53 protein-coding genes (2 of these 53 running past the window's edge) are annotated in these 56091 nt (G+C 70.8%); 31 read left to right on the top strand and 22 right to left on the bottom strand.

The features are described 5' to 3' along the window. Positions 1-485 carry the beginning of a lipid-transfer protein gene (locus tag F7R91_RS12855; protein ID WP_150947758.1) on the bottom strand. Its footprint begins 664 nt before the window's first position, so the window shows 485 of its 1149 coding nt (coding positions 1-485); its start codon is at positions 483-485; the stop codon falls past the left edge of the window. A 155-nt stretch (positions 486-640) separates the two neighbouring features. Here F7R91_RS12855 and F7R91_RS12850 point away from each other — a divergent pair, with 155 nt between their 5' ends. After that, the gene (locus tag F7R91_RS12850; RefSeq protein ID WP_150948060.1) at positions 641-2236 is read left to right on the top strand and encodes a FadD3 family acyl-CoA ligase; all 1596 of its coding nucleotides are present in this window, start codon (positions 641-643) and stop codon (positions 2234-2236) included. 161 nt (positions 2237-2397) lie between these two features. On the opposite strand, the gene F7R91_RS12845 is transcribed toward F7R91_RS12850, so the two are convergent. Next, positions 2398-2586, bottom strand: coding sequence for a hypothetical protein (locus F7R91_RS12845; protein ID WP_150947756.1), 189 nt, complete (start codon positions 2584-2586; stop codon positions 2398-2400). Between the two features lie 225 nt (positions 2587-2811). After that, positions 2812-5784 (bottom strand): AfsR/SARP family transcriptional regulator, encoded by a 2973-nt coding sequence (locus tag F7R91_RS12840; RefSeq protein WP_150947754.1) that lies wholly within the window; start codon positions 5782-5784, stop codon positions 2812-2814. 217 nt (positions 5785-6001) lie between these two features. On the opposite strand from F7R91_RS12840, the gene F7R91_RS12835 reads away from it, so the two are divergent. From F7R91_RS12835 to F7R91_RS12810, 6 genes are all read left to right on the top strand, one after another. Beyond that, positions 6002-7252: an amidohydrolase family protein gene (locus F7R91_RS12835; protein ID WP_150947752.1), complete on the top strand. Its 1251-nt coding sequence runs from the start codon at positions 6002-6004 to the stop codon at positions 7250-7252. 8 nt (positions 7253-7260) lie between these two features. After that, positions 7261-8175 (top strand): LLM class F420-dependent oxidoreductase, encoded by a 915-nt coding sequence (locus F7R91_RS12830; RefSeq protein ID WP_150948058.1) that lies wholly within the window; start codon positions 7261-7263, stop codon positions 8173-8175. Positions 8176-8185: 10 nt separating this feature from the next. Continuing rightward, on the top strand, positions 8186-8956 hold the full coding sequence (locus F7R91_RS12825) for an SDR family NAD(P)-dependent oxidoreductase (protein WP_150947750.1): 771 nt from the start codon (positions 8186-8188) through the stop codon (positions 8954-8956). A gap of 108 nt (positions 8957-9064) precedes the next feature. Continuing rightward, on the top strand, positions 9065-10183 hold the full coding sequence (locus F7R91_RS12820; RefSeq protein ID WP_150947748.1) for an LLM class flavin-dependent oxidoreductase: 1119 nt from the start codon (positions 9065-9067) through the stop codon (positions 10181-10183). 123 nt (positions 10184-10306) lie between these two features. Further along, complete coding sequence (locus F7R91_RS12815) at positions 10307-12037, top strand: N-acyl-D-amino-acid deacylase family protein (RefSeq protein WP_150947746.1); 1731 nt, start codon at positions 10307-10309, stop codon at positions 12035-12037. Next, positions 12034-13494 (top strand): aldehyde dehydrogenase family protein, encoded by a 1461-nt coding sequence (locus tag F7R91_RS12810; RefSeq protein ID WP_225320624.1) that lies wholly within the window; start codon positions 12034-12036, stop codon positions 13492-13494. The genes F7R91_RS12815 and F7R91_RS12810 overlap by 4 nt, the downstream gene beginning before the upstream one ends. Positions 13495-13505: 11 nt before the next feature. Here the strand turns inward: F7R91_RS12810 and F7R91_RS12805 are convergent, their stop codons facing one another. Continuing rightward, positions 13506-13904: a nitroreductase/quinone reductase family protein gene (locus F7R91_RS12805; RefSeq protein WP_150947744.1), complete on the bottom strand. Its 399-nt coding sequence runs from the start codon at positions 13902-13904 to the stop codon at positions 13506-13508. Positions 13905-14003: 99 nt separating this feature from the next. Here F7R91_RS12805 and F7R91_RS12800 point away from each other — a divergent pair, with 99 nt between their 5' ends. After that, positions 14004-14825: an endonuclease/exonuclease/phosphatase family protein gene (locus tag F7R91_RS12800; protein WP_150948054.1), complete on the top strand. Its 822-nt coding sequence runs from the start codon at positions 14004-14006 to the stop codon at positions 14823-14825. A gap of 9 nt (positions 14826-14834) precedes the next feature. On the opposite strand, the gene F7R91_RS12795 is transcribed toward F7R91_RS12800, so the two are convergent. Then, positions 14835-16346 carry a CehA/McbA family metallohydrolase gene (locus tag F7R91_RS12795; RefSeq protein ID WP_150947742.1) on the bottom strand — a complete coding sequence of 504 codons (1512 nt, stop codon included), beginning with the start codon at positions 16344-16346 and terminating at the stop codon, positions 14835-14837. Positions 16347-16551: 205 nt separating this feature from the next. On the opposite strand from F7R91_RS12795, the gene F7R91_RS12790 reads away from it, so the two are divergent. The 3 genes from F7R91_RS12790 (at position 16552) to F7R91_RS12780 (ending at position 20741) form a co-directional block, all read left to right on the top strand. Next, on the top strand, positions 16552-17427 hold the full coding sequence (locus F7R91_RS12790) for an LLM class F420-dependent oxidoreductase (protein WP_150947740.1): 876 nt from the start codon (positions 16552-16554) through the stop codon (positions 17425-17427). A gap of 69 nt (positions 17428-17496) precedes the next feature. Continuing rightward, on the top strand, positions 17497-20082 hold the full coding sequence (locus tag F7R91_RS12785) for a bifunctional FO biosynthesis protein CofGH (protein ID WP_150947739.1): 2586 nt from the start codon (positions 17497-17499) through the stop codon (positions 20080-20082). 83 nt (positions 20083-20165) lie between these two features. After that, positions 20166-20741 (top strand): hypothetical protein, encoded by a 576-nt coding sequence (locus tag F7R91_RS12780; RefSeq protein ID WP_408056027.1) that lies wholly within the window; start codon positions 20166-20168, stop codon positions 20739-20741. Here F7R91_RS12780 and F7R91_RS12775 read toward each other — a convergent pair. Then, on the bottom strand, positions 20725-21273 hold the full coding sequence (locus F7R91_RS12775) for a DUF2165 domain-containing protein (RefSeq protein ID WP_150947735.1): 549 nt from the start codon (positions 21271-21273) through the stop codon (positions 20725-20727). The two genes, F7R91_RS12780 and F7R91_RS12775, sit on opposite strands and share 17 nt — an antisense overlap. 196 nt (positions 21274-21469) lie before the next feature. Here F7R91_RS12775 and F7R91_RS12770 point away from each other — a divergent pair, with 196 nt between their 5' ends. Continuing rightward, positions 21470-22585 (top strand): ADP-ribosylglycohydrolase family protein, encoded by a 1116-nt coding sequence (locus F7R91_RS12770; RefSeq protein ID WP_150947733.1) that lies wholly within the window; start codon positions 21470-21472, stop codon positions 22583-22585. Positions 22586-22616: 31 nt separating this feature from the next. Here the strand turns inward: F7R91_RS12770 and F7R91_RS12765 are convergent, their stop codons facing one another. Then, positions 22617-23402, bottom strand: a complete 786-nt coding sequence (locus F7R91_RS12765) for an SDR family oxidoreductase (protein ID WP_150947731.1) — start codon at positions 23400-23402, stop codon at positions 22617-22619. 80 nt (positions 23403-23482) lie between these two features. On the opposite strand from F7R91_RS12765, the gene F7R91_RS12760 reads away from it, so the two are divergent. Then, a complete protein-coding gene (locus F7R91_RS12760) occupies positions 23483-24322 on the top strand; it encodes a hypothetical protein (protein WP_150947729.1) in 840 nt (279 codons plus the stop codon). An 11-nt stretch (positions 24323-24333) separates the two neighbouring features. Here the strand turns inward: F7R91_RS12760 and F7R91_RS12755 are convergent, their stop codons facing one another. Both F7R91_RS12755 and F7R91_RS12750 read right to left on the bottom strand, forming a co-directional pair. Further along, positions 24334-26157, bottom strand: a complete 1824-nt coding sequence (locus F7R91_RS12755) for an MFS transporter (RefSeq protein ID WP_150947727.1) — start codon at positions 26155-26157, stop codon at positions 24334-24336. Positions 26158-26342: 185 nt separating this feature from the next. Beyond that, on the bottom strand, positions 26343-28838 hold the full coding sequence (locus F7R91_RS12750; protein WP_225320623.1) for a D-alanyl-D-alanine carboxypeptidase family protein: 2496 nt from the start codon (positions 28836-28838) through the stop codon (positions 26343-26345). Positions 28839-29060: 222 nt separating this feature from the next. Between F7R91_RS12750 and F7R91_RS12745 the strand changes: the two genes are divergently transcribed. The 3 genes from F7R91_RS12745 to F7R91_RS12735 all read left to right on the top strand — a co-directional run bounded on the left by F7R91_RS12745 (position 29061) and on the right by F7R91_RS12735 (position 31404). After that, positions 29061-29816 (top strand): GOLPH3/VPS74 family protein, encoded by a 756-nt coding sequence (locus F7R91_RS12745; RefSeq protein ID WP_150947725.1) that lies wholly within the window; start codon positions 29061-29063, stop codon positions 29814-29816. A 360-nt stretch (positions 29817-30176) separates the two neighbouring features. Continuing rightward, entirely contained in the window at positions 30177-31034 is an 858-nt protein-coding gene (locus tag F7R91_RS12740; protein ID WP_150947724.1) for a helix-turn-helix domain-containing protein, read from the top strand. A 181-nt stretch (positions 31035-31215) separates the two neighbouring features. Further along, positions 31216-31404, top strand: a complete 189-nt coding sequence (locus F7R91_RS12735) for a DUF397 domain-containing protein (RefSeq protein WP_150947722.1) — start codon at positions 31216-31218, stop codon at positions 31402-31404. A gap of 219 nt (positions 31405-31623) precedes the next feature. Here the strand turns inward: F7R91_RS12735 and F7R91_RS12730 are convergent, their stop codons facing one another. Further along, positions 31624-32121 carry a glutathione peroxidase gene (locus F7R91_RS12730; protein ID WP_150947720.1) on the bottom strand — a complete coding sequence of 166 codons (498 nt, stop codon included), beginning with the start codon at positions 32119-32121 and terminating at the stop codon, positions 31624-31626. A gap of 452 nt (positions 32122-32573) precedes the next feature. On the opposite strand from F7R91_RS12730, the gene F7R91_RS12720 reads away from it, so the two are divergent. Then, on the top strand, positions 32574-33869 hold the full coding sequence (locus F7R91_RS12720; protein WP_225320622.1) for a hypothetical protein: 1296 nt from the start codon (positions 32574-32576) through the stop codon (positions 33867-33869). Between the two features lie 210 nt (positions 33870-34079). Here F7R91_RS12720 and F7R91_RS12715 read toward each other — a convergent pair whose 3' ends face one another. From F7R91_RS12715 to F7R91_RS12690, 6 genes are all read right to left on the bottom strand, one after another. Then, a complete protein-coding gene (locus F7R91_RS12715; RefSeq protein WP_150947718.1) occupies positions 34080-34829 on the bottom strand; it encodes a PP2C family protein-serine/threonine phosphatase in 750 nt (249 codons plus the stop codon). A 43-nt stretch (positions 34830-34872) separates the two neighbouring features. Beyond that, complete coding sequence (locus tag F7R91_RS12710) at positions 34873-35325, bottom strand: SRPBCC family protein (protein ID WP_150947716.1); 453 nt, start codon at positions 35323-35325, stop codon at positions 34873-34875. A gap of 196 nt (positions 35326-35521) precedes the next feature. Continuing rightward, complete coding sequence (gene tgmB / locus F7R91_RS12705; RefSeq protein WP_150947714.1) at positions 35522-36478, bottom strand: ATP-grasp ribosomal peptide maturase; 957 nt, start codon at positions 36476-36478, stop codon at positions 35522-35524. A gap of 14 nt (positions 36479-36492) precedes the next feature. Then, positions 36493-36684 carry a putative ATP-grasp-modified RiPP gene (tgmA, locus tag F7R91_RS12700; RefSeq protein WP_150947712.1) on the bottom strand — a complete coding sequence of 64 codons (192 nt, stop codon included), beginning with the start codon at positions 36682-36684 and terminating at the stop codon, positions 36493-36495. A 508-nt stretch (positions 36685-37192) separates the two neighbouring features. Continuing rightward, on the bottom strand, positions 37193-37546 hold the full coding sequence (locus F7R91_RS12695) for a carboxymuconolactone decarboxylase family protein (RefSeq protein WP_150947711.1): 354 nt from the start codon (positions 37544-37546) through the stop codon (positions 37193-37195). 298 nt (positions 37547-37844) lie between these two features. After that, positions 37845-38402, bottom strand: a complete 558-nt coding sequence (locus F7R91_RS12690) for a CGNR zinc finger domain-containing protein (protein ID WP_150947709.1) — start codon at positions 38400-38402, stop codon at positions 37845-37847. Between the two features lie 97 nt (positions 38403-38499). Here F7R91_RS12690 and F7R91_RS12685 point away from each other — a divergent pair, with 97 nt between their 5' ends. The 5 genes from F7R91_RS12685 to F7R91_RS12665 all read left to right on the top strand — a co-directional run bounded on the left by F7R91_RS12685 (position 38500) and on the right by F7R91_RS12665 (position 42307). Further along, a complete protein-coding gene (locus F7R91_RS12685; protein WP_150947707.1) occupies positions 38500-39372 on the top strand; it encodes an alpha/beta fold hydrolase in 873 nt (290 codons plus the stop codon). 4 nt (positions 39373-39376) lie between these two features. Then, positions 39377-40288, top strand: a complete 912-nt coding sequence (locus F7R91_RS12680) for a pyridoxamine 5'-phosphate oxidase family protein (RefSeq protein WP_150947705.1) — start codon at positions 39377-39379, stop codon at positions 40286-40288. 51 nt (positions 40289-40339) lie between these two features. Next, complete coding sequence (locus tag F7R91_RS12675) at positions 40340-41200, top strand: hypothetical protein (RefSeq protein ID WP_225320621.1); 861 nt, start codon at positions 40340-40342, stop codon at positions 41198-41200. Between the two features lie 100 nt (positions 41201-41300). Continuing rightward, positions 41301-41738 carry a hypothetical protein gene (locus tag F7R91_RS12670; protein WP_150947703.1) on the top strand — a complete coding sequence of 146 codons (438 nt, stop codon included), beginning with the start codon at positions 41301-41303 and terminating at the stop codon, positions 41736-41738. A gap of 74 nt (positions 41739-41812) precedes the next feature. After that, complete coding sequence (locus F7R91_RS12665; protein WP_150947701.1) at positions 41813-42307, top strand: hypothetical protein; 495 nt, start codon at positions 41813-41815, stop codon at positions 42305-42307. A gap of 70 nt (positions 42308-42377) precedes the next feature. Here F7R91_RS12665 and F7R91_RS12660 read toward each other — a convergent pair whose 3' ends face one another. From F7R91_RS12660 to dhaM, 3 genes are all read right to left on the bottom strand, one after another. Continuing rightward, positions 42378-42833, bottom strand: a complete 456-nt coding sequence (locus F7R91_RS12660) for an ATP-binding protein (protein ID WP_225320620.1) — start codon at positions 42831-42833, stop codon at positions 42378-42380. Between the two features lie 75 nt (positions 42834-42908). Further along, entirely contained in the window at positions 42909-43208 is a 300-nt protein-coding gene (locus F7R91_RS12655; protein ID WP_150947699.1) for an HPr family phosphocarrier protein, read from the bottom strand. Further along, complete coding sequence (gene dhaM / locus F7R91_RS12650) at positions 43192-43584, bottom strand: dihydroxyacetone kinase phosphoryl donor subunit DhaM (protein ID WP_150947697.1); 393 nt, start codon at positions 43582-43584, stop codon at positions 43192-43194. The genes F7R91_RS12655 and dhaM overlap by 17 nt, the downstream gene beginning before the upstream one ends. A gap of 61 nt (positions 43585-43645) precedes the next feature. Here dhaM and F7R91_RS12645 point away from each other — a divergent pair, with 61 nt between their 5' ends. From F7R91_RS12645 to F7R91_RS12610, 8 genes are all read left to right on the top strand, one after another. Continuing rightward, entirely contained in the window at positions 43646-44422 is a 777-nt protein-coding gene (locus F7R91_RS12645; RefSeq protein WP_150947695.1) for an IclR family transcriptional regulator, read from the top strand. Positions 44423-44757: 335 nt separating this feature from the next. Next, positions 44758-45534: an MIP/aquaporin family protein gene (locus F7R91_RS12640; RefSeq protein ID WP_150947692.1), complete on the top strand. Its 777-nt coding sequence runs from the start codon at positions 44758-44760 to the stop codon at positions 45532-45534. Continuing rightward, entirely contained in the window at positions 45531-46529 is a 999-nt protein-coding gene (dhaK, locus tag F7R91_RS12635; protein WP_150947690.1) for a dihydroxyacetone kinase subunit DhaK, read from the top strand. Before F7R91_RS12640 ends, dhaK (F7R91_RS12635) begins: the two co-directional genes overlap by 4 nt. 136 nt (positions 46530-46665) lie before the next feature. Then, on the top strand, positions 46666-47331 hold the full coding sequence (gene dhaL / locus F7R91_RS12630) for a dihydroxyacetone kinase subunit DhaL (protein WP_225320619.1): 666 nt from the start codon (positions 46666-46668) through the stop codon (positions 47329-47331). Continuing rightward, complete coding sequence (locus F7R91_RS12625; protein WP_150947689.1) at positions 47328-49013, top strand: phosphoenolpyruvate--protein phosphotransferase; 1686 nt, start codon at positions 47328-47330, stop codon at positions 49011-49013. The genes dhaL (F7R91_RS12630) and F7R91_RS12625 overlap by 4 nt, the downstream gene beginning before the upstream one ends. Positions 49014-49076: 63 nt before the next feature. Next, entirely contained in the window at positions 49077-50069 is a 993-nt protein-coding gene (gene dhaK, locus F7R91_RS12620) for a dihydroxyacetone kinase subunit DhaK (RefSeq protein WP_150947687.1), read from the top strand. Positions 50070-50114: 45 nt separating this feature from the next. Then, positions 50115-50768, top strand: coding sequence for a dihydroxyacetone kinase subunit DhaL (gene dhaL / locus F7R91_RS12615; protein ID WP_150947685.1), 654 nt, complete (start codon positions 50115-50117; stop codon positions 50766-50768). Between the two features lie 251 nt (positions 50769-51019). Next, positions 51020-53110 (top strand): sensor histidine kinase, encoded by a 2091-nt coding sequence (locus F7R91_RS12610; protein ID WP_150947684.1) that lies wholly within the window; start codon positions 51020-51022, stop codon positions 53108-53110. Between the two features lie 409 nt (positions 53111-53519). Here F7R91_RS12610 and F7R91_RS12600 read toward each other — a convergent pair whose 3' ends face one another. Genes F7R91_RS12600 through F7R91_RS12590 form a run of 3 tightly spaced genes read right to left on the bottom strand, consistent with a single transcriptional unit; the run spans position 53520 to position 55134 of the window. Further along, on the bottom strand, positions 53520-54320 hold the full coding sequence (locus tag F7R91_RS12600; RefSeq protein WP_150947682.1) for a methyltransferase domain-containing protein: 801 nt from the start codon (positions 54318-54320) through the stop codon (positions 53520-53522). Beyond that, positions 54317-54547: a zf-HC2 domain-containing protein gene (locus tag F7R91_RS12595; protein ID WP_150947680.1), complete on the bottom strand. Its 231-nt coding sequence runs from the start codon at positions 54545-54547 to the stop codon at positions 54317-54319. The genes F7R91_RS12600 and F7R91_RS12595 overlap by 4 nt, the downstream gene beginning before the upstream one ends. After that, the gene (locus F7R91_RS12590) at positions 54544-55134 is read right to left on the bottom strand and encodes an RNA polymerase sigma factor (RefSeq protein WP_150947678.1); all 591 of its coding nucleotides are present in this window, start codon (positions 55132-55134) and stop codon (positions 54544-54546) included. Before F7R91_RS12590 ends, F7R91_RS12595 begins: the two co-directional genes overlap by 4 nt. A 139-nt stretch (positions 55135-55273) precedes the next feature. Between F7R91_RS12590 and F7R91_RS12585 the strand changes: the two genes are divergently transcribed. After that, positions 55274-56091 carry the 5' portion of a methyltransferase domain-containing protein gene (locus F7R91_RS12585; RefSeq protein WP_150947676.1) on the top strand. The gene runs 7 nt beyond the window's last position, so 818 of the gene's 825 nt are visible here — the first part of the coding sequence; it begins with the start codon at positions 55274-55276; its stop codon lies off the right edge, out of view.

The following is a 56091-nucleotide window of genomic DNA, read 5'->3' as shown; positions in this document are numbered from 1 at the left end:
TCGCGGGTGGCGCCGTACTCGTGCATGTAGCGGCGCGCGAGCATGGCGATCTCGTCCGCCGGCCGCAGCAGCCCGAAGGGGCGGGTCCACTGGGCCGGAGTGGGCAGCTGGACGGCGGTGCTGGTCCACGGCCGGGGCCCGCTGCCCCGCTTGCGCGACCTCCAGGCGACCCCCACCGTCGCCTGCCCGGCGGCGATCGCGGCGGCGAGATGGGCGACCGTGGCGCAGGAGCCGCCCCCGCCGTACCCGACCTTGCTGAAGAAGGTGAGGTCGCCGAAGCCGACGGCCTTGGCGAGCTCGACCTCGTCGGTCTCCTCCATGGTGTAGGAGGCGAGGGCGTCGACCTCGCCCGGCGCGATCCCGGCGTCGTCGAGCGCGGCGAGCACGGCCCGGCAGGCGAGCGTCCTCTCGTCCTCGGGGAGTTGCCGGGCGAAGGGGGTCTGGCCGATGCCGACGATGGCGGTGGCGTCCTTGAGTCCGGCCATGCTGGGTATACCTCCGCGGGTTCCGCAGGGTGGCGCGCGTGATGCCGTAGTGCGCCGGGCTCTGCCTCGGCGCGCAGCTGACAGGTCGTCAGGCTACAGCTAATCTGACGGGTAGTCAGCTACTGCATGGGGAGGGGCTGGTCGTGCGCGGAGACATGGAGTGGGGCACCCTTGCGGGCCTGGTCCGGTCGGCGGCCCGACAGCACGCGGACGTGGAGGCGGTCGTCGAGGGCCGTACCCGGATCTCGTACGCCGAACTGGGAGCGCGGGTGGAACGCGCGGCGGGCGCCTGCATCGCCCGCGGGGTGCGGCCCGGCGACCGGGTGGGCATCTGGGCGCCCAACTCGCTGGACTGGATCGTCGCGGCGCTCGGTGCGGTGTCGGCCGGGGCGGTGCTCGTTCCGCTGAACACACGGTTCAAGGGCGGTGAAGCGGCGTACGTCCTGCGGCGCAGCGGGGCGCGGTTGCTGTTCGTCACGGGCACGTTCCTCGGGACCTCGTACGTGGCGTCGCTGCGGCGGGCGGCGGGAGAGGGGACCGGCGACGGGCCCCTGCCCGGGCTGCCGGCGCTGCGGGACGTGGTCGTCCTGTCGGACGACGCACCCGCCGACTTCCTGGCCTGGAAGGACTTCCTGGCCGGGGGAGAGGGCGTCGGTGACGCGGAGGTACGGGCGCGGGTGTCGCTGCTCGACGGGGGCATGCCCTCGGACATCATCTTCACCTCCGGCACGACGGGCCGCCCCAAGGGTGCGGTGATCACCCATGCGCAGACACTGCGGGCGTACGAGGTGTGGAGCGACCTCGCGGGCCTGGCCCCCGGCGACCGCTATCTGATCGTGAACCCCTTCTTCCACACCTTCGGCTACAAGGCCGGCGTGGTCGCCTGTCTGATGAGGGGCGCGACGATGATCCCTCAGCCGGTGTTCGACGTCGACACGGTCCTGGCGAACATCGCCGCGGAACGGGTTTCCGTGCTGCCGGGTCCGCCGACCCTGCACCAGTCGCTGCTGGACCACCCGGCCCGCGACGCCCACGACCTGTCGGCGCTGCGCCTGGTGGTGACCGGCGCGGCGGTGGTTCCGCTGCGCCTCGTGGAACGCCTGCGCGGTGAACTGGGCGTGGAGACGGTGCTGACGGCGTACGGCCTCTCGGAGGCGAGCGGCATCGTCACGATGTGCCGCCGCGGCGACGAACCGTCCGTGATCGCGTCGACGTCCGGCCGGGCGATCCCCGGGACGGAGGTGAGGGTCGTGGACGCGCAGGGCGCGCCGCTGGGCCCGGGCGCACCCGGCGAGATCCTGGTCCGCGGCTTCAACGTCATGCGCGGCTACTACGAGGACGAGGCGGCCACGGCGGAGGTGCTCGGGGACGACGGCTGGCTGAGGACGGGCGATGTCGGTGTGCTGGACGGCGAGGGCAATCTGCGCATCACCGACCGCATCAAGGACATGTTCATCGTCGGCGGCTTCAACGCGTACCCGGCGGAGATAGAGCAACTCCTCGGCCTGCACCCGGATGTGGCGGACGTCGCGGTGATCGGCATCCCGGACGCGCGGCTCGGCGAGGTGGGCAGGGCATACGTGGTACGGCGCGCGGGCGCCGTCCTGACGGCGGACGACCTCATGGCCTGGGCGCGCAGGGAGATGGCCAACTACAAGGTGCCGCGCGCGGTGGAGTTCGTGGAGGAACTGCCCCGGAACGCGAGCGGCAAGGTGGTGAAGGGCGAGCTGAGGGGGCGGGCGGCCCGCTGAGCGCTCCGCTGGAAGTGCCGCGATGTGTCGTCGGCCGTCTGCGGTGCCATCGTGGCTGGTCGCGCAGTTCCCCGCGCCCCTTCAGGGCGCTGCGTGGCGGACGCCTCGGCCGCGGCGGCTCCCCTCCGCGCCGCCGCGGCCGAATCCCCTTGTGAGGAGCCCTACTTCTTCGGCCTGAAGGGCTCCGACGTGGCGTGCATGTCCTTCGTCGTGATGGGCTCGTCGGTGGCGTGCATGTCCTGGGTGGTCGCTTCGCCGTCCGTGGACCGGGTGTCGGCGGCCGCGGCCTTGGTGTCCGTCGCCCCCGTCGCGTGCATGTCCTGCGGCTTTATGACCGGCTCGTCGCTCATGTCCTGGCTCCACTTGATGTGTTCGTCAGTAGGTCGGCAAGGCCCGCCCAGCCACTCCCCCGAGTGCGTCCGGACGGGCCTTCCTGGGCCGCTCACCCTAGTTCGTCAGTGCGAGGCCCTCTGTGGCGACCCGTCTGCCCCCCGACGCGACGGATCGACTGAATGAAGAATGGCGTGCGCCGATAAACGAATGATGAACGCTGCGGCCCGGCCTCAGAGCCTGTGTCAGACCGTCTGCACGGGGGACAGCAGCGCGCGCACGTCCGACGCTTCGGGCGAGCCCATGTCCTCGTAGATACGCAGGGCCTCCCGCCAGCAGACCTGGGCCCGGTCCAGTTGCGCGATGCCCGTGAGGGCATGGCCGAGCACGGTGAGGACGTTGCCGCGCCGCCACTCGCCCCCGATGCCGCGCAGCACGGTGAGCGCCATCTCGGCGTTGGCGGCGGCCTGCGCGAAGCGCCGTGCGGCGATGTCCACTTCCGCCAGCCGGAACAGGGCCATGCCTTCCCACAGCCGCTGGCGGCTCTCGCGGAAGACCTCCAGCGCCTCGACGAGCCTGTCGGTCGCGGAGGCGAGCTGCCCGCTCTGGGTCAGGGCCATCCCCAGGGCGTAGCGGCCGTTGGCGCCCCGCATGGAGTTGCCCATCGCGTCGTAGATCTCCATCCCCTGCTGGGCCAGCGCCACCGCGCTCCGGGTCCGCCCGGTCGCCAGATGGATGCGGGAGAGGTTGCACAGTGCGCTGGCCTCGCCCGGGCGGTCCCCGAGGGTCCGGAAGTGCTCGATGGCCCGGGAGAGGTGCTCCTCACCGTCCGCGTTGCGGCTCTGGTAGAGCGCGATGATGCCCCGGGCGTTGCGGGCCCAGCCGGCCGGCAGGAGGTCGTCGGCCTCACGGGCGAGACGTATCACCTGCTCGGCTTCCTGGTCCGCCTTGTCGAACCGGCCGCCGTCGACGTGCGCGTGCGCCAGGGTCATCAGGGCGCGCGCTTCGACCTGCGGTGCGTCGATGCGCCGAGCCGACTGGAGCAGCGCCTCGGCCGTGGCCTCGTACTCCCTGGGGTTGGCCCCCGACTCCGACAGGTCCAGTGCCGCCCACAGCAGGTCGATGGCCCGCCGCAGCGTCCCGGCCCCGGCGGCGGACTGCCGCGCGCACGCCAGCAGGCAGTTCGCCTCGGTGTACAGCCAGTCCCGGGCCGCGTGGCGCTCCGCGAACGTCAGCCCGGGGTACTCGGACGCCGCGAGGTGATCCACCAGCCGGTCTCCCGGCCGCTCGATCGCGTACACCCCCGCCGCGGTGGCCAGGTAGAAGTCCAGGAGCCGGGACAGCGCCGCCTCGCGCTCGCCCGGCAGCCACTCGTCCCGTTCCGCGCAGGCACGCGCGTAGAGGCGCACCAGGTCGTGGAAGCGGTAGCGGCCGGGGGCCGCGGATTCCAGCAGCGACGTGTCGACCAGGCACTCCAGCAGGTCCTCGGTGTCGTCCGGGGGCAGGTTCAGTACGGCCGCTGCCGCCGCCAGGGAGATGTCGGGGCCGTCGGCGAGGCCCAGCAGGCGGAACGCCCGTGCCTGGGAGGGCTCCAGCTGGCCGTACCCCAGCTCGAAGGTCGCCTTGACGGCCAGGTCGCCCGCCTGGAGTTCGTCCAGACGGCGTCGTTCGTCCGCCAGCTTGGCGGCCAGCACCGACACCGTCCAGGTGCGGCGGGCCGCGAGACGGGAGGCCGCGATACGGATCGCCAGGGGGAGGAAGCCGCACGCCGCCACCACGTCCAGCGCCGCCTCCCGCTCCGAGGCGACCCGTTCCTCGCCCACGATCTTCGTGAACAGGGACAGTGCCTCGTCGGGCGACATGACGTCCAGGTCGACGAGGTGCGCCCCGGCCAGGTCCACCATCCGCACCCGGGAGGTCACCAGCGTCGCGCAGCCCTCGGTGCCCGGCAGCAGGGGGCGTACCTGGGCCGCGTCGCGTGCGTTGTCCAGCAGGACCAGGACGCGGCGGCCGTCCAGGACCGAGCGGTACAGGGCGGCCCGTTCCTCCAGCGAGTCGGGGATCGCCGAGTCCGGTGTGCCGAGGGCGCGCAGGAAGGAGCCCAGGACCGTCTCCGGTTCGGCCGCCCGGGCGCCCTCGCCCTGGAGGTTCGCGTACAACTGGCCGTCCGGGAAGCCTCCCCGGGCCCGGTGGGCCACATGGACCGCGAGGGTCGTCTTGCCGACGCCGCCGATTCCGGCCAGCGCCGACACCGCCATCACCCGGCCCTCGGCCGAGGCCAGGACCTCGCCGAGCTCGGCCACGAAGGACGCGCGTCCGGTGAAGTCCGGGACCGTCGCCGGGAGTTGGGCGGGGCGGACCGGTGCCGTGACGGGTTCGGCATGCGGGGCGGACGGCTCGGCGAGGCCCGGGTCCGCCTGGAGGATGCGCTGCTGGAGTTCGCTCAGGCCCGGGCGCGGGTCGACGCCCAGTTCGTCGGCCAGGAGCCGGCGGGTGTCGGCGTACACCGCCAGTGCCTCCGCCTGCCGGCCGCTGCGGTAGAGCGCCAGCATCAGCAGTTCACGCAGGCGCTCCCGCAGGGGGTGCGCGGCGGTGAGGGCGGTGAGTTCCGAGACCGCCTCGGCGTGACAGCCCTGTTCCAGGTCCATGTCCAGGCGGGATTCCAGGAGTTGCAGCCGCCACTCCTCCAGGCGGACGCGCTGCGCCTCCGCGTACGGGCCCGGCACGCCGGCCAGGGCCTCGCCGTCCCACAGGGCCAGTGCCCGGCCCAGGATCTCCCGGGCGTGGCACAGGTTCCCGGCGTTCTTCGCCTTCTCCGCCCCGGCCGCCAGTTCCTGAGCCACCGCCAGGTCCAGCGCACCCTCGCCGAGAGCTCGGATCGCGTAGCCGCCCGACTCGCTCACGAGGACCCCGGGGTCCAGCACCTTCCGCAGCCGTGAGGCGTATGTCCGCAGCGCGGCCAGTGCCTGGGACGGGGGCTCATCGGCCCACAGGGCGTCGATCAGTTCGCCCGCGGTCGCCGTGCGGCCCTCACGCAGCAGAAGCGCGGCGAGCAGGGCCCGTTGCTGGGGAGATCCGGTGGCCAGCGGCTCCTCGCCGCGCCAGGCCCGCACCGGTCCGAGCACGCTGAAGCGCAGAGCCGCCGACCCCGCGAAGGAGTCCGGACGCCTCTGCTCCGGTACGCGCGGCACCTCGGGCACCTGCGGTACACCGTCCATCGCCGTCCCCCTCGAAACAGTGAGCAACCCCGCCAGTCTGCCTTGTTCGCGGCAGACGCGTCAGCTGTGGAGGGCGTGATCACAAGCAGGCGCGCGGGATTCACAGGATCTTCATTCGCCCTTACCACACGTACGAGCCGGGGCCCGCGCCGCCGGCCCGGTGCTCGTCCCGTTCGCGTAGCTGACGACCCGTCAGATCGGCGCTACCGTGAGCGCCATGAACACCGACGCCAGCACCGCCAGCAGCTTTCCCCTGATTATCTCAGTCGACGACCACACGGTGGAGCCGGGCAACGTCTGGCAGGACCGTCTCCCGAAGAAGTACCTGGACACCGGCCCCCGTATCGTCCGTGCCCCGCTGAAGGAAATGTCCTTCCTCGGCGGCCGGTTCAAGCCCGTCATGGGCAAGGAGGGCGACGACGGGCCCCTCGGCGACTGGTGGGTCTACGAGGACCTCCACCGCCCCCTCACCCGCCTCGACACCGCCGTCGGCTACAGCAGGGACGAGATCAAGCTCGAAGTCATCACCTACCAGCAGATGCGGCCGGGCTCCCACGACGTCCCGCAGCGCCTCGCCGACATGGACGTCAACCATGTCCAGTCGGCCCTGTGCTTCCCGACCTTCCCCCGCTTCTGCGGCCAGACCTTCACCGAGGCGAAGGACCACGACCTCGGTCTGCTGTGCGTCCAGGCCTACAACGACTGGATGGTGGAGGAGTGGTGCGGGCCCGACGCCGGGGGCCGGCTCATCCCTCTCACCCTCATCCCGCTGTGGGACGCCGAGCTGGCGGCCCGGGAGGTACGCCGCAACGCGGCCCGCGGCGTGCGCGCCGTCGCCTTCTCCGAGATACCCCCGCACCTGGGACTCCCCTCCGTCCACACCGACGACTGGGACCCCTTCCTCGCCGCCTGCGACGAGACGGGCACGGTCGTCGCCATGCACATCGGGTCGTCGAGCCGTATGCCCTCCACCTCCGCCGACGCCCCACCCGCCGTCGGCTCCACCATCACCTTCGCCAACTGCTGCTTCTCGATGGTGGACTGGCTGATGAGCGGCAAGTTCGAGCGTTTCCCGAACCTCAAGGTCATGTATGCGGAGGGGCAGATCGGCTGGATCCCCTACATCCTCGAACGCGCCGACGTGGTCTGGGAGGAGAACCGCGGCTGGGGCGGCGTCGCCGACAAGGTCCACCGGCCGCCGTCCGAACTGTTCGCCGAGCATGTCCACGGCTGTTTCTTCGACGACGCCTTCGGGCTGCGCAATCTCGACGCCATCGGCGTCGGCAACGTCCTCTACGAGACCGACTATCCCCACTCCGACTCCACCTGGCCGAAGTCGCGCGAGGTCGGGGAGGCACAGATGGGGCATCTGGACGCGGACGTCGTGGAGCGGATCGTACGCGGCAACGCCATCGACCTGCTGGGGCTGACGGCGGACGGGCTGTGGCCCGGCGGCGGTGCGCAGTGAGCACGGGGATCGAGTACGGCATCCAGCTGCCCGTCCAGTCCCAGTCCACGATCTACGCCGAACCCTGGGAGGCCGGCGCCGGCCCCGCCGACCTCGTCGAGATCGCCCGCACCGCCGACCGCGCGGGCTTCGCCTACGTCGCGTGCTGCGACCACGTCGGCGTCCCGCGCCGGCTCGCCCCCGCGATGAGCACCGTCTGGTACGACCCGGTCGCCACCCTCGCCCACCTCGCGGCCGTCACCGAACGCGTCCGGCTGCTCAGCCATGTCGCCGTCGTCGGCCTGCGCCACCCCCTGCTCACGGCCAAGCAGTACGCGACCGTCGACCATCTGAGCGGGGGCCGCCTGATCCTCGGCGTGGGTGCCGGGCACGTACCCGAGGAGTTCGCGGCGCTCGGCGTCGACTTCCGGCACCGAGGGGCCGTGCTCGACGAGTGCCTCGACGCACTGCGTGCCGCCCTCGGCCCCGAGGAGTTCCCCGAACACCACGGCAAGTTCTACGACTTCGAGGGCCTGGGCCAGCGGCCCCGCCCCGCCCAGGAGCGCATCCCCCTCTGGGTGGGCGGCTCCTCGCCCGCCGCCGTACGCCGGGCCGCCCTCAAGGGCGACGGCTGGCTGCCGCAGGGCGACCCGCGCGACCTGCTGCCCGCACAGATCGAGCACATCAGGCGACTGCGGGCCGAGGCCGGTGTCGAGGGCCCGCTGACCATCGGCGCCATCACCGAGCCGCTGTACATCGGCACCCCGCGGTGGCCCGTCGGGCGGCGGACGATCACCGGCCCGCCCGACGCCCTCGCCGAGTCGCTGCGGGCGTACCGCGCGATGGGCGTGGACCAGATCCAGGTGCGGTTCCGCAGCCGGAGCCGTGCGGAACTCACCGACCAGATGGCCGCGTTCGGCGCCGACGTGGCCACCGACCTCTGAGGAGAACGGCATGGGCAAGCTGGACGGACGCGTCGTCGTGGTCACCGGGGCGGCGCGCGGGCAGGGGGAGCAGGAGGCCCGTCTGTTCCGGGCGGAGGGTGCCGAGGTGGTGGTCGCCGATGTTCTCGACGAGCAGGGCGCGGCCCTCGCGAAGGAGCTGGGCGCGCGGTACGTCCACCTGGACGTCGGCGAGGAGGATCAGTGGCGGTCCGCCGTGAGCACCGTCAAGGACGCGTTCGGCCGGATCGACGGCCTGGTCAACAACGCGGGCATCCTGCGCTTCAACTCCCTGGTCGACACGCCCCTCGACGAGTTCATGCAGGTCGTACGCGTCAATCAGGTCGGCTGCTTCCTCGGCATCAAGACCGTCGCCCCGGTGCTGGAGGACGGCGGCACGATCGTCAACACCGCCTCCTACACGGCGGTGACCGGCATGGCGGCCGTCGGCACGTACGCCGCCACCAAACACGCCATCCTCGGCCTCACCCGGGTCGCCGCGCTGGAGCTCGCGCACCGGGGCATCCGCGTCAACGCCATGTGCCCGGGCGCCGTCGACACCGCGATGTCCAACCCGGCTCAGCTGGACCCGACGGCGGACGTGGAGGAGACGAGCAGGGCACTGGACGAGCTGTATCGGAAGCTCGTGCCGCTCGGGCGGATCGGCAAGCCGGAGGAGGTGGCCCGGCTCGCGCTGTTCCTGACGTCCGACGACTCCTCCTACATCACCGGGCAGCCGTTCGTGATCGACGGGGGATGGCTGGCGGGGGTGTCGGTCATCTGAATCGCCATCTGACTGGCCGTCAGCTATTGACGGTGGATGCGGGCAGTGCGACAGTCTGGCGGCAGACGATCTGACGATGCGTCAGGAAAGCAGGGAGGGTGACCCGCCTTGGAATTCGGACTCTTTGTACAGGGATACGTCGGCAAGCGCGCCGAGACCGACCCGCTGGCCGAGCACAAGGCGCTGATGGAGGAGACCGAGTACGTCATCCAGGCGGACCGGTCCGGCTTCAAGTACGCCTGGGCGTCCGAGCACCACTTCCTGGAGGAGTACTCGCACCTCTCCGCCAACGACGTCTTCCTCGGCTATCTGGCGCACGCGACCGAGCGGATCCATCTCGGCTCCGGGATCTTCAACCCGCTCGCCCAGGTCAACCACCCGGTGAAGGTCGCCGAGAAGGTCGCCATGCTCGACCATCTCACCGGCAACCGCTTCGAGTTCGGCAGCGGGCGCGGGGCCGGCTCGCACGAGATCCTCGGCTTCCTCCCCGGGATCACCGACATGAACCACACCAAGGAGATCTGGGAAGAGACCATCGCCGAGTTCCCCAAGATGTGGCTCCAGGACGAGTACGCCGGCTTCCAGGGCAAGCACTGGCAGCTGCCGCCGCGGAAGGTCCTGCCGAAGCCGTACGGGAGGTCGCACCCCGCGATGTGGTACGCGGCGGGGTCGCCGCCCTCGTACGCGATGGCCGCGAAGAAGGGCCTCGGAGTGCTGGGGTTCAGCGTCCAGAAGGTCTCCGACATGGAGTGGGTGCTGGAGCAGTACAAGAACGCGGTCGTGGACGCCGAGCCGGTGGGGGACTTCGTCAACGACAACGTGATGGTGACGACGACGGCGATCTGTGCGCCCACGCACGCCGAGGCGATCGAGATCGCGGTGAACGGCGGGCTGCACTATCTGCCCTCGCTGGTGTTCCGGTACCACGACACGTTTCCTCGTCCCGAGGGGTTCCCGGTGTGGCCGGAGACATTGCCCGAGTACACGCCGGAGTTCGTGGAGCTGTTGATCGAGGAGGAACTGCTCATCTGCGGGGATCCGGAGGAAGTGCTCACGCAGTGCAAGCGGTGGGAGCAGGCCGGTGCGGATCAGTTGAGCTTCGGGCTGCCGGTGGGGGTGCCGAAGGAGGAGACGCTGCGGACGATTCGGCTGATCGGGGAGCACGTGATTCCGAAGATCGATACGGATCCTGTGCATCGGACTACGCGGTTCCGGCGGAGCGCGTGATCGCCGTTGGCGGGTGCGGGTCGAGTGTGGCTGGTCGCGCCCACGCGGCGGAGCCGCACATCGATACAGCCCCGCGCCCCTGAAGGGGCGCTCACCGCACCGTAGTTCAAGGAGGCAAGCTCCATGCTCGATCACGTCATCAAAGGCGCGACCCTCGTCGATGGGACGGGCGCGCCGGCCCGCACCGCCGACGTGGGGATACGGGATGGACGGATAGCCGCGATCGGCACGGTCACCGAAGAGTCCCGAACCGTCGAAGACGCCGCCGGGCTCGTCCTCGCCCCCGGATTCGTCGACCCTCACACGCACTACGACGCCCAGCTGTTCTGGGACCCGTACGCCACGCCCTCCCTGAACCACGGGGTGACCACGGTCGCGGCCGGGAACTGCGGGTTCACGCTCGCGCCGCTGAACCCGGACCGGCCCGAGGATGCCGACTACACCCGGCGCATGATGTCCAAGGTCGAAGGCATGTCGCTGGTTGCCCTGGAGGAGGGGGCTCCCTGGAACTGGAACGCGTTCGGGGAGTATCTGGACGCTCTCCAAGGGCGGATCGCCGTCAACGCCGGTTTCATGGTGGGGCATTGCGCGTTGCGGCGGTATGTGATGGGGCCGGACGCGGTGGGCGGGCAGCCGACCGAGGAGCAGCTTGCCGCCATGCTGCGGCTCTTCGATGAGGCCATGGACGCCGGTGCCTGGGGTTTCTCCACCACCCAGTCGTCCACCCACTCCGACGGCGACGGGCAGCCGGTCGCCTCCCGGCATGCCCGGCCCGCGGAGCTGCTCGCCCTCGCCAAGGCCGTGGGCGAGCACGAGGGCACACAGATCGAGGCGATCGTCGCGGGCTGCCTCGATCAGTTCAGCGACGCCGAGATCGATCTGTTCGTGGAGATGAGCGCGGCGGCGGGGCGGCCCCTGAACTGGAACGTCCTGACCGTCGACGCGGCCGTGCCCGAGCGGGTGCCCCGGCAGCTGGAGGCCAGTGAGCGCGCGCGGAAGGCCGGCGGCCGGGTGGTGGCGCTGACCATGCCGATCCTCACGCCGATGAACATGTCCCTGGGCACCTTCTGCGCGCTGAACCTGATCCCCGGGTGGGGGCCCATCCTGGGCCTTCCGGTGCCGGAGCGGATCGCGCGGCTGCGGGACCCCGGCGTGCGGGCGGAGATGCTGCGGCGCGCCGACTCCAAGGAGGCGGGCGTCTTCCGGCGGCTGGCGCACTTCGGGCGGTACGTCATCGGCGACACCTACAGCGAGGCGAACCGGGGCCTGAGCGGACGGGTGGTCAACGACATCGCGGCCGAGCGGGGCACGGACCCCTTCACCTGCCTGGTGGAGATCTGCGCGGCGGACGAGCTGCGTACGGTGCTGTGGCCGATGCCGACCGACAACGACCCCGCGTCCTGGGCGCTGCGGGCCGAGACCTGGCAGCACGAGGACGTGCTGCTCGGCGGCTCCGACGCGGGCGCGCATCTGGACCGCATGTGCGGGGCGCCGTACACCACCCGCTTCCTCGGCGACTGTCTGCGCGGCCGGAAGCTGGCCGGCCTCGAGCAGGCCGTGAAGATGCTCACGGACGACCCGGCGCGGCTGTTCGGTCTGCGCGAGCGGGGGCGGGTGCGGGAGGGGTTCCATGCGGACCTGGTCCTCTTCGACCCGGAACGGATCGACGCGGGCACGGCCACCCTGGTGCACGACCTGCCGGGTGACAGTCCGCGGCTGGACTCCAGGGCGATCGGCGTGCGGGCCGTGTGGGTCAACGGGGTCGAGACGATCCGGGACGACGTGGTGACCGGGCGGGTGCCGGGGCGGGTGCTGCGCTCCGGGCGGGACACCCGGACGGTGAGCACCCGGTGACCGGGCAGTACCCGGTGGCCAGGTTGTTCGTCGATGGCGCGTGGGTGGAGCCGGACGGCGGTCACTACGAGGTCGTCGACCCGGCGACCGAGGAGACCGTCGGGTGGGCGCCGGAGGCCTCGCGGGATCAGGTGCACGCGGCCTGTGCCGCGGCCCGTGAGGCCTTCGGGCCGTGGTCGCGCAGGCCCGCCGAGGAGCGGGCGGCGGTTCTGGCCAGGGCGGCGGGGATCATCCGCGAGCGCACGGTGCCGTACGCGGAGCTGGCGCAGGCGGAGACCGGCGCGACGACCGGGACGGCACGCGGGATGCAGGTGGGGGTGGCCGCGGCCCGTTTCCGGCGGTACGCGCGCGTGGAGCCCGCGGAGTGGGCGATCCCTCCGCAGATCAACGAGGCGGGACCCATGGGGCGGGCGGGTGTGATGGGCGCGCTGGCCGTGCGGCAGCCCGTCGGGGTCGTCACCTGCATCACCTCGTACAACAACCCCTGGGCGAACCCGGCCGGAAAGATCGCGCCGGCGCTCGCGATGGGCAACACCGTGGTCGTGAAGCCGGCCCCGCAGGACCCGCTGTCCGTCTACCGGATGGCCGAGGCGCTGGAGGAGGCCGGGGCGCCCGCCGGGGTCGTGAACGTGGTCTCCGGCCGGTCGGTCGAGGTCGGTGAGGCGGCCGTGGACTCGCCCGACGTCGACATGGTCAGTTTCACCGGCTCAACGGCGGTCGGGCAGCGCATCGCCGAGGTGTGCGGGCGGGCGATGAAGCGGCAGTTGATGGAGCTGGGCGGCAAGGGCGCGGCCGTCGTCTTCGACGACGCGGACCTCGGGTCGGCCGTGGCGGGGATCGGCACCACCTTCTCCTTCTACAGCGGGCAGATCTGCACGGCGCCGACCCGGGTGCTGGCACAGCGCGGGGTGTACGACCGACTGGTGGACCAACTCGCCGCGTATGCGGGCCGGTTGAAGGTGGGCGATCCACGGGAGCCGGACACCGCGGTCGGGCCGGTCATCTCGGCCGCGCACCGGGACCGGGTGGAGTCGTACGTCGAACTCGGCCGCAAGGAGGGGGCGACGGTGGCGGCCGGCGGTGAACGGCCGCCGTACGACCGGGGTTTTTACGTCGGCCCGACCCTCCTCGCGGACTGCACCAACGACATGCGCGTCGCCCGGGAGGAGATCTTCGGTCCGGTCGTGGTCGTCGTCCCCTTCGACGACGAGGACGAGGGGATCGCCGTCGCCAACGACAGCGACTACGGCCTGATCGACTACGTCTGGTCGGGCGACGTGGCCCGCGCCTTCCGCGTGGCACGGCGGCTGCGGGCCGGCGGGGTCGGGATCAACACCGTCGGCCGCAACATGGAGGCGCCGTTCGGGGGGTTCAAGCAGAGCGGGGTCGGCCGGGACGTCGGCTCGTACGCGCTGCACGCCTACAGCGAGGTGCAGGCGATCGTGTGGCCCGGGTGACGGTCAGAGCCTCAGACATCGAGATCCACGCGCACGGTCAGCAGCCCGGACCCTATCGCCCGTACCGCGGCACTGTTGAGCAGCGGCAGGCTCCGCAGACGGGCGACGGCGTCGTCCTCCGGCAGGAGATGAGCGGTCCCGGTGTGCCAGCGGCCCCCGATGCGTACGCGGACCCTCGGGTCGGCCTTGATGTTGCGCACGTACTGCGACCGCTCCCCAAACTCGGACACCAGCCAGAAGGCCCCGCCGATCCGCCGGCCGCCCACCGGGGTCCGCCGGGGCAGGCCCGAGGAGCGGCCGGTGGTCTCCAGGACGGTCTGGAAGGGGAGTCTGCGCAGCACCGGGTTGAGGCGGCGCTGGACGGCCGTGACGGCCCGGTACTTGGACTCGGAGTGGCGCGGCGCGGTCACTGAGACTCCCGTCTCTTGTCTCCCGTCTCCGGCCCCGCGCCGGTGACGGTGGTCTTCAATGGTCCCAACCTTGGCGGCGAGTCACTGGGCGGGGCTGCGATGCGCGTCGTGAGCTGGAATCTGTGGTGGCGGTTCGGCCCCTGGGCCGAACGGCAGAAGGCCGTGCTGGCCGTCCTGCGGGAGCTGGAGCCGGATGTCGTCGGCCTCCAGGAGGTGTGGTCGGCCGACGGCGAGAACCTCGCCGAGTGGCTGGCGGGCGAACTCGGCCTGCACTGGGCGTGGGCCCCCTCCCCGGCGTCCGAGCGCTGGCAGCGCCGGATCGGGGACCCGTCCGTCGAGGCCGGCAACGCGGTGCTGAGCCGGTGGCCGGTGGTGGACCGGGCCGTACTGCGCTTACCTGCCCCCGAGGAACTGGACGACGGACGCCTGGCCCTGTACACCCGGCTGGCCGCCCCCGCCCACGAGGTCCCCTTCTTCACCACGCATCTCACCTCGGCCACCGACGCCTCGGCCGTACGCTGCCAACAGGTCACCGCCCTCGCGGAGTTCGTCGCCGCACACCGGGGCGGCACCGGCTTCCCCCCGGTCGTCACGGGCGACTTCAACGCCTGGCCGGACTCCGACGAGATCCGCCTCTTCGGCGGCTACAAGACCGCACCGGCCGTGCCCGGCCAGGTCTTCTTCGACGCCTGGGAGTACGCCGACCGGGCGGCACCGTCCGCGACCTGGGACCCGGCGAACCCGTATGTCGGGGCCGGCTTCAGCCCGGCCGTACGCGTCGACTACATCCACGTCGGCCCACCCGGCCCGCGCGGCCTCGGCCACGTCCGCACGGTCCGCCGCGCGGGCGACGGCCCCGTGGACGGGGTGTGGCCGTCGGACCACATGGCGGTGGTGGCGGACCTGGCGGCAGCCGGGTGAAGGCCGTGCTCAACGCCCCAGGAAGATCGGATTCGTGAACGCCGCCAACGCCCCCGGCAGCGGCCCCGCCGCCGTCTCGTGCCGTAGCTCCGCCCGTACGTAGGCCGCGTACGCGGGAGTCGTGTGCCATTCGGCGGCGCCCTCGCCCGAGACCGGCAGCGGGGCACTGGTGAACAGCACGCCCTGGTCCGTGACGAAGCGGATCGTGCAGCGTGGGGCGCCCGTCACCTCCAGGCGGACGGTCACCGGGGTGTCCCGATCGGTCTTCAGACGTTCTCCGATGCCCGCGTGTTCGCCCCGGCCGCCGCTCGCCCTGAACGACAGGGAGACCCTGCTCGACTCGGCCACGTACGACCGTCCCGCCCGGATCCCGTCCTGGATGGCCTCCCGGGTCAGGTCGTCGGCCAGGACCACCGTCTGGGGCAGGCCGACCACGTCGGGGTCCCGGTGCGCGTCGCTGTTGCCCATGGCCGGGATCCAGTCCCCTCCGCCCTCCCGCACGGACGCCACCAGCATCCCGTCCCAGTCCAGCAGCGCCACCTCGTCGTCCGGGGTGTAGGGGCCGTTCCACACCTCGACCGCGTCCGCCTCGCCGAAGCCGAACTTCCAGTTGCAGCCGATGCAGGTGGCGTGCGGGTGGGCGGGCACGACCAGGCCGCCGGCCCGGCGGATCCGGCGGGCGAAGCGGCCGAAGCGGTTGTCGCGGGCCCGGTAGCGCCAGTCGACGAACGTGCCGGGCTCGGTGCCCAGCGCCAGCACATGGCCGTTGCGGGTCGTGACCTCCTCGCCCAGCATCACCAGCAGGTCGTCCCCGGCCACGTCCGCCCAGTGCGCGTGCGCGGCGTGCGTGTTGTGCTCCGAGGTGTTGATGAAGTCCAGGCCCGCCGCCCGGGCGAGGGCCCCGATCTGGGCGGGGGTGCGGCGGCCGTCCGAGTACCAGGAGTGCAGATGGCAGTCGCCCCGGTACCAGGCCCGGCCCCGCCCCTTGGCACGGGCGGGCGGGTACTCCGGCTCGACCGCGTCGCCCTGCTCGCCGTAGGCCAGCGTGATGGTGATCTCGTACGACAGGCCCTGCGGAGCGACCGTGTACGGGCCGAGCGCGATGTGCCAGGTGCCTTCCCGGACCGGCCCGGGGAGGTATCCCGGTGTCGCGTCGTCCGCGCGCAGGAAGAACTCCGTGCGGGCCCCGCCCGACCAGCCCCGGAAGCCCTGGCCGCCCAGCTCGGTGCCGCGCTCGTCGAAGATGCCGATGTCGAGGGCGTTGCCCGCCGTGCCGGCCGGCACGGGCGGCCTGTCGTAGGTGTACGCGACCTTGATCTCGTGTACGCCGGAGGGGACTTCGACGGGGACGTAGACGAAGTCGGGGGAGCCGGTGGGCAGCGTGCCCCGTACCGTCCTCGTCTCCCGGCCCTCGCTGCGGCCGGCCGCTGACGCGAAGCTCACGCTTCCCAACGTAAGCGCCGCGGCGGCTCCCGTCACGAACACGGCGCGTCGTCCGATCCCGGAATGCTCCTCGCACATGCTGCTGCTCCCAAGGTGTCGTGAGTGACATGACATGGGTGGTGCAGGGGTGGTGCGCGCAACGTTCGTATTCAGGCGTGAACTGCCTTGCAAGGGAAGGGAATCGACAGCTTTCGACTGAGCAGCGGTCGTCTCCGGAATGAGTGCTGACCAGTCGGTAACAGTCGGTATCGACATCCGGGGTCCCGCCCGGTACAGATGGGACATGCGCATCTCCGTGACGATCTTCCTCACCGACGAGACGATCACCCCCGTCCGGCTCGCCCGTGAGCTGGAACAGCGTGGCTTCGCCGGGCTCTATCTGCCCGAGCACACCCACATCCCGGTCGAGCGCACCACCCCGTACCCGGCCGGTGGCGAGCTGCCCCCCGAGTACGGCCGCACCCTCGATCCCTTCGTGGCGCTCGCCCAGGCCGCCGCCGTCACCGAGCGCCTCGGCCTCGGCACCGGCGTCACGCTCGTCACCGAGCACGATCCGATCGGCCTCGCCAAGCAGATCGCGACCCTGGACCACCTCTCCGGCGGACGTTTCACCCTCGGCGTCGGCTTCGGCTGGAACGTGGAGGAAGCCGCCGACCACGGCGTCGAGTGGCCTGCGCGGCGCGAGCTGGTCCGGGACCGGATGGGGCTGATGCGCGCCCTGTGGGCGGAGGAACCCGCCGCGTACGAGGGGGAGTTCGCGAGCGTGCGCGCCAGCTTCGCCCACCCCAAGCCGACGCAGAAGCCGCGCGGTCCGGTCGTCGGTCCGCGCACGCTCGTCGGCGGGGCGGCCGGGCCGAAGCTGTTTGCGCACATCTGCGAGTACGCCGACGGATGGCTGCCGATCGGCGGGCGCGGTCTGTCGGAGTCGCTGCCCCTGCTGCGCGCCGCCTGGGCCGACGCGGGCCGCGACCCGGGCGCCCTCCAGGTCGTCCCGTACGCCGTCCACCCGAGCCCTGGCAAGCTCGCCCACTACGCCGGCCTCGGCATCGAGGAGACCGTCGTCCAGCTGCCCCCGGCCGGGGAGACGGAGGTGCTGCGGCTCCTGGACGCGTACGCGACGTACGTGACCGGAACCGCCGACTCCAGTGACACCGTGTAACGACCGCCGCCCGGGGGCGAATCGGGCAGCGCCTGTCTTCCCTGATCACCCCGCTCGTATGCTCGAACAATGACGACTTCCGCGACCTCCGGAACCGGCCCGACCGAGAACTCCATGCGTCGCGCCCTCAAACGCGCCCGGGACGGCGTCGCCCTCGACGTCGCCGAGGCGGCGGTGCTCCTTCAGGCACGCGGCGAGGCACTTCAGGACCTCGCCGCGTCCGCCGCCCGGGTGCGGGACGCGGGCCTCGAAGCGGCCGGCCGCCCCGGGGTCATCACGTACTCGAAGAGCGTCTTCATCCCCCTCACCCGGCTGTGCCGGGACAAGTGCCACTACTGCACCTTCGTCACCGTCCCCGGCAAGCTGCGCCGGGCCGGGCACGGGATGTTCATGTCGCCCGACGAGGTGCTCGACGTGGCCCGCCGCGGCGCCGCCCTCGGCTGCAAGGAAGCCCTCATCACCCTCGGCGACAAGCCGGAGGACCGCTGGCCCGAGGCGCGCGAATGGCTCGACGCGCACGGCTACGACGACACCATCGCCTACGTCCGGGCGATCTCGATCCGCATCCTGGAGGAGACGGGGCTGCTGCCCCACCTCAACCCCGGGGTCATGACCTGGACGGACTTCCAGCGTCTGAAGCCCGTCGCCCCGTCCATGGGCATGATGCTGGAGACCACCGCGACCCGTCTGTGGTCCGAGCCCGGCGGCCCGCACCACGGCTCCCCGGACAAGGAGCCCGCCCTGCGGCTGCGCGTCCTCGAGGACGCCGGCCGCTCCTCCGTGCCCTTCACCTCCGGCATCCTGATCGGGATCGGCGAGACGTACGAGGAGCGCGCCGAGTCGCTGTTCGCGCTGCGCCGCGTCTCCCGGTCGTACCACGGCATCCAGGAACTGATCATCCAGAACTTCCGCGCCAAGCCGGACACGGCCATGCGCGGCATGCCGGACGCGGAACTCGACGAACTGGTCGCGACGGTGGCGGTGGCCCGGCACATCATGGGGCCCGCCGCCTGTCTCCAGGCGCCGCCGAACCTCGTCGACAGCGAGTACGTGCGGCTGATCGGCGCCGGGATCGACGACTGGGGCGGGGTCTCGCCGCTGACCATCGACCATGTGAACCCGGAGCGCCCCTGGCCGCAGATCGACCTGCTCGCCTCCGAGTCCGCCGCGGCCGGGTTCGCACTGCGCGAACGGCTGTGCGTGTACCCGGAGTTCGTCCAGCGCGGCGAGCCCTGGCTGGACCCGCGGCTGCGTCCGCACGTCCGGGCGCTCGCGGACCCGGAGACGGGACTGGCGCGTGCCGAGGTCCTTCCGGCCGGGCTGCCGTGGCAGGAGCCGGAGGAGGCGTTCACGGCGTCCGGCCGTACCGATCTGCATGTGACGGTCGACACCGAGGGCCGTACGTCCGACCGCCGCGACGACTTCGACGAGGTGTACGGCGACTGGGGTGCCCTGCGTGAGGCGGCCGCGCCCGGCATGGTGCCGGAGCGTATCGACACCGATGTGCGCGAGGCGCTGCGCACCGCGGCCGACGACCCGACGAAGCTGACCGACGCCGAGGCGCTGGCGCTGCTGCACGCGGACGGCGCCGCGCTGGACGCGCTGTGCGCGGTGGCGGACGACGTGCGCCGGTCGGCGGTCGGCGAGGACGTCACGTACATCGTCACGCGCAACATCAACTTCACCAACGTCTGCTACACGGGCTGCCGCTTCTGCGCCTTCGCGCAGCGCCGCACGGACGCCGACGCGTACACCCTGTCGCTGGAGCAGGTCGCGGACCGGGCGCAGCAGGCCTGGGACGTGGGCGCGGTGGAGGTCTGCATGCAGGGCGGCATCCACCCGGACCTGCCGGGCACGGCGTACTTCGACCTTGCGAAGGCGGTGAAGTCCCGTGTCCCCGGGATGCATGTGCACGCCTTCTCCCCGATGGAGGTCGTCAACGGCGCGACGAGGACCGGACTTTCGATCCGCGAGTGGCTGACCGCCGCGAAGGAGGCCGGGCTGGACTCCATCCCCGGCACGGCGGCGGAGATCCTCGACGACGAGGTCCGCTGGGTGCTGACCAAGGGCAAGCTGCCGACGGCGACCTGGATCGAGGTCGTCACGACGGCACACGAACTGGGCATCCGGTCGAGCTCGACGATGATGTACGGCCATGTGGACCAGCCCCGCCACTGGCTCGGCCATCTGCGGACCCTGGCCACGATCCAGCAACGGACGGGCGGCTTCACGGAGTTCGTGACGTTGCCCTTCATCCACACCAACGCGCCCGTGTACCTGGCGGGGATCGCGCGCCCGGGCCCGACGACCCGCGACAACCGGGCGGTGACGGCGATGGCGAGGCTGCTGCTGCACCCGTGGATCCCGAACATCCAGACCAGCTGGGTGAAGCTGGGCACGGAGGGCGCGGCGGAGATGCTGCGCTCGGGCGCCAACGACCTGGGCGGCACGCTGATGGAGGAGACGATCTCCCGCATGGCGGGCTCCTCCTACGGCTCGTACAAGTCCGTCAAGGAGCTGATCGCGGTGGCGGAGGCGGCGGGTCGCCCGGCGCGTCCGCGTACGACGCTGTACGGGGAGGTGCCGGAGGAACGGCAGCGGGCGGCGGCGGTGTCCGACGGGCATCTTCCGGAGCTGCTGCCGGTGCTGGACTGACAGACCACTGACAGACAGGGAGCTCGCAGTACGATGATCGGACCCCTGTCTGGAGGGGACCGTAGCTGAGGAGATGCGTGCCCGTGCCTGCCCGACTTCCCTCGTGGGCCTGGGTGTCCGGCCTGACGGCGGGGGCGATCGTGGCCGTCGCCGTCCTGGCCGTGCAGGCGGACCGGGGATCGCACCCCACCGCCACGGCCTCGGCCACCCGCCCCAGCGCCTCGGCGTCGAAGGGTGCGCATCCGGGGCCCGGGAAGCCCGCGCCGACGGCCGCTCCGGCGGCCGTTCCCGCGGACTCCGGGACCGGGCGGCGCATCGTCTATTCCCTCGGCCAGAAGCGGGTGTGGCTGGTCGACGCGAGCGACGCGTCCCGCAGCACCTTCGCGGTGTGGCCGGGCACGGTCAGCCCCGACCCCGGCACCTACACGGTCTCCCTCCGCCGCGACGCCACGACCGGCTCCGACGGCGTGAAGATCGAACACATCGTGTACTTCGGCGCCAAGGCGGGCGTCAACTTCGCCTTCTCCAACGCCCTCGACGGCTCCTCACCGCCCCCTGCGTCGGAGACCCGGACGGGCGGAATCCGTATGCGGGTGGCCGACGGGTCGGCGCTGTGGACGTTCGGGTCGACGGGAACGAAGGTCAGGGTCGTGGACTAGCCGGCGCGTCCGGGTGCGTCGGGTCCGGGTGCGTCGGGTCCGGCTGTGTCAGAGGGGCGTTGACGACCAGGAGCACCACTCCGCTGAGCAGAAACACCCGCATCGCCGCGTCCAGCCCGTTCCAGTCCTCCGACTGCCACATCGCGAACCACTCCCCGCCGATCGCGATGAACCCGGCGCCGAACAGCAGCATGAGCATCAGCAGACCGTACGTGGACATGCGGCGGGCTCGTAGACGGTCGCGGCGGATCCAGAGCCAGGTCCCGTAGAGGAGGACGAGGGCCGCAAGGGTCTCCCAGACGATGATGGCGACATAGGCAGCGTCCTGAACTCCCTTGTCGGTTATCGCCCGCCACATCAGATCGTCGTCCTTGAACGTCGTGTCCATGGCCAGAACATGCCGCACGAACTGCTGATTGGTCCCGAAGTCCGTGATGTTCCCGAAGGCGACGAGGACGGTGTAGAGGGCGACGGTGGCGGTGAGGAGGGCGGCGGTGAGAGGGAAGGCGGTGCGTGGGGTAGGGGTGGTCATGACAAGATCCCTTCCCCCGCGCGGCCCACCGCAGCCCGCTCACATTCGGCCAGCGTGTGGAGCGTGAGGTCCGGACTGTTCGCACATGACCGTTTAGTGGCCTTCTGCTTATCTTTGTGTGCCCTGGCGCGCCATTCCCGGTCGATTACAGTGCTGGACTGGACTGGTACCGCGCGGTAGGCGGAAGGAGGGCGAGATGAACGGGACGGGCAATGCCGTCTGGGGGCGCACCGAGCAGCAGGACTTCCGCAGCCGGGTGCGGGGGACGTTGCTCGGTGTGGCCGTCGGCGATGCGCTGGGCGCCCCCCTCGCCGGGCTCTCCCTGGACGAGATCCGGGAAGGGTACGGCGCCGAAGGTCTCGTCGATCTCGCCCCCGCCTACGGCCGGCGCGGCGCCGTCACGCATCTCACCCAGCTCACCCTCTTCACCGTGGACGGGCTGATACGCGCCCAGGTGCGCCGCGACACCGGCGCCTGGCATCCGCCGACCGATCTGCACCGGGCGTATCTGCGCTGGGCCGCCACCCAGCGCGACTGGGGGCCCGACGAGCGCCGCAAGGAGGACGGCTGGCTCGCCCGGGAGGAGTGGCTGTACGCGCGGCGCGATCCCGCGCGCGCCCTGCTGCTCGGGCTCGGCGACGAGACGATGGGGACCCTGGAGGCGCCGAAGAACCCCGGTGAGCCGGGGCCCGAGGCCGCCGCCCGTTCCGCACCCTTCGGGCTGCTCGTCGGCTGGGAGCCGCAGCTTGTCGCCCAGCTCGCCGTGGAGTGCGCCGTCCAGACGCACGGGCATCCCGCCGCCGCCCTCACGGCGGGCGTGTACGCCGTGATCGTGCACGGGCTGGCCTGCGGCGACAGTCTCGACGGGGCCGTGCAGCGGGGGCTCGCCCTGCTCGCCGTCCGCCCCGGGCACCAGCCCGTGTCGGACGCCCTCCAGTACGCGCTCGGTGCGGTGCGGCAAGGGATGCCCACACCGGCCCGCGTCGAGGAGCTCGTCGCGGCCGGTACGGCGGAGGGGGTGCTGGCCGCCGCCGTCTACTGCGCGCTCGTGGGCGAGGACGTACGGCACGGCCTGCGCCTCGCCGTGAACCACGCCGGCCCCTCCGCCGCCACCGGCGCGCTGACCGGCGGCCTCCTCGGCGCCCTGCACGGCGAGACCGCCCTCCCGCCGGCCTGGCTGGCCGAACTGGAGGGCCGTCCCACGCTGCTGGAACTGGCGGACGACTTCGCGATGGAGATGACCCAGGGCCCCGCCCTGCACGGCCCGGCGGGAGCGTCCCCGGGGTGGCTCGCGCGCTATCCGCGGGCCTAGTCGTTCACCGGCCTCACCGAAACGAACAACGTCACCGCATCAGCTCCCCGGCGTTCACCAGGAGCGACTGCCCCGTGATCGCCCGCGCCCGGTCCGAGGCCAGGAACACCGCCGCGTCCGCCACGTCCCCGTCCGTGGCCAGCTCGGGCAGGGCCATCCGCCCGGTCAGCCGGCCCAGTACCTCCGCCTCCGGCACACCCTCCGTGTGCGCCGTGAACTGGACGTACGCCTGCACCGGCGGCCCCCACATCCAGCCCGGCAGCACGGTGTTGACCCGGATCCGGTGCGGCCCGAGCTCCCGCGCCAGCGAGTACATCGCGCTCGTCAGCGCACCCTTGGAGGCCGCGTACGCCGCCTGCCGTACCTGCGAGGGGGCCGCCACCGCCGACTGCGTCCCGATGAACACGACCGAGCCCCCGCACGACTTCAGCGCCGGCAGACACACCCGCGTCATCCGCAGCGTGCCCAGCAGGTTCACATCGATCACCGACTGCCAGGTGGTGAAGTCGGCGTCCTCCAGCCCGCCGAAGCAGGAGTCCCAGGCCGCCACATGGACCACGGCGTCGATCCGCCCGAACCGCGCGGTCGCCAGCGCCGCCAGCTCCGCGCACTGCCCCTCGTCGGTGATGTCCGTGGCCCGGTACGCCGTGTGCGCCCCGTCCGGATCGATGCCGGCGGCGCTCTTCGCGAGGTTCGCCTCGGTGCGGGCCCCGAGCACGGCGTTGCCGCCGTCCCGTACGACCGCGGCGGCGACCTGATGACCCAGCCCCGCCCCGACTCCCGACACGACGACGGTCTTGCCCTCGAGCAGTGACATCCGGCACCTCCCGGCCCTGGCACATTATCTGACGGGGCGTCAGAGTATGGGCGACCGCCGGATGACGGAAGGGGAGCGCCATGTCCAAAGAGACCCGCAGCGAGGTGTACGCCGAGCTGGCCGCCGTGGGCCCGTACGGGGTCCGCCCCGGCCACGCGCTCATCACCATGGTCGAGCCGCACCCCGGCCACGAGTACGCGTACAACCGCTGGTACGAGGACGACCACTACTACGCCGGAGCGATGGCGATGCCCTGGATGTACGCCGGCCGCCGCTGGGTGGCCACCCGGGACCTCCAGCTCCTGCGGTACCCCGAGAAGTCGGCGATCGCCCAGCCGGTCACCGCGGGCTGCTACATCTCGACGTACTGGATCACCGACGGCCGCTACGACGACCACATGAAGTGGACCGTCGGCATCAACAAGCGCCTCAACCGGGACGGCCGCGTCTACCAGGACCGTACGCATGTCTTCACCGCGTTCCAGGATCACGCGGCGACCGTGTACCGGGACGGCGCGGCCGGCCCCCGCGACGTCCACGCACTCGACCACCCCTATGCCGGGCTGGTCCTGGAGGTGATCGACAGCGAGTCCGCCGAGCAGCGGGCCGCGCTGCTGGAGTGGCTGCGCTCGCGGCATCTGCCGAAGCGGGTCGCGGGCTCGCCGGCCGCGCTGGTGACCGTCTTCCGGCCCACACCGCTGCCGGGGGACCGGATGACGTACGTCAAGCAGGTCGAGGGCGTCGACACCCGCCTGACCCTGCTGTGGTTCCTGCAGACCGACCCGCGGGAGTGCTGGGAGGAGCACTTCACCGGCCTGGACGCGGCGGTCGCGGAGTCGGGCCTGGGCAGGGTGGAGCTGGTGGCACCGTTCATTCCGACGGTTCCCGGGACGGACACCTACGTCGACAGGTTGCGCTGATCACTCGCTGGTCACTTCAACGCGTCGGGGCACGGTGTCCCCCGCGGCAACGTATAGGGCGCCGCCAGCCGATACGTTCCCGCCCGCGGAGCGACCAGCATCGTCCACTTGTCGCCCTCCGCGTCCTCCTCCGTCTCCGTCAGGCATCCGTTGACGTTGTCGTACGTCTTCGGCGTGCCCTCGGGCCCGTTCTTGGACGCCTCCGTCTCCTGGGGCGGCTTGAGCTTCTTGCCGTCGGCGTCGACGATGCTCAGCCACGGCGAGTACGGGATGCGGATGAGGACGCGGCCCGCCTTCTTCACCACCATCGTCATCTCGCCCTGCTCGGCCCGCTGGACGACGGCGTTGGGCTCGGCGAGCGGCGCCGGGTCGGTCACCTTGAACAGCTGCCAGTTGGCGTCGCCCCAGATCTGCTTCAGATACGGCATGCCCCGCTGCACCAGCTCCCGCTCGCGCTCGCCGCCGTCGCCGTCGGGCTCGTCCTTCGGCAGGACGACGAAGTGCACGGCCCAGCGCTGGAGCCACTCGTGGTAGTTCGCCGAGTTGAGCGTGTCGTCGTAGAAGAGGGGATTGCGCTCCATGTCGGCCTGGCGGTTCCAGCCGCGGGCCAGATTGACGTACGGGGCGAGGGCGGAGGCCTCCCGGTGGGAGCGGGCGGGTACGACCTCCACACGGCCCTTCTCCGCGCCGACCTCCTGGAGTTCGTTGACGAGCGGCGCCAGCTCGCGCGCCCAGGACGCCGTCGGGGTCGTGTGCACGACGTCGTCGACCGACTTGAACCCGATCCAGCCGCAGAAGCCGGCGAAGGCGACGACTATGGCGTACCACTTGCGGGACCGCGGCACCGCGAAGGGCAGTGCCGCCACCAGAGCCACCCCGGCGAACAGCATCGGCAGCCGGCTGATGTTGGAGCCGATCTGGGAGCTGACCAGCCAGACCAGCACGACCGCGAGGCTGTAGACCCCGGCCGTGATCCGGACCGTCGTCCACTCCCTGGGGACCAGGACGAGGACGAAAATCCCGTACAGCAGCGGCAGGATCACCGAGAAGATCGTCATCGGCTGGGTGCCGGAGAAGGGGAACGCCCAGGCGGAGACGGCCACGACGGCGGTCGGTGCGAGACCCAGCGCCCAGGCGCCGGGGCGCCGCCTCTGCAGGAACATCGCCACCGCCACCAGGCCCACGAACAGGCCGGCGACCGGCGACGACATGGTCGCGAGCGCGGCCAGCGGAGCCGCGCACAGCGCCTTCGCCCACCGCTTGTAGCGCCAGCGGTACGGCCAGCAGAACACGACGGCGACCGCGCCCAGCGCGAACATCGTGCCCAGGCCGAACGTCACGCGCCCCGACGCCGCGTTGCACAGGAACGCGAAGACCCCCGCCAGCGACGCCCACAGCGGGTTCCGCACCGAGCGGCTGCGGATGAGGATCATGGTCAGCAGGCCCGCGGAGACCGTCCCCGCGATCATCATCGTCGTACGGACCCCGAGCACCGACATCAGATACGGCGACACCACGCTGTACGACACCGGGTGCATACCGCCGTACCAGGCGAGGTTGTACGCCGAGTCCGGATGCCGGCCGACGAACTCGGCCCAGGCGTCCTGTGCCGCGAGGTCACCGCCGCTGTTGGCGAACGTGAAGAACCAGACGATGTGCAGGACGCCCGACAGGGCAGTGACGGAGAGTACGGGGTGCCGCAGCAGCCTCTCGCGCACGGCGAGGACGAGGCCCGCGGCCTCCGGCTCGGCCCCGGGCGCGGGCACACGTATTCGCGGACCGGCTCCCGGTCCCGGCTCGGCGTCGTCGGCGCGTGTCGGCTCCGCAGTGGCCACCTGAAAGGCACTCCCCGTGTTCTGTTCTCGGCCGCGTCCCGTTTCCCCCGCGTTGCCGGCCGCGTCCTGGCGGGTTCAGCGCCCGCGTCCCGTGAGCGACGACCTGCCCCGATTCGCGACGCTAGCACGCACGTCGCCGGTGAGCGCCCGGGCGGGCGCCGACCGGCGACGTGCGCGAGGCGGTATCAGCCGAGGCGGGTCAGCTTGTCCGTGAAGCCCGGCTCGACCAGGTCCTTCCCCAGAGCGACCGGGACCTTCACGGCCCCGGCCGCGCCGCCGTCCCCCACGGTGAGGGTGCCCACCTTGGTACCCGCCTTCGCGGAGTGCGGGAGGTCGCCGGGGGCGAAGGACAGCTTCACCTCCAGGCCGGCCCAGCCCACGGCGGGGACGTCCTTGGTGATCACGACGGGTGTACGGCCGCCGAGGCCGTCGTCGACGTAGCCGACGACATCGCCCTTCTTCAGGATCTTCGCCGAGGTCAGCGCGTCCTGCGCGGCCCGGATCAGCTGGTCGCCCGCGTCGATGGCACCGCTGAGGATCGTGTTGTCCGAACCTCCGGGGCCCTGGCCGACGACCGCGCCGACGATGGTCCGCGTCTCGCCGCCGAGCTCCTTCACCGCCGCGAAGACGAGGTTGCCCCCGGCCGCGGTGGTGGTGCCGGTCTTGATGCCGATGACGCCGTTGGAGCCGACCAGACGGTTCCAGTTGGGGTGCTTCTGGCCCTTGTAGTCGACGTACTCCATCATCCGGGCGATCTCGCGGAAGGACTCGTCCTTCATCGCGGCCTTCGCCAGCTTCACCTGGTCCACGGCCGTGGAGACGGTCGTCTTCTCCAGACCCGACGGGTCGGTGTACGTCGTGTTGGTCATCCCGAGTTCCTCGGCGGCGGCGTTCATCTTCGCCACGAAGGCCTTCTCCGACCCGGCGTCCCAGCGCGCGAGCAGCCGGGCCACGTTGTTCGCGGACGCGATCAGGACGCCCTCCAGGGCCTCCCGCTCGGTGATGGTGTCGCCCGCGCGCACCTCGACCGTCGACTCGCCGTCCGCGGTCGCCTGCTCCTCGGCCGTCCGGTCCACCTTGATGTCGCCGCCCTCGCCGCCCTTGAGCGGGTGGTCACGCAGGATCAGGTACGTGGTCATGACCTTGGCGACGCTGGCGATCGGCGCGGGCTTCTGCTCGCCGGACGAGCCGAACGAACCGATGCCCTGGACGTCGAGCGCGCCCTGTCCGTCCGACGGCCACGGAATGGACACCTTGCCGCCGTCGAAGGTGTAGCTCTCCTCGGCGGTGAGGTCGAGGGTCGGGGCGGGCAGCGGGCGCACGGCCTGTGCGATCGCAAAGATGATCGCCAGAAGCAGCACCAGCGGGGTCCAGATCTTGACCCGGCGGATGAGCGTGCGGACCGGGGTCGCCGGGGGCGGCGGGGTGTTCGTCAGCTCCGCCAGCAGGTCCAGCGGCGGCTTCGGCGGCAGCGGCTGCTGCATGGTCCGCTCGGGGCCCGTCTGCCCGACGACCGCGGTGACGTCCGGCGAGGCCGGCTTCGGCGGCGCCGCCGGGCGCGGCTCGTCCAGGGGCTTGAGCGCGACGAACTTGCTGGTGCGGTCGGCCTCGGGCGTGGGCTTGGGCGTCGGCTTGGGCTTGGTGTCGTCCTTGAGCTTCGTGTCCGTGGGCTCCGCGTCCGTGGGCTCCGCGTCCTTCGGCGCCTTGGTCGCGCCGCCGAGCTTCAGCATGGTCGTCGGCTGGTCCACGGCGGGCGCGGACGGCCGTACGGCCTTGAAGACGGCGGTGGGCTGGTCGACGGGACGCTCGTCGTCGCCGGAGCGCTTGGCCCAGGAGGGGGTGCCGGCCTTGGGGGTGCCGGTGCCGGTGCCGGGCTTGGCGGGGGCGCCGGCCTTCGGGGCCGGGTCGGAGGCGGCTTCGTCCGTGTCGTCGTCGGCAGCGGTGTCCGCGGGCTCGTCCTCGTCCGCGGGCTCCTCCGGGGCGTCCGTGTCGACCTCGGCCTCTGCGTCGGCCTCCGCGGCCTCCTCGGGCTCCGTACGGTCGTCGTCGGCGTCGTCCCGGGGCTCCTCGGGCACGGCGTCCTCGACCGCGCCGTCGTCGGCGGCGACGGCCGCGGCTTCCGCGTCGGCGTCACCCTCGGCGTCGGCGTCGGCCTCGTCCGTGGTCTCCGTGGTCTCCGCGGTCCCCTCGGCCTCCACGTCGTCCTCGGCCTCGTCGGAGGTCTCCGCGTCGTCCTCGGCCTGGTCGGAGGCCTCCGCGTCGCCCTCGGTCTCCGCCTCAGCCTCGTGCTCCGTGTCCGCCGACCGCACCCACGCGGCCACGACGTCCCGCAGCCGCTCGTCGCCCGGCCCGGCGTCCGCGCCGTCCCCGGGAGCCGCCTCGTCCGCCGAACCGTTCCCGCCGGTGTCCTGGGCCCCGGGCTCCGGCTCCTCGGCGTCCTCCGGCTCCTCGGCCTGCTCGGTCTCCCGGGTCAGCTCGCGGACCGACAGCACCGTCGTCGCCGTGTCGACGCCCCCGCGGGCGCGTGCGACCTCCAGGCGAGGATCACGTGTCTCCTTCGCCTTGCCGTTCTCGGTCCTGGCTTCGGGAACCGGACCCGCGCTCCCCGACGTCGGTTCTGCCGACGACTCGCGCTGCTTCGACCTGTCGGGGGACTCGCCCGCCACCGATGCCTCCTCCATGCGCTGTACGCTCTCCGTGCGCCAAACGAAACCGTGAACCGTCGCCCGTACACCGCCTCATGGCGCTGTCCGAAGGTTGTACCAGTGTCCTGTGTGCGGGCTCGCCCCACGCGGTAGACGAGAACGACATACCTACTGGTTCCACTACAAACAGGTCACGCACCCTCGACAGACCAATGTGAGAGGGGTCACCCTGTCTTTCATCCACGCGGGGAGGCATGGATGGGCAGGAGCCGCAGAACACTTCCGGAGGAGCTTCTGCTGCTGGCACTGGACCCGGCCACGGGTACCACTGCGCAGCCGCAGTCGCTCGACCTCGGTCTGGCCGGAGCGCAGCTAGTGGAGCTGGCGCTGGCCGGACGGATAGCCCCAGACGGGGATCGTATCGCCGTGGTGGCACCACGGCCGACTGGAGATCCGACTTTGGACTGTGCGTTGGAGCTGCTGCGCAGGCGCGGCGCTCCCGTACGGGCTGTGAACTGGATCGGCGGGCCGCGACTGGGCCTCCGCCAGACCTACCTCTCGCATCTGGAGCGGTGCGGCATGGTGCATGCCGTGGCGGGTCAGATGTGCGGAGTGCTGCCGACGACTCGCTACCAGGCGACGGACACGGCCATCAGCCGGGAGATCAGGGCCCGGCTGGACTCGGCGATCCGCACCGGCGTACCGCCGGACCCGCGGACCGCGGCCCTCGCCGCACTGGCACACGCGGTCGGTCTCGGCAAGCACCTGTATCCGGGCAACGAGGGACGCTCGTCCCGTTCCCGGCTGCGGGACCTGATCAGGCACGACCCCATGGGCGGCCTCGTGGCGCACGCCGTGATGGACGTCCAGAACGGCGTGGCGGCCCAGCCGCGCCGCAGCCCGGCACAGGCCGGCCGCCAGGCCGGACCCGGAGCCAGGCCCGCAGGGGAGCCCGCTCGAGGCGTTCCGCTGCAACCGCGCCGCGGTTCCATGGCGCGCGCCGTGGCCCACTGACCGCAGTCCCACGGCGGCACAACCGCACCACACCCGTACCACCCGCATCATCCGCACCACACCCGCATCACCAGCGCCGCACCGAGCCAGAGAGCCCAGTCCCCAGAACCCGGTACGGGAGCCGCTGGTCCGCGCGGGGCGACGAGACCGTTACGTCCGGGACGACGACACGGTCCGCCGCCCCGCGCGGCCGCATGCGAAGGCATCGCCGCAGGACACTCCGGATCGCCCCGAACCGGCGCGTACGCTGCGCATATCCACGGTTTCCCAGCGGTAGAAAGCACCTTGGTGGCAGTCTGCTCAACAGCAGATACGCAAAGTGGCAAACACAAGGCCCACGCAGCCGGAGGTGCACGTCCCGTGGCGTCCAATGTCAATCCCACAGTCAGGCGACGCCGGCTGGGCCAGGAGCTGCGCAGGCTCCGTGAGCTCAAGGGCATGACCGCCGAGGAAGTGGCGGAACGGCTGCTCGTGTCGCAGTCGAAGATCAGCCGCCTGGAGAACGGCCGGCGCAGCATCAGCCAGCGGGACGTCCGTGATCTGTGCGGGGTCTACGAGGTCGAGGACCAGCGGATCGTCGAGTCGCTGATGCAGATGGCCAAGGACTCGCGCCAGCAGGGCTGGTGGCATGCCTTCGGGGACATCCCGTACAGCGTCTACATCGGCCTGGAGACCGACGCGGAGTCGCTTCGGGTCTACGAACCCCAGGTCGTCCCGGGCCTGTTGCAGACCCGTCAGTACGCGGAGGCCATCATCCAGGGCGCGTTGCCCGAGACCTCGGTCACGGACATCGAGAAGCGGGTCCAGGTCCGGCTGCGGCGGCAGGACCGGATCGCCGCCGAGCGGGACCCGCTCAGGCTGTGGGTGGTCCTGGACGAGGCGGCGCTGCGCCGGGTCGTGGGCAGCCGTCAGGTGATGCGCGAGCAGTTGGAGCACGTCGCCGAGGTGTCCCAGCAGCCGCACATCACCGTGCAGGTGCTGCCCTTCGAGGTCGGGGCGCACCCCGGTATCAACGGCCAGTACGCGATCCTGGAGTTCGCGGACGCGGCCGATTCGAGCGTGGTGTACATCGAGGGCGTGACCAGCGACCTGTATCTGGAGAAGGCCCACGACGTGCAGAAGTACACGGTGATGTACGAGCACCTGCGGGCGCAGGCGCTGAACGTGGACCAGTCGCGTCGGCTCATCGAGGATGTCGCGAAAGAATACGCCCGTTGAGCTTCCCGCGAGTGAAGGGGCGAATGCTACACCCCTGAGTGGGCCGACTGGAAGACTCACCTGGAATATGCCATCCGGTCGAGTGAACGACTCCTCCGGACAGGCAGGGCGGCGAGTAGCGTCGATCACGCCACGATCAAAGGCGTTGGCTCAAACCGTACAACTCGCCACCGGAGCAAAAATGGCAATTCATCAGGGTGCCACGGCAACGTGGACCAAGTCCTCCTACTCCACGGGAAACGGCGCGTGCGTCGAGGTCAAGTCGCCCTCCGCGACACTGGCCGTCCGTGACTCCAAGGTCCCCGAGGGCCCCACCCTGGCGTTCCCCGCCGACGCGTGGAAGGCCTTCGTGGCAGCGGTCAAGGCGTAAGAGGGAGCTTTCTGATCCCCGCCGGACCACCCGATCGGCAACCGCACGATCGAGAAGCACAGGCACCATGGGCACAGCCCTCTCGACCAGTTCGCCGTCCTTGCCGAGAGGGCTGTGTTCCTTTATGGGCTCGGTTTGCCTCATATGGGCCCGGTTCGCCTCAGGTGGCCGTCCGACCGCACACCGTCGAAGCTTCCGCCCCCGACGCCTCCCCAGCCGTCAGCCGGCCAGCTGTGCCTCGATGGCCGTGACGACCTCGGCGGACTCCGGCTCGGTCTGCGGCGAGAAACGGGCGACGACCTTGCCGTCCCGCCCTATCAGGAACTTCTCGAAGTTCCAGCGGATGTCCCCGCTGTGCCCCTCGGCGTCGGCGAAGCCGGTCAGGCGGTCGTACAGGGGGTGCCGGCCCGCACCGTTCACCTCGACCTTCTCGGTCAGCGGGAAGGTCACGCCGTACGTCGCCGAGCAGAACTCGGCGATCTCCTCGGCGGTGCCGGGCTCCTGCCCGAGGAACTGGTTGCAGGGCACGCCGAGCACGGTGAAGCCCTGGGCGGCATACCGCTCCTGCAGCCGCTCCAGCCCGGTGTACTGGGGGGTCAGCCCGCACTTGGAGGCGACGTTCACGACGAGCACGGCCTGCCCGGCGTACTGCGCGAGGTCGGCGGAACCGCCCTTCAGCGCGCCGATCTCGACGTCGTACAAGGATTCAGTAGTCATGCGGCGATGCTAGGGGGTGTCGTTTGGATCATGCCGGCGTCGCGGGGTGTGGCACGCACATCTGCGGCGTTGTCGTCGGTTGCCAACTCCCCCACTCTCGACTTCGCTCGAGCGGGGGGACCCCCATCGCGTTGTCGCCCTCCTCCGCCTTGCAGCTGCACGCACCACACCTCGCTCGACTTGGCAGCAAAGGCCCCGCTTCTCACGGCCAGCCTGATCCAAACGACACCCCCTAGCCACAGGCGTCCCGCCCCGGCCGTACCAGTACCTCTCCGCTACCTCTCCGCCGACGCTCCTTGCAGGCTCGGTGGCTGTGGCCTGTGACGTCCGGAGCTGTGGCTGCGCTGGATGCTCGGGGGGTCTGTGAGACACCTGTGCCCGGCCCCTCCCGAGAAGACAGCCAGGACGAGGGGATGAAGGTGGCTCCGAGAGCAGCACGGCACCGGCGTTCGGTGAAGCGTCGTGTCCTCGCCGGGGTTTCGGCCGCGACGGCGGTGGGGATCGCGGTCACCGCGACGCTGAGCATGAGCGCACAGGCCGCCTGGACGTCGACCTGGAACGTGTCGGCCCCCGGCTGGTCGCCCGCCGACACCCCCAAGGTCTCCGTCGACCGCCAGGGCGACGCCCTGCTGACCTGGACGGCCGGTGATCTGTCGACGCAGTACTCCTATCAGCAGGTCCAGATCAGAACGAAGTTCGCGAACGGTACGACAGGGCCGATCCGCACGCTCACACCGGAAGGCGCCTCGATCGCCTGGCCGGAGGCCGACTCCGACGACACCGGCGACTCGGCGGTGGTCTGGGAACAGGACGGCCATGTCGTGGGCCGGCGGGTCGCGGCCTCCGGCGGTCTCGTCGGATCCGTCCAGAAGCTGTCCACCTCGGGGCCCGCGGTCAACCCCGTGGTCGCCGTGACGCCGGGCGGTACCGCGATGGCGGCGTGGACGGAGATCCGCGACGGAAGCTGGTACGCCGTCGCCCGCCGCCTCAAGCTCGACGGCACGGTCGGCGCGCCCATCACGCTCGGCTCCGGCTCGGCCGAGAAGCCGACGATCGGTGTCGACCGGGCCGGCCAGTTCGTGGTCGCCTGGGCGCGCGGCGCGGACGTGGTGGCCCGCCGGATCGAGCCGGGCTATCTCTCCCCGACCAAGGTGCTCACCTCGCCGATCGCCTCGTACGGCGGTTTCGGCATGGTGCGGATCGGTGTGGACCGGGACGGCGACGCGGTCATCAGCTACCACTCCGGCGGCGGTGCCCGCTCACAGGTCTGGGCCTCGCGCTGGAGCCGCACCGGCACACTGGCGTCCCCGCTGCGGATCTCGGCGTCCACGGACAACGTCGGCTTCCATCACGCCCTCGCGACCGACCTCGACGGCGACGCGATGATCGTGTGGACCCGCTACACCAGCGCGGGCAAGCTCGAGTTGCTCGGCCGCCGACTGTCGGCGGGCGGCTCCCGCGGCACCGTCACCACCCTGGGCCCGGGCGACCGGCCCGACCTGGCCCTCGACGACGACGGCGACGGCATGCTGGTGTTCCACACGGTGGTGCCGACCTCGACGATCCCCTACAGCTACACGAAGACGAGCGCCCGCGTGATCACCCGCTCCGGCACTTTCGGCACGACAAAGACCCTCACGTCGGACGGCAGGGTCCCCCAGGTGGACACCCGCCCCACGGCCCGCTTCACGCTGATCTGGCAACGGGCGAGCCACCCGTACACGATCAAGTCGATCGCGGGCCCCTGACGACACATCACGGGCGCCGGCAGGCCTCCCGCACGGAGCACCGCGGCCCCGACTCCCGTCAGCAGCAGGGCGATTGCGCCGATTGCGGCAGCGACACCGTTCCCGGTGTCCAACGGCCGGAAGACGTGGTCGAGTTCGGACGCCGACAGCCCCTCGGCGTCCTGCCGACCCATCGGACCCAGACCCCGGACGGCAACCGGAACGCGTGCCCTACTCGTCCCCGATCCGTACCACCGCCAGCGTGATGTTGTCGGGCCCGCCCGCCTCGATCGCGGCCTTCCACAGCTCGAACGCCGCCCGCCCGTCCTCGTGCTCCCGCAGCACCACCTCGATCACATCCGGCGTCAGCGGGTCCGTCAGACCGTCCGTGGAGATCAGATAGCAGTCGCCGGACGAGAGGGGCGCGGTCGTCACATGGGGGTCGACGGAGCGGTAGCCGGGCGTGCCGCCCAGGCACTGGGTGACCAGCGAGGTGGTGCGCTGCCCGGGTTCGAGCGGGGGACTGTCGTCGACGCTCACCTGACGCAACCCGTCCCGGGACACCGCGAGGACCCGGCTGTCGCCCACGTTGAACACGCGCAGCGAGTCCTCCTCCACGACGACGCCGGCGATCGTCGTCCCCATGGCGGTCAGCTCGCTCTCCTCCTCGCCCCCTGCGGCCTCGTACACCGCGCGATTGCAGGCGTGCAGAGCGTCCCGTACGGCGTCCTCGCTGCTCAGAGCGGGACCGATCGCCGCGATCCGGCGGACGACGAGGGCGCTGGCCACATCACCCCCCGGGTGCCCGCCGAGTCCGTCGGCGACGGCGACGACGAGGGGCGTCCCGAGCCGGAAGACGAGGGTCTGCGGGTTCTCGGTCACCGTGGCACACAGGGTCCACGGCCCGGCGACGAGGCTGTCCTCGTTCCGGTGGCGGAGCAGCCCGGGATGGCTGAGCGCACTCACAGCGACGTACAGCACAAAGCGTCACCGCCTTCCCGCCCCGGATGCCCCCGCGGCGGGATCACCCGTGTCCGGATCCCGGCTGCCGCTCCTGCTCCAGGTGCTCCTTGAGGTGCTCCAGATCGTCGCGGACGATCCTCTCGATCGCGTTGGCCTGCGCGAAACCCTTGGGCCCGCCGAAGGTCTCCCTGATCGTGGCGGGGTCGTACTCGATCCGTGCCTGGACCCGGGTGTGGTTCCGGTCGATCGGCAGGAGCGAGAAGGAACCCATCAGATCGGGGGCACCGGTGGTGTGCCACTCCAGCACACGTTCGTCCCCGCGATCGGAGAGCTCGGCCTCGAATCCCCGGGCCCGGCCGCCGGCCTCGACGTCCAGCCGGGCGCGGCCCCCCGCCCCCAAAGTGGCGCCGCGCACTCCGGCCACGAAGCGCGGATAGTCCTCCACCCGGTGCAGCCCGGCCCAGGCTCTGTCCACCGGGACTCCGATGTCGACGTGTTCTTCGAGGGTGCTCATGGCTCACCTCCACGCTCACCGCATGAGGCACGGCCTCTGCTTCCAGTGTGCGCCGACACCGTCCGGCCAGGGGAACTGCGGAGCCCGCTGCGGACCAGCGGGCTCCTGCATCACCGCACGTCGACGGCACCGGCCGGCTACGGCACGGCGCGGCCCCGCATGATCGCTGCCGTGCCCGCCGCGTGCCGCGCCCCCCTCACCATTGGCTGGCCCGGACTCGGCGGTCCGCCTCGCTGTGGGACAGCCAGTGGGCGACCGCCGCCGAGATCGGCTGGCCGGTCTCCAGTTCGATGAAGCCGAACTGGCCGCCCTGGTTGCACTCCAGGAACCACCAGGTGCCGTCTCCGTCCTCCGCGAAGTCGAAGGCGGCGTACGCCAGTCCGGCGAAGGAGACGTACTCGTGCACCGCCCTGCCGATGCGTCCGGGCACCGCGACCGCCTCCCAGGAGTGCTCGGTCTCGCCGTAGCGTCCGTCGACCTGGCCGGGCTCGGCCTGCTTGCGTGCGGCGAACAGCCGGGTACCGACACAGGTCAGCCGGATGTCGGCACGCTTGGGTATGTACCGCTGGAGCAGCGCGGGGCCGGCCGCGACGGCGGAGAAGTCCGCGTCGGGGCCGATCAGCGTGGTCGGCAGGGCCATGCCGGGTTCACCGGGTGGCGGCCCCGAGGCGGACTTCACGACGACGTCCTTGTGCTCCTCGGCGAACTGCTGCGCCAAACGCGGAGCGGTGGTGAAAACGGTCGGCGGTACGGCGAACCCGCTGAGGTGAGCGACCCTCAACTGCCAGGGTTTCAGGCGGGCTTGGTCGGCATTGCGCGGATGGTTCATCCAGCGCGTCGAGGCGCAGTACAGCATGCCGAACAGCGCTTGCCGGGTCTCGGCGGTCAGCCAGGGTGAGGGATGCGCCGCATTCGCGGCCGGTTCGCCGGGCCTGCGGACCCATACGGAGCGCAGGCCTCCCATGCTGAGCACATGCCCGTTCACCGACAGATGGCCGCCGAAGTCGCCGTGCGCGTATTCGGCGGACAGTACGGCCTTGCCCGGCAGGTCGGCCGGATCCAGCCGCACGACGGGTGTTCCCGTCTCGTGCAGCCTGGCCACCACCATGTCGGCGGTCACGTCCTCCTCGGACGTGAGGATCAATACGGTCATTCGGGTACGGAAGGTCAGTCGTCGAAGTGTGTCGCGGAGCCGGCGGTGGACGTCGTCGTACCGGCCGCCATCAGGAGGTCCCGGTCACTGACGGCCGGACTGCCGTCGGGGAGCACGTTCAGCTGGCGGGACGCATCGAAGCTGTACGGCGTCACCATGGTCGTAAGCCCACTGCGGTAGGCGTAGTTGAGGGTGAACGGTCGCACTTGAAACCTCCAAAGTCACATGTGACTGCGTACAGTCCCTTACGCGTTTCATGCGTAAGCAATTCATCACTTTCCGACACATCGGGGTGAAGGTCGTCACATTGCCCACGCGTCTCATGCACATCGACTGCATCAACACCTGCATCAACACCTCCTTTGGGCACACCTTCCCCACGAGTCACACATCGGATGGGACGCCGCAGGTGTCACAGTGCGAGTTTTTGGGAATGTCTCAGTGCTGGTCAGGCGCACAGTGCCCTGCCTGGTGGGCGAGGAGCGTGATCGCGGCCGAACACCCGTCTCCACTCGCCCCTCGAAAGCCTCGAAAGACCGCGAAGGATCTCGAAAGGCCGTCGCTACCGGGTCGCGGCAAGCCCGCCGTGAAGGCGGCGGTGGGACGCGCAGCGGACCGCACGCCCATCGCCAAGGAGTTGCACACGCCTTGACGCGGCGTACGGTCCGACGGACCTGCTGACGGCGGGCCTGCCTGGCCGGCCGTCGGGTCGAGCTACTTCTTCCGGCTCTGGGCCTCCGCCTCGGCGATGGCTTCCGCCTCGGTCTCCGCCATGGCGATGGCGACGCCGAACGCCTGGGAGATGTGGGTCGCGGCCGACATGACACGCGCGGTGCCCACCACGGGAGCGATCGCGACGAGGACGTCCTGCACCTGCTCGATGGTCACCTTCGCCTGCATCGCGGGACCGATGTGGGCCAGATACGAGACCGCCGGTGCGTCCATGGCCACGAGCCCGGCGATACGCGTGAGGATGAACGTGCGCTCGTCCAGCCCGCAGCGCTCGATGGCGTCGAGGGTCATGGCGGTGATCGTTTCGAGAACGGGAGCGTCAGACGCGGTGGCCATGTCGGACCGCCTTCCAGTGCCGTGAGGAGCCGAACGCATACCCGCTCAACACGGGAATTCCCTGCGTCCCGGCGGATTGCCTCCTCAAGCGTAGGGTCACCCCGCCTCTTGCGCGCGTCGGGCCGTACGGGGGGCGTGACGCTCCGCGTGGTGACCGGCGGAGCGGCAGGTTTCTTAGGGGGCGAGTGGTTGAGGGCGTACGCGTGATCCGCGCCACGGACGGGTAACTTCCGCCGGTCTGAGACGGTCTGAGACGGTCTGCGCCGGTCGGAGCCTGCCGGGGGCAGGTCGGCCCGAGCTATCCGGCCTTGTGGCGCTGATAGTGGCGGGCGACGCGGACCCGGTTGCCGCAGCGGGCGGCCGAACACCAGCGGCGCCGCGGATGGGTGGCGAGGAAGAGCATCACGCAGTCCTCGGCCTCGCACTCCCGGATCTTGGTGACCGCAGGATCGGCCAGCAGCTCGGCGGCGGCCTCGGCGAGGCAGGCGGCGAGCCGGCGCCCGGGTGAGCCGTCCCGCCGACGCGTGGCCGCCACCGCCGACCCGTTCCACGCCACCTCGCTGATCGCCGGCGCGGCACGTTGCGCCTGGTTGAGCGCCTCCAAGTCGGCAGCGGCGGGCTCCTCGCCTCGCCGGGCACGGTCGAGGGCGCGGGCGGTGTGCTCCCGTACGGCGCGCACGGCCGCCAGATCCGCGGCGGTCACCTGCTGCGGCACCTCCTCCGGCAGACGGTCGGCCTGGAGGACCCACCAGGACCGCAGGTCGCCCGGGCTCGCGAGCAGGTCACCGGCGGTCGGACGGGTGTTGACCAGGTCCAGCGCCAGCGGCTCTCCGGTCAACGGCACGAGATCACTCATGCGGCTAATGGTACATGGCGGCGTTGACACGTTAGCCGGAACCGAGCTATACCTGGAGTCTGCACCTAATGCATGGATCAGCGAGAAAGGAATTAGCATGCTTGCTCCGATCGCCCGCACGGTCCACCGCCACCTGGATGTCGACGGCGTCCGCGTCTTCTACCGCGAGTCCCTCCCCGACCGCACCGACGCCCCCGTACTGCTGCTCCTGCACGGCTTCCCGTCCGGCTCCCACCAGTTCCGCAGCCTCATGGAGGTGCTCGGCTCCCACTACCGGCTGATCGCGCCGGACCACCCCGGCTTCGGCCACACCGAGACCCCGGACGGCTTCACCCACTCCTTCGACCGGCTCGCCGACATCACCGAAGGCTTCGTCCGGCGCCTCGGACTCGACCGGTTCGTGATGTACGTCTTCGACTTCGGCGCACCCATCGGCTTCCGCCTCGCCGAACGCCACCCCGAGTGGATCGCGGGCCTGGTCGTCCAGAACGGCAACGCGTACGAGGACGGCCTCTCGGACACGGCCCGCGGCCTGCTCAGCCTGACCCCCGAGACCCCCGGCGCCCACGACGCCATCCACGCCATGCTCACCCTCGACGGCACCCGCAGCCAGTACGAGACCGGCGTCAGCAGCCCCGCCCCGATCGCCCCGGACGGCTGGACCCTCGACCAGCACTTCCTGGACCTGCCGGGCCGCAAGGAGGCCCAGCAGTCACTGTTCTTCGACTACCACTCCAACGTCGAGCGCTATGACGACTGGCAGGCGTGGCTGCGGCGGCACACCCCGCCCACCCTCATCACCTGGGGCGGCCACGACCCCTTCTTCACCGAGCCCGGCGCCCACGCCTACCTCCGCGACCTGCCCGACGCCGAACTCCACCTCTTCGACACCGGCCACTTCGCCCTGGAGACCCACCTCCCGGAGATCGCCCCGCTGATCGCCGACTTCCTCGACCGCGTATGGAAGTAGCCGGATGACCATCAAGAAGCTCGCGCACGAGGGCGAGCAGGCGATCCAGCGTCGGGCGAACGAGGGCGGGCCCGGATGGGGCTCTCCGATGTTCGGCCCGGAAATCCCGCGTGGATTCGTCCCGTTCATCAGGGACCAGCGCATGCTGGTCATCGCCGGGGCGGACGAGGAGGGCGCGATCTGGTCGACGGTCCTCGACGGCCCGACCGGCTTCGCGGACCCAGTGGACGAACGAACCGTCGTCGTCGACGCGTTGCCCCCACCTGGTGATCCTCTCCACGGGGCCTTCCGCACCGAACAGGACATCGGCGTACTGGCACTCCAGCCGCAGACGCGACGCCGTATCCGAATGAACGGAGTCGCCGGGCGGGATGCCGGAGACCGCCTCGTGGTACGGACCGAGCAGGTGCTGGGCAACTGCCCCAAGTACCTTCAGACCCGCACCGTCAAGGAGACCGCACCCCAAGCCGCCGGCCCGGCCGTGACCGGCGAGGAGCTCAGCGAGGACCAGCGGCGGTGGATCGAGGCCGCCGACACGTTCTTCATCGCGAGCCTCTCGCCCGAGCACGGAGCCGACTCCTCGCACCGCGGCGGCATGCCGGGATTCGTCACGGTCGTCGGCCCACGCAAGATCGTCTGGCCGGACTACACGGGCAACCAGTTCTACATGACACTCGGCAACCTGCACCTCAACCCGGCGGCCGGTCTCCTCTTCCTGGACTGGGAGAACGGCCACACCCTCCAACTCACCGGACAGGCCCGCATCGACTGGAACCCGGCGGGCGTACAGAAGCACCCCGGGGCCCTGCGGATGGTCGAGTTCGACATCACCAAGGTGGTCCGGATCGACCACGCCAGTTCCCTGAGGTGGGAGCTCCACGCCTACTCACAGGTCAACCCGCCCGCCAGGTGGTAAGGTCCCGATCTTCGCCAGGTGCCCTGCGCGGAGTCCCCGCGGTAGGCGTGCATGTCCGACCCTCTTGACCCCAACCCCAACCCCAACCCCGACCTCGACCTCGATTTCGATCCGTACGGAATGTGGCGGCACGCGCTCGCAGAGGCCGACCGCGTCTTCGCGTCACCGCCCCGACTCGACCGCCCGGTGGACGGCTGCACCTACTGCACCTCGGAGTCGGAGCTGAGCATTCTCGGTGGCGATCCCGCTGCCGTATCGGACGATCTCCTCGGGCGCTTCCTGCGCGAGGTCCCCTCCCACTGGGAAGCGGACCAGTACCCGGTCCTGTGGCGTCGCCTCATGCCCCGGGCGCTGCGCTACTGGGGCCCGGAGGGCCATGACGTCGATCCGGCCGGGGAAATCGGTCATCTGGGCCCGCACGGGGCCAGGTTGGCCGAGTGGCCCGCGCCCGAGCGAGCCGCGGTGGAGCAGGCCTTCCGAGCGCTGCTGGCCGTCTCTGTCATCGATGGCCGACCCGCATCGGACATCGCCGACCTCCTGGAGGGCATCGCCCACGCAACGGGTGAACTGGAGCCCTGGCTGGAGCACATCGCCGGGCTCTCCGGCTCCACGGCGGACGCCGGCCTCGTCCGCCTGTGCTTCGACTGGGCGACCGACTTTCTCTGGGAGGAGTTCCAGTTCACCTGGTGGTACGACGGCGACCCCCAGGCGATCGCCGCCTGGCTGCCCACCCAACGGGCCCGCATCGCCGCCTTCGCCACGCGGCATCCGCGCTGCAAGACGGCGTCGGACGCGCTGATCGCGGTTGACCGTCTTCAGGCGGGCGACCACAGCCCATGGCTGTACCCGTCCGGCATCGCTGGCCCAGTAAGCGGACGGCTTCGACTGCTGGGGGCGGCTGAACACCACTGAACACCGAGACATGTCCATCCGTATCCCCAAAGAGGGCATCTCGTGGAAGACACGGACAAACCGTCGGCTCCCGGGCTAGCCCGGAAAGGGGATGGGCCACATGGCACTCTCGGCACACAGGCCCCGGACGGCACTCCGCACGACGGCGGTGGCCTTCTCCGCCGCTCTCGTCCTGGCAGCCTGCTCAAGCGGTAGCGGCAACGGCGGCGGCGGTCAGCCGGCCGGCTCGGCGAGCTCCGGCGCGGGCAAGGCGGGCTCAGGGACCCGGGTGACGGTCACCGAGACCGAGTACGCGCTGAAGCTGTCCCGATCGTCCTTCACGCCAGGCACCTACACCTTCGTCTCCGACAACGCCGGCAGAACCACACACGCCCTGTCGATCGACGGCCCCGGCGTGGAGGACGCGCGGACCAGGAACATCCAGGGCGGCCAGGAGGCGACACTGACGGTGACGCTGAAGAAGGGCGAGTACGACTTGTACTGTCCGGTGGACGGCCACAAGCAGCTCGGTATGGAAGAGCACATCCAGGTCGGCTGAGAGGCCATCTGCTTTCTGGCACGGTGCTGTTGCTCTCTCTGTTCCTGATGCCTCTGGTTCCCTAGTCTGTGCAGGTGGACTGGGGGACGATCATCGGCACCGTTACAGGCGCCACCATCGGAGTCGGTGCGACATCGCTGGCTGAGCGATCGAGGTGGCGCCGGGAGCAGTCGGCACGCCAGACGGCAATCAAGCGTGAGCTGTATGCGTCTTACCTCGCGGCCGTAGCGCAGACCTGGAGTGAGATCCGCGCGGCAGTCATCGAGAGCGATCTGCCGTGGCCCGACCGTGCAGATCTGGCGAGCCGCGCGTTCCGGAACGGCAATGTGTACGAACTGCGCTATCAGATGGCCATCACAGCACCGCCTGAGATAGTGACCTTGTCCGATCAAACCATGCGGGGCATGCGAGCATTGACGAACAGGCTCAGCGCAGGCCAAACATATGGCAGCTGGGACGAACTCAAGAGTGACAATCAAGCCTGGTTCGACTCCTTCAACGTCATGCGCCGCATGATGCGACTGGACCTCGATCCCGAAGCGCTGCCCGTGCAGACTCCCAACCCGTGAGGAGGCACGACCCTTTTGGAGCCGGTGGTCGATACCTACACCGGGTGTTCCGGTGTCGTGCCAAGGGTGGTCAAGCCCCCATGTGGAGAACGGCCCATCGGGTGGTCCTCTCGGGGTGGCGGGATATGCCGTGCCGTGCGGAGAGGGCCGCGACGATGTCGGTTCCGCGACCGTTTTCCCTGTGTTCGGCGGGCTGGGGGCCATCGTGCGTTGGGCGTCGTCGAGGTGCCGGACCCGCGTCGGTGAGCTCGATGCGGAGGGCGCGACGGCTGCCGACCTCGGGCAGGGACAACCGCAGCACGGCTGGAGGCAGAGCGTGGACGATCGCGTTGGTGGCCAGCTCCGAGATCACCAGCAGGGCGTCGTCGGCTGTGGGGGTGGGCACGCCCCATCGGGCGAGGATGGCGCGTGTCCGTCGGCGTACGGCGGAGACGGCCTCGGGAAGGTGCGCCAATGCGCAGACGTCCTCGACCCGCGAGGGGGGCTCCGGAGGAGCGTCAGTCATGCTCGTGGCCGGGGCGCTCATCCTCGCCACCTCCATTGGTCATTGCTTCTCATGTCGGAAGCGGTGGCTGGTTCCGTGCCGCCGCCGGCGGTCGGGTCACTCCGCGGTGGCGAGGATCTCGGCCAACGCCGTGACGGCCTCTGCGGCGTCGTGGCCTTCGGCGCGGACGGTCACGGTGCTTCCCGCAGTGGCACCCAGGCCCATGACGGCGAGGACGCCGGTCGGATTGACTGTCCGTTCGGCGTACTCCAGTTGTAGGGCGCTGGTGAACCCGGCTGCTGCCCGGGCGAGTTGACCGGCGGGCCGGGCGTGGAGGTTGGCGGGCAGGACTACGGCCATCTCCTGCCTGGACGCGGTCGTGGCGTTTGTGGTGGTGGGGTCAGAGCTTGTGGACATGGCGGGCCTCCCTGGCGGCGTCGGCGACGGTCTTCATGTCGGCGCCGGATGCGGCGGTGACGACGGCTGCGACGGCTCCTTCGACGAAGGGCGCGTCGACGAGCAGCACGTCGGGACGGGGATGGTCGTCCATGACGGTGCGGGCCGTCAGGACGGAGCTTCCGAGGTCGGGCAGGACGACGACGCCCCCGCCGCGGTCGACGCTGCGGATGGCGGCGAGGACGAGGTCGTAGCTGGTGCCGATCCGGCCGTCTTCGGTGCCTCCGGCGGTGGCGAGGGGGACCGTGTCGGAGCCGATCTGCTCCACCAGCAGGCGAAGGCCCGCGGCGAGCTCGGCGCTGTGGGACACGAGTACGATGCCGACAGATGCGCTCATGAACAGCTACGGTAAATCTCGGAACGCTGTTCATCAATAGTGAACCTGGGGGAAATTTTCGATGGTGCAGGCGGTACAGCGGGCGGTGCAGATACTGCGGGAGCTCGCGTCCACCGGGCCCCGGCTCGGAGTGACCGAGCTGGCCGACCGCCTGGGCGTGGCCAAGCCGACGGTGCATGCGCTGCTGCGCACGCTGGAGGCCGAGGGGCTGGTGGTGCAGGACCGGGAGAGCTCGAAGTACCAGCTCGGACCCGACCTGGTGCAGCTCGGCAACGCCTACCTGGACACCCAGGAACTGCGGACCCGCTCGCTGACCTGGGCGGACCAGCTCGCGAACCGGACGAACGAGGCGGTCTGGGTGGCCGTGCTCACCGGGGACCACGTCCTGGTGGTGCACCACGCCTTCCGGCCGGAGGGAGCTGTGCAGATTCTTGAGGTGGGCGCCAGGATCCCGTGGAGCACATGCGCCCTGGGCAAGGCCATCATGGCCTTCGTGTCGGCTGACGAGCGTGAGCGGCTGCTCGCCCGTGAGCCGGCGGTGCTGACCGGTGCCAGCATCATCGACCCGGAGGTGCTGGCGAGGCAGCTGAAGGAGGTCCTCAGGACGGGGTACGCGATCGAGGACCAGGAATCCGCCATCGGGGACGCGGGTATCGCCTCTCCGGTCTTCGACCGCTCCGGAGAGGTGGTCGGCGCTCTCGGTATCGTCGGCCCCGTCGAGCGATTGCTGGCCGAATCGGCACGTCAGGAGCGCGCGGTCGCCGTGCGGGAGACCGCCCGCAATCTCTCCCGCGACCTGGGCGCCCCCCGAGGGGCTGCACGCACCACGATGACCTGACCTGCCCCCACCGCCCGGTGGTGGCCGTCCTCCCCTCCGGCACTCCGCCCTCTGATCCAGGCCCCTCGGCACACCGCCGGGGGGCCTTCTTCGTGTCGAGGGAACGTGCTGGCTGCCGAAGCTCTTGACAGGCGGGAAGCGCGGGCCTAATTTCCGGAACAACGTTCATCCATAGTGAACTGTCTACAGCCGGATGCTCAAAGCTGCCCGGCTTTCCCCTGAGCGGCCGCCAGGTTGCCCGACCCCTGACCACCTGGCGGCCACCTCCCTTCACAGCCCGCTCCACGCGGAGGAGGTGAGACGCCCAAGCCGCCGCTCGGCGCTGGGCGCCTTCCATGGAAGAAAACACTTATCCACAGAAGCTTCTGGCCGAGATGCTGGGCACCGCGATGCTGGTGTTCATAGGCGTCGGCTCGGTCCCCGCAACGCTCATCGTCGGCGGCGACGCCCCGTTCACCATGGCGCAACTGGGCATGATCTCACTGGCGTTCGCCACCGTGGTCATCGCGATGGTCTACGCGATCGGCCACATATCCGGCTGCCAGATCAACCCGGCCATCACCCTCGCCCTCGCCGCGACCGGGAAGATGCCCTGGCGGGACGTCCCCGGTTACATCGCGGCCCAGGTGGCCGGAGCGGTGCTCGGCGCGCTGGCCATCGTCGGAGTCCTGGGGAAGAAGGCGGTCGACGTCGGCCTCGGCATCGCCGCCTACGGCACCGGAGTCGGCGCAGGCCAGGCGTTCTTCGCCGAAGCAGTGGGCACCTTCATCCTCGCTTTCGTCGTCTTCGGCGCCATCGACCGCCGCGCCGCCGGAGGCTTCGCCGGTCTGGCCATCGGCCTCGGCGTGTTCGCGATCATCATCCCGGTGGCGCCGGCCACCGCGGCGTCCATCAACCCGGCCAGGACGCTGGGTCCGATGATCACCGGCGAGCTTTTCGACGGCACCGTCCACTGGGACCAGCTGCCTGTCTATCTGGCCGCCGAGGTGCTCGGCGCGGTCGCCGCCGGCGCCCTCTACACCGTCCTCAACGCCCACCGCACGGCAGCCGCCGCAGGCGCGGCCGGGAACCAGGTGGCCGAACCCGCTTCTGCCGAAGGAGCCCTGTCGTGAAGAAGTTCATCAACGCCCCTGAGGCAGTGCTGGCCGAGGCGCTGTCCGGGATTGCCGCCGCCCACCCGGAGCTGAAGGTCGACGCGGAGAACAAGGTGATCTCCCGCGGCGACGCCGGCAGAAGAGGCAAGGTGGCCCTGGTCTCCGGCGGCGGTTCCGGGCACGAGCCACTGCACGGCGGCTTCGTAGGCCTGGGCATGCTGGACGCCGCCTGTCCCGGCGAGGTGTTCACCTCGCCCGTGCCGGGCCAGATGCTGGCCGCGGCTCAGGCCGTCGACGGCGGCGCGGGCGTGCTGTTCATCGTGAAGAACTACACCGGCGACGTCCTCAACTTCCAGATGGCTGCCGAACTGGCCGCCGAGGAGGGCATCACCGTGGAGACCGTCCTGGTCGACGACGACGTCGCCGTCAAGGACTCCACCTGGACCGCCGGGCGCCGGGGCACCGGGGCCACCGTCTTCGTCGAGAAGATCGCCGGAGCGCTGGCCGAGCAGGGCGCCGGCCTGGCGGCCGTGGCGGAGATGGCCAAGAGGGTGAACGCCGCCTCCCGCTCGTTCGCCGTCGCACTGACCGCCTGCACCACACCCGCCTCCGGCAAGCCGGGCTTCGACCTGCCCGAGGACGAGATGGAGGTCGGCGTCGGCATTCACGGCGAACCCGGACGGCGTCGCGAGAAGCTCCGACCCGCCAAGGAGATCGTGGCCACCGCCCTGGACGCCATCCTCACCGACCAGCCCCTCGACACCGGTGACGAGACCATCGTCATGGTCAACGGCCTCGGCGGCACCCCGCTCATCGAGTTGTACGTGGTCTTCAACGAGGTTGCCGCCGCACTGGCGGACAAGGGCGTGGTCGTCGCCCGCAACCTCGTCGGCAACTACGTGACCAGCCTGGACATGGCGGGTGCTTCCCTCACGGTGTGCAGGGCCGACGCCGACATGCTCTCCCTGTGGGACGCGCCCGTGAACACCCCGGCCCTGCGCTGGGGCAGCTGAACCGAGCCGGGGGCGGGGCCACGCGCGACGCGAGGGCCGGGCCGGGGCCTTCCCGCTGTCCGCCCGCCCGGACCGCATCCCTCGCGTCTTCCCCCCGCCCCCGGCTCATCCACCGCCGACCAGCCCCGTACCGACCATGACGACCAGCCCCGTACCGACCATGAACGGAGACTCCGTGGACACCGACCGCGCCCGCACCTGGGTGCAGGCCATCGCCGCCGCCGTGGACCAGCACAAGGACCACCTCACCCAGCTCGACTCGGCCATCGGCGACGCCGACCACGGCACCAACATGCACCGCGGCTTCTCCGCCGCCACCACGGCCGTGGCCGCCATGGAGCCGGACACCGTCGGAGCCGCACTGATCACGGCGGGCACCACCCTCATCTCCACCGTCGGCGGCGCCTCCGGACCGCTCTACGGCGGTGCCTTCCGCGCCATCGGCAAAGCCCTGGACACTCCCACCGCCGGCACACAGCAGCTCGCCGCCGCACTCGCCGCCGGCCTGGCGAGCATCCAGAAGCTCGGCGCGGCCGCACCCGGCGACAAGACCATGATCGACGCCTACGCCCCGGCACTGGCCGCCTTCCAGCAACAGGCCGGCGCCGGCGCCGACTTGGCTGCCGCAGCCACAGCCGCCGCGGACGCCGCCGAAGTGGGCATGCGCTCCACCACCCCGATGCAGGCACGCAAGGGCCGCGCCTCCTACCTCGGTGCCCGCAGCATCGGCCATCAGGACCCAGGCGCCACGTCCACCGCCCTTGTCTTCCGGGCCCTCGCCGAGACGCTGGGGGCCCGATGACCAAGCGTCGCACCTACACCGGCCACGCCGCCGCACCCGGCACAGCCCTCGGCGTCGTCCACCGCACCGACCGGCCACCCACCACAACGGCGCTGCCTCACCGCGCCGGTGGCGACCCCGAACAGCAGATCACCGACGCCTTCGACGCCGTCGCCGCCCGCCTGCTCGACCTGTCCGCCTCGCTGCGTGAACAGGGCGAGGACGAGCAGGCCGACATCATGGAGGTCAACAGCTGCATCGCCCAGGACCAGGATCTGCGCGACCAGGCCGTCAAACGAGCGAACGACGGCCAGCCGGTAGCCGATGCCATCCGGCAGGCCATCGACGCGTACGCAGGAATCATCGCCGCCCTGGACGACCCCACCCTCGCCGAACGCGCCGCGGACATCCGCCAGGTCGGCCGCCGCGTCCTGGCCCACCTCCACGGCGAGACGGGCCCCGCCACCGACCAGCCCCTCGTCCTGATCGCCCAAGAGGTCGGCGCCGCCGACCTGCTGGAACCCGGCCGGACGGTGACGGCCGCCCTCTCCGTGACCGGCGGCCCGAACTCCCACGCTGCGATCGTCGCCCGCTCGCTGGGCATCCCCTTCCTCCTGGCTGTCGACCCGCAGCTGCTCGAACTGCACGACGGGCAGGAGATCCTGATCGACGCCGATCAGGCCAGGGCAGTCGCCGGCCCCGACGACGAGGAACGCACCAGAGCCCTGCGAGCGATGGAGACCGCCCGAACGCGCAGGCTCGCCCTCGCCGAAGAGCGTCATCTGCCCGCCGAGACACTCGACCGGCACCGCATCGTGCTGCGGGCCAACGTGGCCACCCCCGCCGAGGCCCGCGCGGCCCTCACCACGGGTGCCGAGGGTGTCGGCCTGCTCCGCACGGAGCTGCCCTTCCTCAGCCATCCCGCCTGGCCCACCCGCGAGCAGCACGCGGCCACCCTCCTCCCCGTCCTGCGCGTTCTCACCGGACGGGTCGTCACCGCCCGCACACTCGATTTCGCCGACGACAAACTGCCGCCGTTCCTCGCCCGCCTCCAGGGCGCGCGGATAGGCCGCGGCCTCCCCCTCATGCTCGCCCAACCCGACGCCTTCGCAGACCAGTTCCGCAGCCTGCTCAGTGCCGGAGCCGACACCGACCTGCGCATCATGATTCCCATGGTCGCGAGCGTCGACGAACTTCGTGCCTGCCGACGCCTCCTTGAGGCAGCAGCCACCGAAGCCGGCGTCCCGATGCCACCCCTCGGCATCATGATGGAACTCCCGGAAGCGGTCGCGGCGGCAGACGACCTCGCCCGCGAAGCCTCCTTCTTCTCCATCGGCAGCAACGACCTCACCTGCCAGATCCTGGACCTGGACCGGCGCGATCCCACCGCCGCCCCCGCCATGGCGGCACACCCCGCCGTACTCGACGCCATCGCCCGCGTCGTCACCGCCGCCCACCGCCACGATCGTCAGGTTTCCGTCTGCGGTGACGCCGCCGCACACCCCCTCGTGACACCCCTCCTCATCGGCCTCGGCTGCGACAGCCTCTCGGTCGGTCCCGCCGCCCTCGACGAGGTCCGGGCCCGCATCCGCCGGCTGCGCCACGACACCTGTGCCTCCTTGGCCGCCGTCGCCCTGACCCGCGAAAGCCCCGAAGAGGTCTGGCGACTCGTCGAGCAGTGCTGCCCGCCGTCGCTGCCCTGATCCGAATCGCGCACGTGGTGATGTCCGCCGACAGCCTTGGCCAGTTGAGAAGGTGCTTCAACCGTGAAGAAACTCATTAATTCGCCCGACGAGGTTCTCGCCGATTCCCTCGTCGGTGTGGCCGCTGCGCACCCCTCGCTGACGGTCAACTCGTCCGACCGCTACATCGCCCGCGCGGGCGGGCCGACCCCTGGAAAGGTCGGCCTGGTGTCAGGTGGCGGATCCGGACACGAGCCGCTGCACGGTGGCTTCGTCGGGTACGGGATGCTCGATGCGGCCTGTCCTGGTGAGGTGTTCACCTCGCCTGTGCCGGACCAGATCCTCGCCGCAACGCGGGCCGTTGACGGCGGGGCGGGGGTCCTGCACATCGTGAAGAACTACACCGGCGACGTACTGAACTTCCAGATGGCCGCCGAGCTGGCCGCCGACGACGGCGTACGAGTGGAAGGCGTCGTGGTCAATGACGACGTCGCCGTGGAGAACAGCACGTGGACGGCGGGCCGACGGGGTACCGGGGCGACCGTGTTCGTGGAGAAGATCGCCGGTGCGGCCGCCGAGCTGGGTGCGGACCTGGGCACGACCGCGGCTTTGGGCCAGGCGGTCAACGACCGGTCCCGATCCTTCGGTGTCGCGCTCACGCCGTGCACGGTGCCCGCGTCCGGCAAACCCGGTTTCGAGCTGGGCGAGGACGAGGTCGAGCTGGGCGTCGGCATCCACGGCGAGCCCGGTCGCGCCCGCGGCAGGCTGGCCTCCGCCAGGGAGCTCGTGGGCGTCGCACTGGACGCCATCCACGCCGACATGCCGCTCTCGGGCGAAGTGCTCGTGATGGTGAACGGTCTGGGCGGCACCCCGCTGATCGAGCTGTACGTGGTGTATGCCGCGGTTGCCGAGTGGCTCGCCGGCCATCGCGTGTGGATCACCCGCAACCTGGTCGGCAACTACGTCACCAGCCTGGAGATGGCCGGCTGCACGATCACGGTGTGCCGGCTCACCCCACAGCTCACCCACCTGTGGGATGCCCCGGTCGTGACCCCCGCACTGCGCTGGGGACGCTGAGCGGCCGACCACCGACGACAGACCGTACGAGGGAGAGGGACGACGATGGACGCGAGCATGTTCCGGGCCTGGATCCACGAGGCCGCCCGATCGGTGACCAAGAACGCCGATCATCTGACCCGCCTCGACTCCGCTGTCGGCGACGCCGACCACGGCATCAACATGCGCCGTGGCCTGCAAGCGGCGGTGGCGATGCTGGACGAAACCCGCCCGTCCACACCCGGCGCGGTGCTCGCCACCGTCGGCCGGGCATTGATCAGCAAGACCGGCGGGGCCTCAGGACCGCTGTACGGCACCGGGTTCCGGCAGGCCGCGCGCACCCTGGGAGAGGATGCCGACGTCTCCGCTGCACAACTCGGTGCGGCGTTGGCGGCAGCCCTCACCGGCATCCAGCGGATCGGCGCGGCGCTGGAGGGAGACAAGACGATGATCGACGCCCTCAGCCCGGCCGTGACCGCCTACCAGGCCGTCATAGACACCGGCGGCGACCTGACCAACGCCACCCGCGCGGCGTCCGACGCCGCCGCGCGGGGCCTGAAGCAGACCGCCGAAATGCAGGCCCGCAAGGGCCGCGCGAGCTATCTCGGCGCCCGTACCATCGGCCACGAGGACCCCGGTGCGGCGTCGACCGTCCTCATCCTGTCCGCCCTCGCGACCATCTGCTCGGCGGGCGAGCGGCACGCGGACGGTAATCCGTGATCCCCCTTGCATGGTCGGCCGGCCAACGGCCGCCGAGGGCGACCTGCCGTCGGCGGGGCCAACAGCTCTGAAACCGATGGGTAGTTCGCGTCCACAGGCACCTGCCGGAGGACGCAGGAGGCCATGGCCTCAGCCATCGACAGTCATCGACGTCACGACAAGCGCACTCGCGCGATGAGCGGAGCGTCCGCGGTGCGTGGACGCCCCCAGAATCGCGCACGTTCAATGGCGGGGAGAAGGTGCGACGGCAAGTGCACAGACAACGGGCCGACAACCAGAGGGGGTTCGCCCCGAGCAACTGGAGTGTGCGCACCCAGCTGCTGGCCGTGGTGATCATCCCGATCGTCACCGCGCTCGTACTCGGCGGTCTGCGGATCGGATCCGCCGTGCGGAACGCACAGGACATCAACAACGTCCGTCAGCTGGTCCGTGTCGTCGACAAGGGCACGGGGCTGTTGGAGGAGATCGAGGACGAGCGCGATCTCACCGCCCTCTACGTCGCGGCCGGGCGTACGGGCGACACGAGCCGACTCGACACGCAGCGCTCCAAGTCGGACGCGGCGCTCGCTCGCGTCCGTGCCGAAGCCGCCCGGATCCACCGCGGGACGACCCCCGTCCTGGCCACCCGGCTCTCGGTGCTCGATGCCTTTGGCGGGAAGGTGGCGTCTGTGCGCACCATGGCAGCCCGGTCGAACATGCGCTTCCCGTCGGTGGTCATCGCGTACACGGCGTTGATCGCCGAGCTCACCCGTACCCTCGACCTGCTCACGCCGGACATCGCCCACCAGGCCCTTACCGCGAGGGCTGGTGTGCTGGAGACCTTCGCCCAGGCAACGGAGAAAGCCTCCCAGCAACGCGCACTCCTCGGCGGCGTACTGACCCAGGGACACTTCAATGCGAACGAGGCCCAGAGCCTGACCCTCGCAGGCCGGCAGCAACAGGCATTGATCGACCAGTTCCTGTCCAGTGCGCCGCCGGCCCAGCGTCAGTTCTACGAGCGCACCGTCACCGGCAGGGACATCAACAAGGTGGAGACGCTCCAGAAACAGGCGCTCTCCCATCAGGGCACCAGCAGCCTCCGCCTCGACGCCGGCACGTGGTTCGACACCATGACGACCAAGCTCGACCTGATGCGACTGGTCGAGAAGCAGCTCGTCGGATCAATTGAAGAGGAGAGCCTGCGTGAGCTGCACGAGGCCGAGCGCTCAGTGTTCATCGCCGCGCTCGTCGAGCTGATGCTTCTCCTGCTCATGCTCGGCGTGACGTACGTCCTCGTGCAGTCGATTGTCCGCCCGCTGCACACCATGCACGCCTCCACTCTCGACATCGCGCAACGCCGCCTGCCCGAGGTGGTCCGGTTGCTGCGGGGCTCCAGCGACGCGAAAGTGGAGGCCATCGAGGTCGAGCCCACGGCCGTCGGCTCGACCGATGAGATCGCCGGTGTCGCCCGCGCATTCAACGACGTCTATCGCGACTCCGTACGGCTGGCGTTCGAGCAAGCACACCTGCGAGGCCGCATCAACTCGATGTTCGTCAACCTCTCGCAGCGCAGCCAGAACCTCGTGGAACGGCAGCTGGAGCTGATCGACCGTCTGGAGAAGGGCGAGCAGGACCCCGACCTGCTCGCCAGCCTCTTCAAGCTCGACCACCTGGCCACCCGCATGCGCCGCAACGGGGAGAACCTGCTCGTCCTCGCGGGCGAGAAGGCGGGCCGCCGCTGGAGCGCCCCGGTCCGGCTCGTGGATGTCCTCCGCGCCGCCACCAGTGAGATCGAGCACTACCAGCGCGTGCAGCTGCGCGGACTGGTCACCGCGGACGTCGACGGCCGGGCAGTGAACGACATCGTTCACCTCATTGCGGAGCTGCTGGAGAACGCGACGACGTTCTCCTCGCCGGAGACACAGGTGCTCGTCACATGCCAGCTGCTGTCCGGCGGGGGCGCGAAGGTCGAAGTCCAGGACAACGGCATCGGCATGTCCACCCAGGACCTCGAGGAGGCCAACGAGAGGCTCCTGAACCCCCCAGTGGTCGACGTCGCCGTGGCGCGGCGCATGGGTACGTTCGTCGTCGGCCGGCTCTCCGGCCGCCACGGCATCCGCGTCCAGCTCCGCGGGTCGTCTCCCCACGGCGTCACAGCAGTGGTCCTGCTGCCCCAGCAACTGGTCCGGGAACACGAAGATCACATGGATCCGCCCGGACTGTCAGCCAGGTACAACGCGGAAGGACGCCTCACCGGCTGGCGCAACTACGACAGGCCCGATCAACTCGACGAGAGTGCGTCGGCCAGACGTGCGCACCGGACACGCCGTCACGGCGCCCGCCCCAGCGGCACCATGTCCTGAACGCGTCAGCACGGATGCAGCGGCGGCCCCCCGTGGGCAGTCTGAGCAGCTCAAGGTGTCACCGGACACGATCGCGGGATGGGAGACCGGGCGACGCCCCTTGACCGCCGTCCCCGTCGGCCAGATGCTCGTGCATCGCCATCGACTGATGCAACTGGGCACCCCAGCCGCCCCAACTCCAAACCCTCGCATGGGCCCCATCTGGTGCACTCGCTGCGCGGCGGGCGTCAGTGCGGGAGGCAAAGCACCGGCTCGATGACCTCACCCCACGATCACTCCAAGGGTTCCCTCGACACCGAGGCGTGCCGACTCCGGCAGCCCGCCGCGCCGGCCACAGACGGGTGACCGGCTTTCGACAACCCCGTCTCGACAACCCCGTCTCGACAACCCCGTTTCGACAACGACGTCTTCAGCCGGCACCGCGGGCGCGGACGACGACCGCCACGGCGACGGCGTGCTGCCGCTCGGGCGGTACGAGGCGCCGCATGAGGGCGATGGTGTCGGGGTCGAAGAGCGGGTACAGCGCGCAGTCGTCGATGCCGAGGGGGCGGCGGTAGGGGATGTCGATGTCCTGGAAGCCCACGCGCGCCAGTTTGCGTACGACGTCCGCCTCCGCCAGCGCGCCGGCCACACAGCCGGCCCAGGCGGCGGGACGGGTGAGGATCTCCGGGGGCAGGTCCTCCTGGCGCACGGTGAGGTCGGAGACACAGAGCCGTCCGCCGGGACGCAGGACGCGTGCGCATTCGGCCATCACCCGTGCCTTTCGGGGCGACAGGTTGATCACGCCGTTGGAGATGATCAGGTCCACGCTGGCGTCGTCGAGGGGGATGGCCTCCACTTCGCCCTCCAGGGGCTCGACGTTCGCCAGGCCGGCCTCGGCCGCGGCGTGCGCGGTGCGCGTGAGCATCTCCGGCAGGAAGTCCAGGGCGACGACCCGGCCACCGGGGCCGAGACGGCGGGCGGCGAGGATGGTGTCGATGCCGCCGCCGCATCCGAGGTCCAGGACGGTGTCGCCGGGGCGGATGTCGGCGAAGCGCAGGTGGTTGGCGACCCCGAGGGAACGGGTGACGGCCGACGGCGGCACTCCGGCCAGCTCCTGCGGGCTGTACAGGGCTCGCGCGACAGCCTCGGTCGTCGGCGGGACGTGCCGGTAGGCGTCGCGGACCAGCTCCTTGATCTCCGCGCTGTGCATCAGGTCGCCGCCGCTCATGGTCCCAGTTCCTCCAGCGTGCCTCGAAGACGTGCCAGGACGTCCGGCGGGACGTCCTCGCGCTCGGAGTCGGCCAGGAACCGCCGCAGTGCGACGGCGAACTCCAACTCGCCGCAGCAGCGCAGGCACAGGGCGAGGTGCTCCTCCATCTCCTGTCGTTCGTCATGGCCGACGGTGGCGTCCAGGTACGCCCAGAGCCGGTCCACCGCTTCGGAACAGCTGATCACCGCACGCCCTCCTTCAGCAGCCCGTGGGTCTGCGCGTAGTCCCACATGCCCTTCTCGAACGCCTTGCGGCCTCGTTGCAGCCGCGAGAGCACGGTGCCCAGCGGCACCTGGAGGAGCGTGGCCGTCTCCTTGGCCAGGTAGCCCTCCATGTGCACCAGGACGAGCGGGATGCGGTAGATGTCCGGCAGGGCCAGCAGTACGGCCCGGACGTCGTCCCGGCTGAAGCCGTACAGGAAGTCGAGGTGGACCGAGTCCGAGTACGGGAACGGGTCCTCGTAGGCGATCTTCCGGTAGAGCGAGAAGCCCTCGGCTTCCCTGTCGTCGAAGTCGACCGGTTCCGGCTGACGGGCGCGGGCGCGCAGGCGGTCGTGACAGCAATTGACCAGGATGGTCTTCAGCCACGCCGCACCAGCGCCCGGGTCGTGCAGCTGCTCGTAGTGCTCGAGCGCCTTCACCATGCAGTCCTGTACGGCGTCCTCCGCCTCGCTGCCCACCAGCACGCGGGCGAGCGCGTACAGGCGCGGGAGCTGGTCCCGCACCAGTGCCCGGAAGTCTTCCCGTTGCCGGGACGTCTCGGTGACCGGCATCGATGCCACACCACGCAGACGCTTCTGCGGTCGGTATTTATTGCATTCTCCCGGAATGCAATAAGACCGGCGAGCCGGTCCGTCCGAGGAAGTGCCGTGCACCGATCAGGTGCCGAAGAGCGGGAAGCGAGGCAGTGCCATGACTGAACCGCTGAGCAGTTCCACGACTGAGCCGCTGGCCCGCGCGCCGGACATCCGAGAACTGGAGACGAAGGTGAAGGACCTGTACCAGCAGGTGGCCACCGCTCCGGACGGAGCCTTTCACTTCGAGCTGGGCCGGCCGCTGGCGGAGCGGCTCGGCTACCCCGCAGCCGTACTCGACGGACTCCCCGCCGAGGCCGTCGAGTCCTTCGCCGGCGTCGGCCACGCCCTGGACCTGGCGGCGCTCCAGCCGGGTGAGCGGGTGCTGGATCTGGGCAGCGGCTCCGGCACGGACGCCTTCTGCGCCGCGCTCGCCGTCGGCCCGGCAGGCCGGGTCATCGGGGTCGACTTCACCCCTGCCCAGCTCGACAAGGCCCGCCGTCTGGCGCGCGACGGCGGCTTCGACCGGGTGGAGTTCCGCGAGGGCCGCATCGAGGAACTGCCGGTCGCGGACACCGAGGTCGACTGCGTGATCTCCAACGGGGTGATCAATCTGTCCCCGGACAAGCCGCGGGTCTTCTCCGAGGCGGCCCGCGTGCTGCGCCCCGGCGGCCGTCTTGCCGTCGCCGACCTCGTCACGGAGCGGCCGCTGGGCGACGCGATCACCGCCCAGGCCGACCTGTGGGCCTCCTGCATCGCCGGTGCCGCCCAGGAGGACACCTACCGCCACATGATCGAAACGGCCGGACTGCGCGTCGAGCGCACCTGCCCGAACCCGTACGACTTCCTCAGCGAGCGGGCCCGCAACGCCAGCGCCCGCTACGGCGTCAAGAGCATCTCCCTGCTCGCCGTCAAACCGCGGACCCCAGGAGGCGT

It is taken from the genome of Streptomyces luteolifulvus (assembly GCF_008806595.1).
GTDB classification, from domain to species: domain Bacteria; phylum Actinomycetota; class Actinomycetes; order Streptomycetales; family Streptomycetaceae; genus Streptomyces; species Streptomyces luteolifulvus.
This window is presented reverse-complemented; position numbering and strand designations above follow the sequence as displayed.

What these genes read in the sequence shown, in the direction of transcription:
- F7R91_RS12685 (WP_150947707.1), top strand. Translation starts at nt 38,500, where the DNA reads ATGCTTGCTCCGATCGCCCGCACGGTCCACCGCCACCTGGATGTCGAC.
- F7R91_RS12825 (WP_150947750.1), top strand. Translation starts at nt 8,186, where the DNA reads ATGGGCAAGCTGGACGGACGCGTCGTCGTGGTCACCGGGGCGGCGCGC.
- F7R91_RS12775 (WP_150947735.1), bottom strand. Translation starts at nt 21,273, where the DNA reads ATGACCACCCCTACCCCACGCACCGCCTTCCCTCTCACCGCCGCCCTC.
- F7R91_RS12710 (WP_150947716.1), bottom strand. Translation starts at nt 35,325, where the DNA reads ATGAGCACCCTCGAAGAACACGTCGACATCGGAGTCCCGGTGGACAGA.
- F7R91_RS12835 (WP_150947752.1), top strand. Translation starts at nt 6,002, where the DNA reads ATGAACACCGACGCCAGCACCGCCAGCAGCTTTCCCCTGATTATCTCA.
- F7R91_RS12745 (WP_150947725.1), top strand. Translation starts at nt 29,061, where the DNA reads ATGGGCAGGAGCCGCAGAACACTTCCGGAGGAGCTTCTGCTGCTGGCA.
- F7R91_RS12815 (WP_150947746.1), top strand. Translation starts at nt 10,307, where the DNA reads ATGCTCGATCACGTCATCAAAGGCGCGACCCTCGTCGATGGGACGGGC.
- F7R91_RS12770 (WP_150947733.1), top strand. Translation starts at nt 21,470, where the DNA reads ATGAACGGGACGGGCAATGCCGTCTGGGGGCGCACCGAGCAGCAGGAC.
- F7R91_RS12640 (WP_150947692.1), top strand. Translation starts at nt 44,758, where the DNA reads ATGGAAGAAAACACTTATCCACAGAAGCTTCTGGCCGAGATGCTGGGC.
- dhaL (WP_225320619.1), top strand. Translation starts at nt 46,666, where the DNA reads ATGACGACCAGCCCCGTACCGACCATGAACGGAGACTCCGTGGACACC.
- F7R91_RS12625 (WP_150947689.1), top strand. Translation starts at nt 47,328, where the DNA reads ATGACCAAGCGTCGCACCTACACCGGCCACGCCGCCGCACCCGGCACA.
- F7R91_RS12645 (WP_150947695.1), top strand. Translation starts at nt 43,646, where the DNA reads ATGGTGCAGGCGGTACAGCGGGCGGTGCAGATACTGCGGGAGCTCGCG.
- F7R91_RS12655 (WP_150947699.1), bottom strand. Translation starts at nt 43,208, where the DNA reads ATGTCCACAAGCTCTGACCCCACCACCACAAACGCCACGACCGCGTCC.
- F7R91_RS12795 (WP_150947742.1), bottom strand. Translation starts at nt 16,346, where the DNA reads ATGTGCGAGGAGCATTCCGGGATCGGACGACGCGCCGTGTTCGTGACG.
- F7R91_RS12735 (WP_150947722.1), top strand. Translation starts at nt 31,216, where the DNA reads ATGGCAATTCATCAGGGTGCCACGGCAACGTGGACCAAGTCCTCCTAC.
- F7R91_RS12660 (WP_225320620.1), bottom strand. Translation starts at nt 42,833, where the DNA reads ATGAGCGCCCCGGCCACGAGCATGACTGACGCTCCTCCGGAGCCCCCC.
- F7R91_RS12800 (WP_150948054.1), top strand. Translation starts at nt 14,004, where the DNA reads ATGCGCGTCGTGAGCTGGAATCTGTGGTGGCGGTTCGGCCCCTGGGCC.
- F7R91_RS12600 (WP_150947682.1), bottom strand. Translation starts at nt 54,320, where the DNA reads ATGAGCGGCGGCGACCTGATGCACAGCGCGGAGATCAAGGAGCTGGTC.
- F7R91_RS12730 (WP_150947720.1), bottom strand. Translation starts at nt 32,121, where the DNA reads ATGACTACTGAATCCTTGTACGACGTCGAGATCGGCGCGCTGAAGGGC.
- dhaM (WP_150947697.1), bottom strand. Translation starts at nt 43,584, where the DNA reads ATGAGCGCATCTGTCGGCATCGTACTCGTGTCCCACAGCGCCGAGCTC.
- tgmB (WP_150947714.1), bottom strand. Translation starts at nt 36,478, where the DNA reads ATGACCGTATTGATCCTCACGTCCGAGGAGGACGTGACCGCCGACATG.
- F7R91_RS12845 (WP_150947756.1), bottom strand. Translation starts at nt 2,586, where the DNA reads ATGAGCGACGAGCCGGTCATAAAGCCGCAGGACATGCACGCGACGGGG.
- F7R91_RS12850 (WP_150948060.1), top strand. Translation starts at nt 641, where the DNA reads ATGGAGTGGGGCACCCTTGCGGGCCTGGTCCGGTCGGCGGCCCGACAG.
- F7R91_RS12840 (WP_150947754.1), bottom strand. Translation starts at nt 5,784, where the DNA reads ATGGACGGTGTACCGCAGGTGCCCGAGGTGCCGCGCGTACCGGAGCAG.
- F7R91_RS12680 (WP_150947705.1), top strand. Translation starts at nt 39,377, where the DNA reads ATGACCATCAAGAAGCTCGCGCACGAGGGCGAGCAGGCGATCCAGCGT.
- F7R91_RS12675 (WP_225320621.1), top strand. Translation starts at nt 40,340, where the DNA reads ATGTCCGACCCTCTTGACCCCAACCCCAACCCCAACCCCGACCTCGAC.
- F7R91_RS12590 (WP_150947678.1), bottom strand. Translation starts at nt 55,134, where the DNA reads ATGCCGGTCACCGAGACGTCCCGGCAACGGGAAGACTTCCGGGCACTG.
- F7R91_RS12695 (WP_150947711.1), bottom strand. Translation starts at nt 37,546, where the DNA reads ATGGCCACCGCGTCTGACGCTCCCGTTCTCGAAACGATCACCGCCATG.
- F7R91_RS12670 (WP_150947703.1), top strand. Translation starts at nt 41,301, where the DNA reads ATGGCACTCTCGGCACACAGGCCCCGGACGGCACTCCGCACGACGGCG.
- F7R91_RS12765 (WP_150947731.1), bottom strand. Translation starts at nt 23,402, where the DNA reads ATGTCACTGCTCGAGGGCAAGACCGTCGTCGTGTCGGGAGTCGGGGCG.
- F7R91_RS12690 (WP_150947709.1), bottom strand. Translation starts at nt 38,402, where the DNA reads ATGAGTGATCTCGTGCCGTTGACCGGAGAGCCGCTGGCGCTGGACCTG.
- dhaL (WP_150947685.1), top strand. Translation starts at nt 50,115, where the DNA reads ATGGACGCGAGCATGTTCCGGGCCTGGATCCACGAGGCCGCCCGATCG.
- F7R91_RS12750 (WP_225320623.1), bottom strand. Translation starts at nt 28,838, where the DNA reads ATGGAGGAGGCATCGGTGGCGGGCGAGTCCCCCGACAGGTCGAAGCAG.
- F7R91_RS12790 (WP_150947740.1), top strand. Translation starts at nt 16,552, where the DNA reads ATGCGCATCTCCGTGACGATCTTCCTCACCGACGAGACGATCACCCCC.
- F7R91_RS12760 (WP_150947729.1), top strand. Translation starts at nt 23,483, where the DNA reads ATGTCCAAAGAGACCCGCAGCGAGGTGTACGCCGAGCTGGCCGCCGTG.
- F7R91_RS12785 (WP_150947739.1), top strand. Translation starts at nt 17,497, where the DNA reads ATGACGACTTCCGCGACCTCCGGAACCGGCCCGACCGAGAACTCCATG.